Source organism: Flavobacterium succinicans, from assembly GCF_001662485.1.
In the GTDB taxonomy this organism is placed as follows: domain Bacteria; phylum Bacteroidota; class Bacteroidia; order Flavobacteriales; family Flavobacteriaceae; genus Flavobacterium; species Flavobacterium succinicans_A.
This window is the reverse complement of sequence record NZ_JMTM01000017.1, coordinates 461,371-519,041: the sequence shown is the minus strand read 5'-3', so window position 1 is coordinate 519,041 and position 57,671 is coordinate 461,371. Positions and strand designations below refer to the sequence as shown.

Below are 57,671 nucleotides of genomic sequence, written 5' to 3'. Positions count from 1 at the left end.
TGTCAAGTCTCTTCTTTCAAAGCACCAAGTTCCGAAGAATTGGACCATGATTTTCTTTGGCGTTGCCAAAAACATTTACCTGAACGAGGTCGAATTGGTATTTTCAATCGTTCGTATTATGAAGAAGTATTGGTCGTTCGTGTGCATGAACAAATTCTGAAAGCTCAAAAACTTCCACAAGAATTGGTTACAGAATCGATTTGGGAGGAACGTTTTGAAGACATTCGCAATTTTGAAAAATACCTGAATCGTAATGGAACTATCGTGATTAAATTTTTCTTGAATGTATCCAAAGAAGAACAAAAAAAACGTTTCATAGAACGCATTGACGACCAAGATAAAAACTGGAAATTCAGTACATCCGATGCCAAAGAAAGAGTTTTTTGGGACGACTATATGAATGCCTATCAAGATTTGATTCAAAAAACAACCACCACGCACGCTCCATGGTATGTGGTGCCTGCAGATAATAAATCGTATGCGCGTATTGTCATTGCTTCGGCCATTATCAATGCTTTGGATGAAATGGGATTAGAATACCCTAGAGTAAGTCCAGAAAAAGTAGCCGAATTGCAAGAAATTAGAAAGGCTTTGCTAGAAGAATAAATTGAAGTTCCTTTGCCAAGTCCGATAACTGTCTTGGCAAAGGATTTTTTTTTATTGATTTTCGGTATCTAACCAAACCAAAAATAATTTATAACCAATAGTCAGAATCACTGCGCCTAAAAAAAGCCCTAAAAAACCACTCAACATAAAACCACCAATCGCACCTAAAAAAACCACAGGCATTGGAACTGGTGCATTTTTACCCAACAAAATAGGTTTAAGCACATTGTCTGCCAAAAGCGTAATCAATAACCAAATCGATAATAAAGTTGCCGTGGTAGTATCTGATACCGAAAACATATAAATGGCAACTGGAATTGCGATAGGTCCTATTCCAATTTGAACCACCGCCAAAACCAAACAAGCCACTGACCATAAACCAGCAAATGGCACACCCGCAACAAAAAAGCCGATACCAGCCATAACCGCTTGTATTACGGCAACTCCTAAGAATCCTTTGACCACATTTTGAATGGTCGTGACAGTAATAGTGGAAAAATGCTCCCCGTTTTCTCCCGCCAATTTATAGAATACTTTACTAGAAATGACTTTTAAATTTTCTGAAAAAGCCAATAAAAATCCTGCTATGATAATAGATAAATTAAATTGTAAAATTCCTTTTCCAATGCCCGCAAAGGCAGATAATATCCAAGAGCCAACTGTTGTCACTTCCTCAGAATATTTCAATACCGTTTCTTGAAGATTATCCGAAGCATGCTGCCAAATCTCTACAATAGGTCTAGTAAAAGAAGGCCAATTGGCTGTAGTTTCATTGGGTGGCGGAATGATTGGTTCTCCAGCTTGATAATTTAAGGTCAAATAGCGGATACCTTCATAGAGTGATTCGGTTACCAAAATACTAGGTATAATTATTAAACTCAAAAGTAAAAGGGTCAACAAAACGATAGGCGTTTTGGTTCTACCTCTAAACAATTTTACCGCCGATAAATAAATGGGATACATTGCAATAGCGATAACCACTGCCCAAATTAATAACAATATAAACGGCTTTAAAATAGAAAAACACCAAAACACAATTAAAAAAAGCATCCCCAATCGGATGATGATATCGGTTATTTTTTCGAATTTATTTTCTTTAAAATCTGAATGCTGCTCTTCCATGTGTTGTTTATTTTATAAAAGTAAATATATCAATTTAAATTATTTTCCCCTTTCGAATTTGCATTAAAATTACCTTTAAACTCGTAAGGAGGCCGAGAAAGATCACCGATATTGAAACAGCTATCTCATTAAACAGTTCACCGATTTAACTGAATATTAATAAATAATTAATTTGATTCACATTTAAAAAGAATTCAATAATTGAACACTTATTTCAGTATAAAATTTTGCAGATTTAACATTGATTCCTATATCTTTGTTTTACAAATTTTACTCTATACTTATGGAAGAATGCATTTCTGTTTTCGATATGTTAAAGATTGGCGTAGGGCCATCAAGTTCTCACACCTTAGGGCCTTGGCGTGCTGCCGAACGTTTCCTTGAAGAATTACGTCTGGATTTTGATTTGGAAAGTATCACTAGAGTAAAAGTAGATTTGTACGGTTCGTTGTCTTTGACAGGAAAAGGACACGCCACCGATTTGGCCGTGATGCTAGGTTTAAGTGGTCAAGACCCAGAGTACATTCCAGTACAAGATATTGACGGCATCATCAAAGCTATTGAAAACAATCATTTGATTCAATTGGGCAACGAGAAAGCCCTTCCTTTTTATATTTTACAAGACATTGTTTTTCATAAAGAGTTTCTTCCTTTCCACGCTAATGGATTAACCTTTACTGCTTTTTTTGAAAATGAAACCGAATATACTTCCACTTTTTATTCCATTGGAGGCGGATTTGTGGTAAAAGAAGAGCGTAGCAATGCCAAAAAGAAAGTCGCTATAAAATGTGCTTTCCCCTTCCCTATCAACAATGCAGCAGAATTACTAGACTATACCCAAAAAGAAAACAAAAGCATCTCCGAAATTGTCTATGCCAATGAGATTTCGATGCGACCAGAAGCTGAAGTGCATAGTGAGCTATTACGCATTTGGCACACGATGTTAGAATGTATGTACATTGGCTGTCATTCGGAAGGCATATTGCCTGGTGGACTTAATGTCCGCAGAAGAGCCTTTGATATGCATCAAAACTTAATTGGATTATCGAATTATGATTCCCCACAATCTTGGTTGGAAGAAATTCGTAAAACCGAGGTGAAATTTCGTCAAATTCTAAAATGGGTCAGCTGTTTTGCCTTGGCGGTAAATGAAGTAAATGCCGCTTTGGGACGCGTAGTAACAGCGCCAACCAACGGAAGTGCTGGCGTTATTCCAGCCGTATTGATGTATTATATGGTGATTGAAAACCATCAAGCCGACGAAAAACAAATCAAACAATTCTTGATGGTAGCAGGCGAAATTGGAAGTATTTTCAAAAAAGGAGCCACTATCTCGGCCGCGATGGGTGGTTGTCAAGCCGAAATTGGGGTGTCATCGGCTATGGCTGCGGGCGCTTTATGCGAAGTAATGGGCGGAACCCCAGCACAAGTATTAATGGCTGCCGAAATTGCGATGGAGCACCACTTGGGCTTAACTTGTGACCCAATTGGTGGTTTGGTTCAAATTCCGTGTATTGAGCGCAATACGATGGGTGCTATTAAAGCCATCAACGCAGCGGAATTGGCACTCGAAACCGATTCTAAAAACGCCAAAGTTCCCTTAGATAAAGTAATTGATACGATGTGGCAAACGGCCAAAGATATGAACTCAAAGTACAAAGAAACCTCAGAGGGTGGATTGGCTATAGCGGTTAATATGGCGGATTGTTAATACAAATGAAACCTCGTTTCGTATACTTTATTCTTGCCCTTCTTACGATTGTTTTGGGAATTACTTCTCGAAAAATAGTGGGTATTCCCTTGTTTGTAGGCGATATCTTGTATGCCGTATTGGTCTATTTTGGTTTTCGGTGGCTGTTTGTGAAAAGCAAAACACCGTGGCAAATTGGACTTCCTTTACTATTTTGCTTTTTAATAGAAATACAACAACTTAGTACAGCCGCTGCACTAGTGGCGATTCGGGAAACCACTTTAGGACATTATGTCTTGGGACAAGGTTTTTTGTGGATTGATTTGTTCTGCTACACGATAGGTATTGGGTTAGCGTATGCTGTAGACCGATTTTATATCGAAAGAATTGTGACTTAATCCTAAACTTTCTCGAAGCAACGACTGCCCTAGCCCTGATGGGAACGGCATCCTGTGGCGCTGGGGTTCAGCGACACAGATACAGTGGACAGCAGGATTAGCTCCTAAACACTCCCTAATTTGAAATAAAACGTACAACCCAATCCGAGTTCACTTTTTACGCCAATGGTTCCGTTTTGCGCCTCGATGAACTCCTTTGAAATGGCCAATCCAAGTCCTGTTCCTGTTTTATGACTTCCGGGAATTTGGAAATATTTATCGAAAACTTTGTTTTTGTATCGCACATCTATTCCTTTTCCTTTGTCAATTACCGAAAAAACAACTTGATGATTTTCGTTTTTTAACTGTATGGTAATCGTGCTTTTTTCGGAGGAATACCGTATGGCATTGGTCAAAAAATTAATCAAGACCCAAACGGTTTTTTCGCTATCAGCTTTGATGCTTGGCAGGTTTTCATCGGCTTCAATGACTAGTTCAATTTGCTTTTGTTCTGCTTGCATTTTTACGGCTTCTGTGGCGTACTGTGCCATTTCGTATGGATTGCTTTTTTCGATATTCAACTGAATGTTTCCTGTTTCTACTTGTGAAAGTTCCAACAATTCACCTGTAATTTTCAACAAACGGTCACTGTCCTCCTTGATGCTATCTACCAAGTATTTTTGTTCCTCATTAATAATGCCTGTTCTTTCATTTTCTAACAATTGCAAACTCATTTTTATCGAAGCAATAGGCGTTTTCAGTTCGTGGGAAACGGTGGCTATAAAATTGGTTTTGGCAAAATCTAGTTCTTTGAAAAAAGTAATATTTCTCAAAATAATTACATTGCCTATGGCTATGGCTTGATCTTCTCCAGTTGGTTTTATAGTGATTTTTACAATCTCTTTTTCAAAATAGCTTTCCTTATCATCGGCAAAAATCTTCATTATTTGCGCTTTTTCATTTTCTGATTTATCTACTATTAAAGATTGCATCAAATCATTCGTCAAGCCCAATTTTTCAGCCGACTTTCCGACAACCTCCTCTTGTTTCAAGCCCATAATTTTGATGGCTTCGTCATTGATAAACAAAATCACACCCTCATTGTCTAACCCTATAATTGGGTCGTGCATATTGTTGATTAAGGTCTCTAAACGCTTTTTCTCAAAAGACAATTTGTACAAATTGCTATTGTGGTATTCTTGCAATTTTTCGGCCATTGTATTAAAGGAATTGGCTAGGTCTCCAAATTCGTTATGATTCATAAAATGCACCCTTTCAGTATAGTTTTTATTGGCGATTTGCTGAATACTTGCTGTAAGTTCCTTGATGGGATTGGCAATATTATTGGGCAAGTTGACCAACAAATTAAAGGCAATCAAAAAGCACAGCGTTCCCACAACTGCAATCCAAAAATTGGCTTTTTCGGCGGATTGTTGGGCGATAGCTCCTTTTTCCTTGATGGCATTCATATTCAATTGCATAATATCATAAATATCGGTTCGAATTTGTGCTTTTAGCTTTTCATCCTGAAGATTTTGTTTCAAAAAAGCAAAACCTTGCTTGAGTCGCATCGTTTTTTCGAACTCGCCTTTTTCTGTAATATTAGCCACTTGAGCCTCTAAATTCTTTTGAAAAACGGCAACTTCACCCACGGAATCAGGCGTAATTTTATCCAAAGCCGTTAGCATATTTCGAGAGTATTCTAAAGTGATATAGTTGGCTTTTAAAATATTTTGAGTGTCTTTTTTTATCAAAAAAACGTAATAGGAACTGACCAATGACAGGATAATGATTAAGCAAAATAGCAATCCTACGCCTAGATTTAATTTGGTTTTGATTCTCATTTTAGGTTAGTATTATAAATTATGATAAAATTACTAAATCAACATTCGATAACGAAAGCGTATTCAATAATCGTCTGAAAAGTGAGGTTGATAAAATAGCGTTTAGTAAACTATAGTGTGGTTTTCCAATGCAAACAGTTGTAATTTGTTTTTGTTCGACTATGGCCAAAATAGCATCGGTGATTTTCTTGTTTTCTACTTTAATTACTTCCGCGCCTAGTTCTGTGGCTAGCTTAAAATTATTAATCAAGCGTCTTTGTTTGTCTAAAGCAATTTTGTCGCTACTTTCTTTTGGCGTTTCAACATACAAAACATACCAATGACTATTGTAATAAGTAGCCAAACGAGCTGTTTTTCGAATCACTATTTTGGCAGTTGCATCATTAGAACTGATGCAAGCCAATAATTTTTCGTGACGCAATGCGATTTTTTTGGGAATTTCATTTTCTACTTTTCGAACCACTTGGCTCGCCACTTCTTTCAATGCTAATTCACGCAATTGCAAAATTTGGTCCGACTTGAAAAAATTATTCAAAGCCGTTTGAATTTTATCCGCAGTGTAGATTTTACCTTCTTTTAATCTGGCAATCAAATCCTCCGAAGTCAAATCGATATTCACCACCTCATCGGCCATTCGGAGCACATTATCTGGCACTCTTTCTTTGACATCTATATTGGTAATCTGCTTTACACTTTCATTTAAACTCTCAATATGTTGGATATTTACCGCCGAAATCACATTAATCCCTGCTTCAAGAATCTCCAAAACATCTTGCCACCGCTTTTCGTTTTTACTTCCTTCAATATTGGTATGCGCCAATTCATCTACAATCACCACTTCGGGACGCAAATTGATAATGGCTTGCACATCTAGTTCTTCGAGCTGCTTTCCTTTATAAAAAATACTTCGACGCGGTATAATTGGCAAACCGTCAAGTAATTCGTGGGTTTCTTTGCGATTATGCGTTTCGATATAACCAATCTTAACGTCAATTCCTTTCTTTAACAAGGTATGCGCTTCTTGCAACATTCGGTACGTTTTGCCTACTCCCGCACTCATTCCAATGTAAACCTTGAACTTTCCTCTACGCGATTTTTGGATTAAATCGAGAAAGTGCTTAACGTTATTTTCTTTTTCATTGTCCATACAAAACAATTTGGTTCTTAGTATTTAAACCATTAAGATGTTAAAAACAACTAACATCTTAATGGCAAATAAATAATTAGTAGCATTACCATTGGGGAAATACAACTTAAAATAAACAATTAACCACATAGAATCATAGATTAAAGCAAATCAACATAGAAAAAAAAGAAATAGTACTATTTTTCACATAGATAAGCTATGTGAATAGTAAAACGTCTATTTATATCTTTTAAAAGAAACTCTAAATTCTATGTGTCTTCTATGTGGTAAAAAAAAAATCATCCAAAAGATTACAACTTCCCTCTTACAAAGAAATGGCAAGAGAAGATGTCAAGAATACATTATTATTGGTTGGATTATTGCTCTTCAAAAAGATATCGTCTTTGCTATTTAATGTTCGTGCTTCCAATCGGAACATAACGTTATTGGCTACCAAATAATCAAAATTTGCAGAGAAACCATAGGTTTTAAAACCATTTGGCGTTCCCGTTGCAATGATTGCACCATTTTTATCCTGATAATATTCTCCTCTTGCAGCCAACTGAATTTTGTCTGTGGGTTTGTATTGAACGATTACTGATGGATTGTACCAAACATCGTAATCGCTACTTCCTTTTGTCGATTGCTGCGCTCCAATATCAAAACCAGCAATTACAGTTGCTTTTTCGGTCACTTTAAATGTTGCGAAAAAATCGTTGAAATAACGCCATTTTTTATCGACATCAGGCTGTTCATTTCCAACATAAGTACTCCAATTTAAGGATAGACTTGCTGACGGTTTAAAAGTTACTTGAGTTCCAAAAGCAGGCGTTTGATTGCCATCAATTTTTTGAATACGTTGCCATCCATTCAAATACATTGCTGCCAAATACCATTTCTCCGATTTCGAAGTGTACCCTATTTTTACACCCGCTTCATAATAAGGCGTATTATCAGCCCCCAAACTTCGGGTCAAAGTCATACAATCTTTCCCAATCGCACTCTCAAATCCAATATGCGAAGGCATAACTCCCGCATCAATCCAAAGATTGTGTTCTTTTGAAATTTTCACACCCACATTCGCTTCAAACACATTTTGCAACAAGTCTTGCTCAGCCGCCATATTGTACTGAGCATAAGTGCCCGCCATTAGGGCAAAATTCGCGCGAACATTCTCTTTCGAATAATTCACTTTGGCGATTCCTAAATTCAAATTCACCTCATTTGACCTATTATGATTGTAAATAAATCCCGATTTGGTATGATTCTCGGGTTTCCCAAAATCATAACTGTAATACCCTTCGATATAACCTGAAAAGGTAAACGGACTTTTTTCTTTATCTTGAGCTGTAGCAAAACCAAAAGCTAACAAAGCTGTAACTACTATTTTATTCACTTGATTCATTTTTTTATTAGGAGCTAATCCAGCTATTCACTGCAATCTTTAGTGCCAAACCCTGGCACTAAAGGATTTCCGTTGCTATCTGGGCTAGGGCATTTCGTTTTTAAAGACGTTTTATTTTAATTTATCTAAGGCTACATTCAACGCTAAAACATTTACTATTGAAGTTCCCATTACTGATGGTTTGCTGATGTTAGATTCCACCAAAGCTTTTACCTTTTCTTCAGACAATTTTCTAACTTGGGCAACTCTTTTCACCTGAATCAAAGCACCTTCTGGCGAAATATTAGGGTCCAAACCGCTTCCCGAAGCCGTTACCAAATCTGATGGAATCTCCGCTTTTTTCAAATACGGATGCACGATTAAAAACGTGTCGATTCTTTTTTGTACCAAAGCCAGATATTCTGGGTTACTTGGTCCTTTGTTGCTTCCAGCACTTCCAGCGGCATTATAATCTACTGCCGATGGTCGCCCCCAAAAATAGTTGGCTTTGTCGAACTTTTGACCTATTTTTTGATACCCTATTACTTTTCCATTTACTGAAATAGTTTCTCCCTTTCCGTTATTGGGAGCCAATTGTGCAATGCCATAAATAGCCAATGGATAAATTACAGCGAATAAAATTACCATTAATACGGTGAATTTTACTATTGAAAATATGTTTTTCATTTTTGTTTTTGTTTTTGTTTTTTTAAACCTGACAGGTTTCAAAAACCTGTCAGGTTTGATTTTACATAAATAACGTCACCACCAAATCGATGGCTTTAATTCCAATAAAAGGCACAATTATCCCTCCCAAACCGTAAATCAACAGGTTTCTTCTCAAGATAGCTTCTGCACCAATTGGTTTGTAATCCACTCCTCTTAAGGCTAGCGGAATCAAAATCGGAATGATAATCGCATTGAAAATCACCGCTGATAAAATAGCACTTTCAGGGCTGTGCAATTGCATAATGTTCAACCCTTGCAAGGCTGGAATTGCTGTGATGAACAAAGCAGGAACAATAGCAAAATATTTGGCCACGTCATTCGCAATCGAAAATGTAGTAAGCGTTCCTCTGGTCATCAATAGTTGTTTTCCAATTTCTATGATTTCGATTAACTTGGTTGGGTCATTGTCTAAATCCACCATATTACCCGCTTCTTTAGCGGCTTGAGTTCCGCTGTTCATCGCTACACCAACATTGGCTTGAGCCAAAGCAGGCGCATCATTGGTACCATCACCCATCATCGCTACAAGCTTGCCTTGTTCTTGTTCGTTTTTGATGTAATTCATTTTATCCTCAGGCTTAGCTTCGGCAATAAAATCATCCACACCAGCTGCTTCGGCAATAAATTTGGCAGTCAAAGGATTATCTCCTGTAACCATCACGGTTTTTACACCCATTTTTCTCAAACGCTCAAAACGTTCTTTCATTCCTGTTTTGATAATATCTTGCAACTCAATCACCCCTTGAACGGCATTATTTTTTATAACTACCAAGGGTGTTCCTCCATTAGATGAGATTGTAATAACTGTTTGTGAAATATCCTCAGGAAAAATATTTCCTGCTTGCTGAACGATATTTTTTGCTGCATCTTGAGCGCCTTTTCTAATATTGGTTCCATCTCTTAAAACTACGCCACTGGTTCTGGTTTCTGCAGTAAATTTTATAGTTTGTGAGATGTGAGAAGAAAGTTGTGAAATGCTTTCTTTGATTTTGCCTTTTACATCTAACATTTCACTTAATTCCACAATACTTTTTCCTTCCGGAGTGTCATCTGCCAAAGAACTCAAAACAGCCGATTGAATAAATTCGTCTTGCGATACTCCTTTTGCAGGATAAAAATTCGTTGCTTTTCTGTTTCCAATGGTGATGGTTCCTGTTTTATCCAAAAGTAACACATCAATATCTCCCGCAGTTTCTACCGCTTTACCTGATTTAGTAATCACATTGGCACGCAACGCTCTGTCCATACCCGCAATTCCAATAGCAGAAAGTAATCCACCAATAGTCGTTGGAATCAAACAAACGAAAAGTGAGATGAAAGCTGCGATTGTAATAGGTGCATTCGCATAATCAGCAAAAGGTTTCAAGGTCACACAAACAATCACGAAGATTAAGGTAAATGCTGCCAAAAGAATGGTCAAAGCAATTTCGTTTGGTGTTTTCTGACGGCTTGCTCCTTCTACCAAAGCAATCATTTTGTCCAAGAAACTTTCTCCTGGATTGGTTGTAACTCTTACCGTAATTCTGTCACTTAATACTTTTGTCCCTCCTGTTACCGATGATTTGTCACCTCCTGCTTCTCTTATAACTGGTGCACTCTCTCCAGTTATAGCACTTTCATCAATAGTAGCTAATCCTTCAATGATTTCACCATCAATAGGGATTATATCACCAGCTTCACAGAAAAACAAATCGTCCATTTTTAGTTGTGAAGAAGGAATCATTTCAATTTCGTGTGAATAAATTTTACCAACCTCTGAAACTTTTTTAGCAGGTGTTTCTTCACGTGTTTTTCGCAAACTGTCTGCTTGAGCTTTCCCTCTGGCTTCGGCAATCGCTTCAGCAAAATTGGCAAACAAAAGTGTTGCAAATAAAATCAAGAATACTATGAGATTGTAAGCAAAACTACCTTCCTCCCCCGGCCCCTCCGAAGGAGGGGAGAACAAAACATACAAAGAAACTATCAGCATTATAGCAGTTCCTATTTCAACGGTAAACATTACCGGATTTCTGAACATTGTTTTTGGGTTAAGCTTTACAAAAGACTGCACTAATGCTTCTTTTACTTGCTTACTTTCAAACATTGATTTGGAATTATTTTTAGTCATTTTTTATAATATTATTTTAAAGTAAAATATTCTGCCAATGGTCCTAATGCCAATGCTGGGAAGAAAGATAAGGCTGCAATAATTGCGATTACGGCAAAAACCATTACACCAAAAATGGTAGTATCTGTTTTTAAAGTTCCCGCGCTTTCTGGAATGTATTTTTTATTAGCCAATAATCCTGCTATAGCCAATGGACCAATAATAGGAAGGAAACGGCTTAACAACAACACTATTCCTGTAGTAATATTCCAAAACGGATTGTTATCTCCTAACCCTTCAAAACCAGACCCATTATTAGCTGCACTCGAAGTGAATTCATAAAGCATTTCTGAAAATCCGTGATGACCAGGATTATTCAACCAACCAGTAGCATTACCGCTAAACCAATAGCCCATTGCAGTATCATTCGCCGCAAAATAAGTAGCCAAAGCCGTCCCAGCCAAGATTAACAAAGGATGAAGAATGGCGATAAAAGCAGCTATTTTCACTTCTCTAGCTTCTATTTTCTTTCCAAGAAACTCAGGAGTTCTACCTACCATTAATCCTGAAATGAATACAGCCAAGATGATAAAGATGTAAAAATTCAACCAACCTACTCCACAACCGCCATAAAAGGCATTGACCATCATAGCCAACAACTGCATCGTTCCTGAAACTGGCATCGAACTATCGTGCATACTATTCACAGAACCTGTGGAAATTACGGTCGTAGCAATACTCCAAAAACCAGAAATAGCAGCACCAAAACGCACTTCCTTACCTTCCATCGCGCCGGTTGTTTGGGTAATTCCCATTCGTTCGATTGCTGGATTTCCATTAACTTCACTTATAATTGTTGGTATAACAAGCATTAAAAACCCTGCCGTCATTACTCCGAAAACTATCCAAGAAAATTTTCTTTTATTAAGGAAGAAACCTAATGCAAAAATCATAGCAAACGGAATGATTAACTGAGCCCACAATTCAACCGCATTGGTTAGATACGTAGGATTCTCTAAAGGATGAGCCGAATTCACTCCAAAAAAACCACCTCCATTTGTACCAATATGTTTGATCCCAACAAAAGCTGCAGCGGGACCACGAGAAACTTCAACAGTATCTCCTTGCAAGGTCATTATTTTATCTTTTCCTTCAAATATCATTGGAGTTCCACTAAATACTAGAACTACAGCAACAATAGCAGAAAGAGGCAATAAGATACGAGTACAACTTTTGATGAAAAAATTGTAAAAATTTCCTAGTTTATCTGTGGTTTTTTCTCTCATAGCCACAAATACCATAGCAGCTGCCGCCATTCCTGTTCCCGCAGAAACAAATTGCAAGAACATTAAAAATAGTTGACCTAAATAAGAAAGCCCTGTCTCACCAGAATAGTGTTGCAGATTACAATTCACTACAAATGAAATGGCGGTATTGAATGCCAAATCTGGAGACATAGATGGATTTCCATCTGGATTTAATGGTAAACTACCTTGGAAGAGTAAAACAAAAAAGCAAAGGAAAAACCAAACCATATTCACACTCAAAAGCGCTTTTAAATGTTGCTTCCAGTTCATTTCTTCGGTAGCATTGATGCCACTTATTTTGAAAATAAATTTTTCAATAGGATTAAAAATGGCATCAAGCATTGTTTTATCTCCCAAAAAAACTATAGCTATATATCTTCCAACAGGAATTGCCAAAACGATAGAGAGGATAAAAATACTGATGACGCCAAAAAATTCTGTGTTCATATTTTATTGATTAGAAATTAAATAAATTTTTAGCTTTTATAAAAAAAACTACAAGCACAATAAAAGCGAAAGTCCAAGCCAAAATGACTACTACTAAGGGTCTATTATTCGTTTTTATCTTTTTCATTTTTAAAATTTTTCGGGTTTGATTAGTACATAAACCAAATAGCCAAATACGGCAAGTGCGACAATAAATAGTGTGGTCATAATTTTAGATTTTTTCAAAGAATTCGACGGATTTAAAACAAATCGCAAAGAGCAAAGCGCCTAAAGCGAGTAAAAGAATAGTGGTTATCATTTTATTAAAATTTAGATTAGATTTAAACTCCTGAAGTATTGATTTGTTTAACATATTCCGCCTTTAACAATGGCGGGAAAAAGTTCGAGATACTACAGTGACGCAGTTCCATAAACTGGGAAATAGAAAATACATAGACATTCGAAATGGCATTTTGAGTTTCTTTCGTTCCTGAAACAAAAAGAGATTCAGCCACCGAAAGACATTTTTTAGCCCTTGAAATATTTCCTAAAATGATAGCCGTTTTGGTAATCGCTGCGAAACGTTCGGCTTGTTTGTATACATTGGTAATCTGATTTTTCATAACAATGATTTTTATGTTGTGCTGTGCTTATGCCAAAAGTTGTTCCGAAAAAACACCAAACACTCTAAAACATTGTTAACAAAAGGATTGCAAAAAATCCCTTGGAATAGGACATAAAAAAAGCCTATCAAAATGATAAGCTTTTATTGAAATGATAGGATTGTATGCTAATTACTGAACTAGATAAGGGCAGTTTTACAGCTTGTATTCTTCAATTTTTCGGTACAAAGTGGCAATTCCAATTTCGAGTAATCTTGCCGCCTCTGCTTTGTTGCCTTTGGTGTAAGCTAATACTTTTTGAATATGCCCTTTTTCGATGGTTTGCATTGCCAAAGCCGAGGCACTTTTATTAGAATGTTCTTGCTGGTGCTGAATCTCATAAGGTAAAACGTCTTGCGTCAAGGTATCGCCATTGACCAAAATCACCGAACGCTCAATCACATTTTTCAATTCGCGTATATTTCCAGGCCATTGGTACTCCTCTAATTTTTGGATAAAATTGGCACCAATATGTAGCTTTTTCTTATTGGTTTTTTCGGCAAACTGTGCCACAAAAAAAGAAGTTAAAACGGTGATATCTTTCACTCTCTCTCGCAATGGCGGAAGGTGGATTTCAAAAATATTCAATCGGAAATACAAATCCGAACGAAAATGATGCGCTTCACTTTCTTGTTTCAAATCACGATTGGTCGCCGCAATCAATCGGAAATTGGATTTTCTTGGAGTAGTGTCTCCCAAAGGAATGTATTCATTGGTTTCTAAAACCCGTAATAATTTGACTTGCAACTCAAGTGGCATTTCGCCAATTTCGTCTAAAAACAGTGTCCCTCCATTGGCTTCTTCAATGAATCCTTTTTTGTCTTTTAGCGCCCCAGTAAAAGCCCCTTGCTTGTGACCGAACAACTCACTTTCTAAAATTTCTTTACCAAAAGTACTGCAATTCAACGCTACAAAGGATTTACCTACGCGCTTGCTATTTTCGTGTATGGCTTGCGCAAAAACTTCTTTCCCAGTTCCCGTTTCACCAGTTAACAAAACCGTAGAATCGGTTTGAGCTACTTTCTTAGCCAATTCAATAACTTGCTCCAAAGCTTTGGATTTTCCAAGTATGGATTCAAAAGAAAATTGTGCTCCAATGCGTTGTTCCAATTGTTGCACTTTTTTCTGTAGCGCCACTTTTTCTAGCGCTTTGTACAATAGCGGAATAATTTTGTCATTGTCATCGCCTTTGACAATATAATCAAAAGCACCGTTTTTCATAGCTTGCACACCATCGGCAATATTACCATAAGCAGTAAGCAAAATAACTTCGACTAACGGATCTGCTTTTTTTAATTGAGGCACAAAATCGACTCCGCTCCCATCGGGTAATTTGACATCGCACAGCACCACATCGATGGCATTTTGCTCTAGTTTTTTCAAACCAGATTTTAGATCACCTGCTTCTAAAACGTCAAAATTTTCAGATTTTATGATGCGAGCGAGTAAACCGCGTAGTTTTTCTTCGTCGTCTATAATTAGGATTTTTTTCAAAATAGGTAGTGAATTAAAAAAGCAAAATTACTGTATTTACTTTCGTCTTGTATCGATAATCGCTACAATTTTCCATTGGCCATTGTCTTTATACAACGTAAAAACATTGACACCCGAATGGCTTTTTTTCCCATTGACATAAAATTCATAAGGCATCCAATCGATAGCCATAACGCCATCTATATGAATCGTATGACCTAATAATCGCTCTTCAAACTGCATTGTATTGGGGATTGAAGCGATGGATTTATAAAATTTTGCAGCCGTTTGTGTTGAAAATTGACTGCCTTTCGCATTCTCTGCTATTGATTGCAAACCCATTTTATCGGAACACACTTTTTGAATCGCAAGAGAATCTCTAGAGTGAAATCCCTTGAAAAAAATTTCTATGGTTTGCTGCACTTCCAGATTTTGAGCTTGGGTAGTCATTCCGAACAACACCAACATTCCTACAATAAATTTTCGCATACTAATTTTATTTATAACGTTTTGAATCTCCTAACATTCATTTTAAGAGATGAAGATTTAAAGAGTAGTAAAATAAGAAAATAAAAAAGGATTTAAGAAATCTACCTCCTTTTAAATAAAGACGGCTTACAAGAAAAAATATAAAAAGAAGATAGTACTCAGAAACCTATACAATTTTAGTACTTTTGCACCCAAAATTAAACACAAAAGGTATGTCAGTAGCCAAAAAAGATTACAAAAGAATTACGACCAAATCCTTAATTGAGATGAAAGCCAATGGCGAAAAAATCTCAATGCTTACGGCTTATGATTACACTATGGCCAAAATAGTTGATACCGCTGGTATTGATGTTATTTTAGTAGGCGATTCTGCTTCCAATGTGATGGCAGGTCACGAAACCACTTTGCCAATTACTCTAGACCAAATGATTTATCACGCTTCTTCTGTTGTTAGAGCGGTAGAACGAGCTTTAGTAGTAGTTGATTTACCCTTTGGTAGCTACCAATCCGACCCAAAAGAAGCGCTGCGTTCTTCTATACGAATTATGAAAGAAAGTGGAGGACACGCTGTAAAATTAGAAGGAGGAAAAGAAATTAAAGAATCCATCAAAAAAATATTAAATGCTGGTATTCCAGTAATGGGACACTTGGGTTTAACCCCACAATCTATCTATAAATTTGGAACTTATACGGTAAGAGCCAAAGAAGAAGCTGAAGCTGAAAAATTAATCGAAGATGCTCAAATGCTAGAAAAATTAGGTTGTTTTGCTTTGGTACTTGAAAAAATACCTGCGCACTTAGCTGAAAAAGTAGCCAAAAGCATTTCTATTCCTGTTATCGGAATTGGTGCTGGTGGTGGCGTTGACGGACAAGTATTGGTAATTCACGATATGTTGGGAATGAACAACGAATTCAGTCCACGATTCTTACGTCGATATTTGAATTTGTATGAGCAAATGACCACAGCTATAAGTAGCTATGTAAGCGATGTAAAATCGCAAGATTTCCCTAACCCTAACGAACAGTACTAATCCAAATGAAAATTATCTCTACCAAAAACAATCTTCAAGTCCTTCACGAAGACAATCATTTGATTGTAGTGAACAAACGAGTGGGCGATTTGGTACAAGGAGATAAAACAGGCGACAAACCGCTTTCGGAAGTAGTCAAAGAATACCTTAAAGAAAAATACAACAAACCTGGAGAAGTTTTTCTGGGCATTGTACATCGGTTAGACAGACCCACAACGGGAATTGTCGTTTTTGCTAGAACCAGCAAAGCGTTGACCCGAATGAATGAACTGTTTAGCAACCGAGAAACTAAAAAAACCTATTGGGCTGTGGTTAAGAATAAACCCGAAAAACCGCAAGCCCAATTGGTTCATTACCTCAAAAGAAACGAAAAAAACAATACTTCAAAAGCACATACCAAAGAAGTTCCTGATAGCAAATTGGCGAGTTTGGACTATACCATTATCAAAGAACTCACGAACTATTTCGCTTTGGAAATCAATCTACACACTGGAAGACATCACCAAATTAGAGCGCAATTAGCTGCAATAAATTGTCCAATAAAAGGCGATTTGAAATATGGTTTTGACCGAAGCAATCCTGATGGCGGCATCCATTTACACGCCCGAAAATTGGTCTTTGTTCATCCCGTTTCAAAGGAACCGTTATCAATTACAGCGCCCGTTCCTGACGATGTTATTTGGAAAGCCATTTGATTTTTGTAAAAAAAATTCTTTTTTAAGTTTTTAAAAATTAACTTGCAGTACCTAATTTCATCACTGTAGCAATGAATTACAAAACCAGTTTAGCTTTTAGAAAAGAAACATTAGTAAAATTACTCAATACTATTGTGTTACTAGAAGACGAAATCGTACAAGCGCTGTATGATGATTTCAAAAAACCCGCTTTTGAAGCCGTATTGACAGAAACTAATTATGTCATTACAGAACTAAAAGACACTATAAAAAATCTCTATAAATGGGCTAAACCAGAAAGGATATGGCCTTCTATTTTAAATTTTCCTTCCACTGATTATATTTTAAGAGAACCTTACGGGAAAGTATTAATTATTGCTCCTTGGAACTATCCTTTTCAATTGGCACTTTGTCCATTAGTATCCGCTGTAGCGGCAGGAAATCAGGTGGTTCTAAAACCATCGGAGCTAACGCCAAATACGGCAGCAGTAATTAAAAAAATAATTGAAAAAGTTTTTCACGTAAGTCATGTAAAATTAGAAAACGGTGGCGTTGAAGTCGCTCAAAAACTCTTATCGCAACGCTGGGATTATATCTTTTTTACGGGCAGTGTACCCGTAGGTAAAGTGGTGGCCAAAGCTGCGGCAGAACATTTGACTCCAGTAACTTTAGAATTAGGCGGAAAAAACCCTTGCATCATCGACGAAACTGCCAATTTAAAACTTGCTGCAAAACGAATTGTTTGGGGCAAATTCATCAATGCAGGACAAACTTGTATTGCTCCCGATTATATCCTTATACAAAAAGACATGAAAAGTCATTTTGTTGACTATATGAAAATTGAAATTCAAAAAGCCTACGGAGAAGACCCACAAAAATCTCCTGATTTTGCTAGAATTGTGAATGAAAAGAACTGGCTCCGATTGGTCAATATGATTGACTCACAAAAAGTCCTTATTGGTGGTGAATCGGATATTGAAGATTGTTATATTGCCCCTACCCTTATTGAAGAAACTTCATTGGATAGCTTAGTCATGCAAGACGAGATCTTTGGTCCTTTACTACCATTGCTTACTTATAATGATCCAAATGAACTAAAAGCAATAATAGCTAATTATGAAAAACCACTAGCGCTATATGTATTTACAGAAGATAAGGCTTTTGGAAAAGAAATCATGAAAAAATATTCTTTTGGTGGCGGATGCATTAATGATACTGTGGTGCATTTTTCTAACCAAAGATTACCCTTTGGAGGTGTAGGTCATAGTGGTATTGGAGCGTATCACGGTCGATTAAGTTTTGATGTTTTTTCACATAAAAAAGGAATCGTTAAGAAAGCAAACTGGTTGGATTTACCCATGCGATATGCCCCTTACAAAGACAAATTACAATCTATAAAAAAACTATTACAATGGCTGTAGAAAAAACAGTAAGTGAGGCCATTCACTACCGAAGATCTGTTCGTGTTTTTAAAAAAGAGGCCATTGATGAAGAAAAAGTAAAACAATGTATTGCATTAGCCACTTTGGCAGCCACTAGCAGCAATATGCAGCTTTGGGAATTTTATCATATCATAAATCCTGATAAAATACAAGAAATCGCCAAAGCTAGTTTTGATCAAAATGCCGCAAAAACAGCCAATCAATTGGTGATTGTGGTAGCACGAAAAGATTTATGGCGAAAAAGAAAAGAAGCGAATATTGCCTTTTTGAAAACACAATTCGGAGACAAAAAGGAATCCGACTATACAAAAAGAGAAAAATTTGCCTTGAACTATTACCAAAAAATTATCCCAACGATTTATACCGATTTTTGGGGAATTCTTGGTAGAATAAAATACGTAGCTTTTCAATGTATTGGTTTATTTAAACCCATTTACAGACAAGCACGACAAAGCGATATGCGAATCGTAGCGCACAAAAGCGCTGCTTTGGCTGCTCAAAACTTTATGATTAGCATGGCAGCAATAAATTACGACACTTGTCCCATGGAAGGATTTGATTCCTTAAGAGTAAAAGAAATCATAGGATTACCTAGCAGCAGCGAAATCAATATGATCCTTGGCTGCGGAATCCGTGATGAAAACGGTATCTATGGCGAACGCTTTAGAGTCCCTTTCGATCAAGTCTATTTTAAATTATAATCAACCATAAAAAACGTTACTTATGCTTACCCAAAAACCAACTGAAACCAACAAATACAACAATACTTTGGAATTCGAAAAGGTATTGAATCATTCTTTTGCCAATTATAAAAAAATAGTTTTGTATGCAGGATTGGCTCTTTTTGTTTTCCTTTTTTTCTTTGTTATCTTTTTAAGTGCAGTATCTGTAAGCATTATTGGTGTTGAAAACATCAATGAAAGATCTATAGAAAACTTCCAGAAATTATTACAAACCAAGCCTTATATTTGGTATTCTACGGGCTTTTCTATTCTTTCTACCTGTCTATTAAGTCCATTTATGGCTAGTTTTTACAAAATGGCCGATGCTGCCGAAAAAGACACTTCTTTTGGTGTTTCTGGTTTATTTTCAATGTACACTTCTCGTCAATTTGTCCCAATTGTTGCTGTAACCTTTCTTATCAATTTAGCTACTAATGGCCTTAGTCTTGTTTTTGAAGAAATCGGACTTTCTTTCGTTGGAATTATTTTGACTATAATCATCAGTTTTGTTACTCTTTTGACTGTTCCCTTGATTGTTTTAGGCAATTGTTCTACTATTGAATCGATAAAAACAAGTACTGCAATAGTTACCAAACAACCTATAGCAATTTTAATGCTTGTCACTGTGGCAATCATTGGTACATTTTTAGGTCTTTTTGCCTTCTGTATTGGCGTGTTTTTCACTTATCCCTTTTTAATTTCGGTTGTTTATACCATTTACAATCAAGTAAGTAGTTCCGAAGAAACTGTATAACGATTAAAAAAAAAAGATGACATTTTTTTAACTATTTAGTAAACTTATATGTGATAATATTCTACTTTTGACTTCCTTTTCTAGGACTAAATAAAGTACCACAAACCCAAAGCACTGCGATAACATTGTATATCAGACTTTTATATACTGTCATCCATAAACTAACCCTCAAAAGTTGGACTATCACCCTATGGACTAGCGATTTAAAATCTTCATTAAGTAAGATTAGTCATAAAGATTTTGAATTTTTAGTGTTTACTTTTTTTATTGTTTTACTTGTATACATTTATATATCCTTTAAAAAAATAAAAAAGAATAATGCTTTACATGGCAAAGCCATAGGGAAGGAAGAGTTTCAGATATGTTTACTCCTTTTTGGTACTTTTATAATTGCCTTGGAATTGTTTTTTGATTATTTCCAAATACGCCCACAAAGTTTATTGTATCAAAATACAGCGATCGCGTTAGTTATTTTATTTACCTACTTTATATCAAAAAAAGTACCCTATATCTATAACAACATCAAAACTGTATTTGTCACAACTTTCGTCTTCTATTTCATTTATGTTACTTTAAATCTTATTGAACACCAAACCGATTTTATTCCTAAAATCGCTTTCACGATATTGCTTTTTTTATCATTTGATATCTTAAAAAAGTCTAGACTCTATGGTTATTTTATTGGATTAACAATAGTTTCGATTTGTTTGTTTACTTTTTTAGAGACCATCCCAAAACCCGTTGGAATTAAGCTATTAATCAATTCACTTATAGTAATTATTGTAAATTTTATTCGCAAAACTATTGATGACGCACAAACAAAAGAGAATGATTTTATTAAAGAAATCATAAATAAAGGAAACTCACTAACTTTTGCTTGCAATCATCAAGGTGAGGTAATTTATTGTAGTGATACGATTGAAAAAATTCTTGGATATACGCCCAAAGAAGTAATGGGTTTTGAGTTTTGGAGATTGACAGAAGATCCTGATTTTGTTGGACTGCCCTATAATGATGTTTTCGTAGATGGAAAAATTTACATCCGAAAATTAAAATGTAAAAATGGATCCTATAAATTTATTCAGTGGACAGACAAAAAGTTTGCTGACAATATTATCGTAGGCATAGGACAAGATGTTACAGAACAAAGAAACATACACAATAAATACAAAGATATTATTCAAAATGCTAATGATCTTATATTTGAAACCAACACGCGAGGAAATTTTACCTTCATTAATGATTTCTCTCTAAAAACGCTTCAATATGATGAAGATGAACTGCTAGGGAAAAATTTTACATCAATAATTAGTACCGATTATTTTCATGAAATTAAAACGCTTTTCGAAAAAAACACTAACTATCCATTAGTTGAATTCCCAATAAACACCAAATTTGGGGAAAGCATTTGGATCTCACTAAAAGTTATTGTTAGAAAAGAAGAGAACGGAAATATAATTGGTTATTCTGGAATTGGTAGAGACATTACACGAATAAAAAACAACGAATTTAAAAACAATAAGCGACAACAAAAAATTGAATTGTACAATGCAACCATCAAGAACTTATTTACGATAAATTTTAGAGACTTTCAAAACATTGATAATGTGGTTAAGCATATCATTGAAACCGCTTCGGAAATCTCTAACTGTGATCGAGTAAGTTACTGGAGATATCGCGAAAAAACAATTATTTGCATGTGTATTTATTATGCAGAAAATCATAGTTTTGGCAAGAAAATAACATTAAAAAAAGACGATTATCCAGTTCATACCCAAAAAATAAAGCAAGGCATTCAACTGCATAAAGATAATGTTAACAGAGATGCCGAAAACAATGAATTTTACGAATCCTATTACCGCATTCATAATATAAAATCTGCCATAGATACCCCAATTTTACTTAATGGTGAATTGCTTGGCGTTTTATCGTTCGAAACTACAACCAATCAACGAAATTGGGACCAAGAAGACCTTACTTTTGCAAGAACTATTGCTGATATACTCTCCCTCGCCATAGCAACACAAAAACAATTTGAAGCAGAGAAAAAGCTTCAAAAGAAAAGTGATTTACTGGCCGAAATGGCACTTTGCACAGAAAAATTCTTATTAAGCAAAAGCCTAAATGAGATGTTTAAAGACACCTTTGAAATCATGGGCAATGCAACGCAAGCCGATCACTTGTTCTATTATGAAAAAGACCCAAATACCAAATTGATCCGACAAAAATTCAAATGGGGTAAAAAGGGAATACCATTACAAATCACCCCATTACAAAATTTTAATGAAGAGATTTTGCTTGATATCACTAGTAAAGCCTCAATTAAAAAAACATTTAAAACCAAAACCAGCAAACTCAAAAACTCCGTTTTCAAACAATTATTAATTGATAATGACATTAAATCTATCTTGGTTGTACCTATTTTTTATAATGATGAACTTACAGGATTCATTGGTATGGATGATTGTTCTTATGAAAGAAATTGGTCCAAAGAAGAAAGTTTCATTTTAAAAACATTGGCCAGTAATATTTCATATGCCTTAGAACGAGATAAAAATGAAAAACTAATTCATAAAAGTGAAGAAAAATTCAAACTTATTGCCAATAATATTCCTGGAACTGTTTATCTCTCAAAATTTGATAAATACGCCTCAAAAGTATACATAACCGATTCTATTGAAAAACTCACCGGCTATTCAAAAAATGATTTCTTAGAGCAAAAAATATTTTTAATCAACTTAATACATCCCGAAGACAGAGAACTCGTAATCGAAAAACAAAACAGAAATTTCAACAACAAACAACCTAATCATGACCGATACAGAATCAAAAAAAAATCAGGCCAATATATTTGGATAGAAGAATTTAGCGATGCAATTAAAAAAGACAATACTATAGAATATATTGGAGGTATTCTATTCGACATCACTAACCAAAAAGAAACAGAAACCATTCTAAAAGAAAAAGAATTCGCGGAAGCTGCCAATAAGGCAAAATCTGATTTTCTAGCCAATATGAGTCACGAAATTAGAACTCCACTCAATGGAATCATTGGCTTTACCGATTTGCTCATGAAAACCCATCTTAATCGTACTCAAGAAAAATACATGACTACGATTAATCAATCAGCAATGTCTTTATTAGATATCATCAATGATATCTTGGATTTTTCTAAAATTGAAGCTGGAAAACTAGATCTTTTCATCGAAAAACAAGAACTGTCCGAAATTTTAAACCAAACTATCGATCTTATTTTTTATGAATCCAATCAAAAAAAATTAGATTTATTCTTAAAAATTGCCCCAGAAGTCCCCAAATTTGTCTGGGTAGATTCCGTTCGATTAAAGCAAATTTTGATCAACCTTCTAGCTAATGCAGTAAAATTTACGGATAAAGGCAGCATCACACTTGAGGTAGGCGTAATCGCTAAAAATAATGACTCACAACAAACCCTTCGTTTTGCGATTATCGATACCGGAATTGGAATACTAGAAAAAAACAAGAAAAAAATATTCAATGCCTTCTCTCAAGAAGACAGCTCTACCTCCAAAAAATTTGGAGGAACTGGACTTGGGCTTACCATTTCCAATCAATTATTAAGCTTAATGAATAGCAAGTTACAATTAGAAAGTAAAATCAATAAAGGCAGTACTTTCTATTTTGATATTGAGCTAAAAACTTCAAATGTAACTGAAACCGAAGAAGCTTATGATTCAACTAAAAAAAACATTCCTGCTCCGCTGCCATTAAAAACTAAACACCACCTTTCCAATATTAAAATAATGATTGTAGAAGACAATAAGATAAACATGTTACTCTTAAAAACCATTTTAAAGAATTTGTTTGTCGAAGTTGAGGTATTCGAATTTTTAAATGGAAAAGAAGCCGTTGAACAATTTGAGTGCCTAAAACCAACACTGATATTCATGGATATTCAAATGCCCATAATGAACGGTTACGAAACCACCAAAGCCATAAGAAATCTTAAAAACGGAAAAGATATCCCAATCATTGCCATCACCGCTGGAACCGAGAAAGAAGAACGCAAAAAATGCCTAAAAGTAGGAATGAATGATTACATCCCAAAACCAATCATAAAAGGTATTATTGAAGAAGTAATCTTAAAATGGATTACTAAAATTAAGTAACTTTATTCCGAACAACATCAAAAACAACAAATTATGAAATGGCAAGGAAGAAGACAAAGCGATAATGTAGAAGATCGTCGCGGCATGTCTACCGGAGGAAAATCAATCGTAGGTGGCGGAATCATAGGAATTATCATTTTACTCATCAATGTTTTTGGTGGAGAAAACGCCCAAATGATAACTCCTATATTAGAACAATTCAACAACCAATCACAAAGCGCTCCTACAGAACAAAGAGATTTAACCCCAAGCGAAGTCGAAGAAGGCAAATTTGTAAAAACAATTGTAGCAGAAAATGAAGACACCTGGAGTAAAATTTTCCAAGAAAACAATCTTCCTTTCCAACCCGCAAAATTGGTGCTCTTTAGCGGACAAGTAGAAACTGCTTGCGGTGGAGCCAGCTCAGCCTCAGGACCTTTTTATTGTCCAGCAGATCAAAAAATCTATATGGACATGTCCTTTTTCGAAGAATTGAGAACAAAATTTGGTGCGCAAGGGGGCGACTTTGCTGTGGCTTACGTAATTGGTCATGAATACGGGCACCACATTCAGAATCTATTAGGAACTTCAACCAAAATGCGTCAACTACAGCAAGGAAAAAGCGAAACCGAAGCCAACAAACTATCTGTAGCCTTAGAACTCCAAGCCGATTTCTATGCGGGGCTATGGACACATTATGACGACAAACAAAATAGCATATTAGAACCCGGTGATATAGAAGAAGCCCTAAGCGCCGCGCAAGCCGTAGGCGACGACGCCATCCAAAAGAAAATGCAAGGTCAAGTTATCCCCGATTCTTTTACTCACGGCACCTCTGAGCAACGCATCTACTGGTTTCAAAAAGGATTCCATTCTGGCGATATCAAGCAAGGCAATACCTTCAATTACATCCAGTAGTATATGAAAAACAAAAAGAGCTATTTTATTCTCAATAAGTAGCTCTTTTTTTTGAAGCAGCATCAATAGGCATTCTTGTAAAGAGGGTTCCCGCTCTCCATTACAATCTTTGCTGCCGAACCCCGGCAACAAAGGATTTCCACTACGATCGGGGCTAAAAGGAAACAATTTACCTTATCAGTAATCATTTACCCCAACCACCCATCTCTATCCAAACTACGGTATTGTATCGCTTCGGCAATATGCGAAGACATCACGTTGGGAGACGCTTCAAGATCAGCAATCGTCCTAGAAACTTTCAAAATTCTATCATAAGCTCTAGCCGAGAGATTCAAACGCTCCATAGCCGTTTTCAACAACTCTTTTGAAGCAGCATCCAAAGCACAAAACTCCCGAATATGTTTCGTGTTCATTTGAGCATTGTAATGAATATTTTCGAGCGAATCAAAACGTTGACTTTGCAATTCTCTAGCAGCTGTAACACGTTTTCGTATATCCACACTACTTTCTGCTTTTCGATCATCAGACAATTTCTCAAAAGGAACCGGAGTTACTTCAATATGAATATCAATTCTATCCAAAAGCGGTCCCGAAATTTTACTCAAATAGCGTTGCATTTCGTGTGGTGAAGACGTTTGAGGAGCACTAGGGTCATTAAAAAACCCACTCGGACTCGGATTCATACTCGCCACCAACATAAACGAAGAAGGATAAGTCACCGTAAACTTCGCTCTTGAAATCGTTACTTCCCTATCCTCCAACGGCTGACGCATCACTTCCAAAACATCGCGCTTAAATTCGGGTAATTCATCCAAAAACAACACCCCATTATGTGCCATCGAAATTTCACCTGGCTGAGGATAACTCCCACCGCCTACCAAAGCCACATTTGAAATAGTGTGGTGTGGACTTCGAAAGGGGCGTTGATTCATTAGTCCAACTTCTTTTAGTTTTCCAGCAACACTATGAATTTTAGTAGTTTCAAGTGCTTCGCGTAGTGTCATCGGAGGCAAAATACTAGGCAAACGTTTCGCCAGCATCGTTTTTCCCGCCCCTGGAGGTCCAATCAAAATAATATTATGCCCACCTGCAGCAGCGATTTCCATACAACGCTTAATACTTTCTTGCCCCTTCACATCCGAAAAATCAAATTCAGGAAAATCTAAGGTTTTATAAAATTCGGCTCGGGTATCAATTCTAGTGGGTTCCAGCGTTCCTTTTCCTTCCAAAAAATCAATGACTTCTTGCACATTTTCAACGCCATACACATCCAAACCTGCAACTATGGCGGCTTCTTTCACATTTTGCTTCGGCAGAAAAAAACCTTTAAAACCTTCTTCTTTGGCTTTTATCGCAATGGGTAATGCACCTTTTATGGGTTGCAAACTTCCATCCAAAGACAATTCACCCATAATAATATATTCGTCCAAAACAGCAGTAGAAATCTGTGAGGAAGCCACTAAAATGCCCACCGCCAAGGTCAAATCGTAAGCAGAACCTTCTTTTCGTAAATCGGCCGGAGCCATATTAATCGTAATCTTTTTTCCGGGCAAAGCATACCCATTATTTTTGAGCGCTGCCGCAATGCGATAACTACTTTCTTTAATCGCATTATCTGGCAATCCCACCAAATGATACCCTACCCCATTATCAATATTAACTTCTACCGTAATAGTGGTCGCTTCCACCCCAAAAACGGCACTTCCAAAAACTTTAACAAGCATATAAATAATCTTTTAAATAAAAGTAAAATAAAATCCGACACTATAACAGTAATCAACTTGTTAAATTTAAAAAGTATTCTCAAAAACTTAAAAAAATAAGTCACAAAAAAATAAAATTTTAGCAAAAAATAGTATTCAGCTATAAAACAGAAGTTAAAATTTAAATAGCCCTTCCAAGTGTTATTAATTTTAGTAATTTTAAAAAAATTAACTAACCCATTATGAAAAAACTTATAATCCTACTCTTTTTTGGTGTTTTTATAGCGAAAACACAAGCACAAGAGTACTTTCCGAATAACGAAAGTATTCCAAACAAAAACAATTATTACACTGCTTTTACCAACGCAAAAATCTATGTTACCCCTACTCAAATCATTGAAAAAGGAACTTTACTCATTCAAAATGGTAAAGTAGTAGCATCAGGAAACTCAGTTGCTATCCCCAAAAACGCGATGATAATTGATGCAGAAGGAAAATCAATTTACCCTTCCTTCATCGATATGTATACTAGTTTTGGTGCCGAAAAGCCTAAAAGAGCGGCATCAGGCGAAAGAGGTTCTTCTTATGATACCAAACGTGCAGGCTATTATTGGAACGAAAACATTCGCTCAGAAATCAATGCTTACGAAACTTTCGCTTACGACGAAACCAAAGCTGAAGAATTATTAAAAGCTGGATTTGGTGTAGTAGGCACTCACATTCAAGATGGTATTGCCAGAGGAACTGGAGCCATAGTTGCTTTGAATAACAGCGATAAAACCAATCGAATTTTGAGCAATAAAGCCACTCAACATTTTGGTTTTACTCGTAGCGTAACCACCAATCAATCCTACCCTTCTTCTTTGATGGGAATGATGGCTTTGCTTCGTCAAATGTATCACGACAAAGAATGGTACAAAAATGGGAATGCCTCCAACAAAGACTTATCCTTAGAAGCGTTGATTGCTAACGAAAAACTAGTTCAAATTTTTACAGCAGAAGACAAATTGAATAGTTTAAGAGCCTCCAAAATTGCAAAAGAATTTGGATTGAATTATATCCTTAAAGGAGGTGGAAATGAATTTGAACGCATTCAAGAAATCAAAAAAACGAATGCTAGTTTTATCATTCCGATTAACTTCCCAGAAGCTTACGATGTTTCAAATCCGTTCAATGCGAACCAAATGGAGTTGGCTGACTTACGTTTTTGGAATCAAGCACCTAGCAACTTAAAAGTACTATCTGAAAACGGAATTACTTTCGCATTAACTACAGATAAATTAAAAAAGATAGAGGACTTTAGAGGGAATTTATTAAAAGCCATTCAATTTGGTTTTGACCCGACAAAAGCATTAGAAGCTTTGACTACTACTCCAGCTGCTTTACTTGGAAAAAGCAATGAAATTGGAAGTTTAAAAACAGGAAGTTATGCCAACTTCATCATTACCTCAGGTGCTATTTTTGACGAAAAAACCATCGTTTTCGAAAACTGGGTACAAGGCAATAAGTATGTAATTAACGATTGGACTGTAAAAGATATTCGTGGAGAATACGATTTGACCGTAAGTAATGAAACCTATAAGTTAAAAATTGAAGGAGAAGTTGCCAAACCAAAATCGGATATTACAACCGCAGATAAAAAGAAAGTAAAATCGAATTTGACTTTTGCGAATCAATGGGTTACGCTATTAATCAAATCTAATGACGATGTAAAAACTAATTTTTCAAGACTGAATGGCTTGGTAGACACTACCAAAAACTTATCTGGAAAAGCCATTTTAAACAATGGTTCAGAAGTGACTTGGTATGCCAAAAAAACTGCGCCATTTAAGATTGTAAAAGACTCAAGCGCCGTTGAAAAACCATTCGCGGTTCAGCCTGTTACTTATCCAAACATTGCATACGGAAATACTGAATTACCAAAAGCTCAAACCTTGTTATTCAAAAATGCAACGGTTTGGACCAACGAAAAAGAAGGAATTCTAGAACAAACCGACGTATTGGTTAAAAACGGTAAAATTGCTGCTATCGGAAAAAATCTTTCAGATGGTGGAGCTACTATCATTGATGCCAAAGGAAAACACTTAACCAGCGGTATCATTGACGAACACTCTCACATTGCTATTTCGAATGGTGTAAACGAGGGCGGACACAACTCAAGTGCCGAGGTAACTATCGAAGACGTAGTCAACTCCGAAGACATTAATATTTACAGAGATTTAGCAGGTGGTGTTACTACATCACAATTACTACACGGTTCTGCAAATCCAATCGGTGGTCGCTCGGCTATCGTAAAATGGAAATGGGGAATGGAACCAGAAGAATTGTTATACAAAAACCAACCAAAATTCATCAAGTTTGCCTTGGGTGAAAACGTAAAACAATCCAACTGGGGTAACCCGAATCCAACTCGTTTTCCTCAAACTCGTATGGGAGTAGAACAAGTATTTACAGATTACTTTCAAAGAGCCAAAGAATACGACTTAGCTTGGAAAACGTACAATGCAAGCGGCAAAAAAGACAAAGCAAAAGCGCCAAGAACCGATTTGGAATTACAGACTTTAGCTGAAATTTTAAACAACAAACGATTCATAAGTTGTCATTCTTATGTGCAATCAGAAATCTTGATGTTAATGAATGTGGCGGACAAAATGGGCTTCAAAGTAAATACCTATACCCACATTCTTGAAGGATACAAAGTGGCTGACAAAATGAAAGAGCACGGTGTTGGTGCCTCAACTTTCTCTGACTGGTGGGCTTATAAATTCGAAGTAAACGATGCTATTCCACAAAACGGTCCGATTATGCATAACCACGGATTAGTAGTAGCCTACAATTCAGATGATGCCGAAATGTCAAGAAGATTGAATCAAGAAGCTGCAAAAGCAGTTAAATATGGTAACATTTCGGAGGAAGAAGCTTGGAAATTTGTGACTTTAAATCCTGCAAAATTATTACACATAGACGACAAAGTAGGAAGTATTAAAGTAGGAAAAGATGCCGATGTAGTACTTTGGAACAACAATCCTTTGTCTATTTATGCTAAAGCAGAAAAAACGTTAATCGAAGGTGTTGTTTATTTTGACAGCCAAGTAGACGAAGCCAAAAGAGCTGCAAATGCTAAAGAAAGAGTCGAATTAATTGGTCAGTTATTGTTAGAAAAAAACAAAGGAATGGCCACACAAGCTCCTAAAAAATCAATCAAACCTGAGTACGAATGCGATACAATGGAAGAATTGTAATCTAATCTAGTATGCACTACAAACACCAAATTTTAAAAAAGATGAACATAAAAATAGTACTTTTATTAGCCATTCTCGGTTTTTCAACACTTAGTCAAGCTCAACAAATACCTGCGCCACCACAATCAAAATCGATACTCATTCTAAATGCAACAGCACATTTAGGAACAGGTGAAGTCATTGAAGATGCAGCTATTGGATTTAAAGAAGGGAAAATTAATTTGGTAGCCAATGCCCAATTAATAAAATTAGGCAAAGATGCGTTCGACCTTATAATTGACGGAACTGGAAAACACGTCTATCCTGGATTTATCGTACCCAATTCTACTTTAGGATTGGTAGAAATTGACGCGGTAAAATCTTCGGATGATGAGGAAGAAATTGGAACTTTTAACCCCAACGTAAGAAGTATTGTGGCCTACACTGCCGATTCAAAAGTAATTGAAACCGTTCGTCCTAACGGAATTTTAATAGCTCAAATCACGCCAAGAGGAGGGAGAGTTTCTGGAAGTTCTTCTATTGTACAATTAGATGCTTGGCACTGGAAAGAAGCTTTGATCAAAGAGAATGATGGTATTCATATTAATCTTCCTGCTACTTTTAAAAGAGGTGGCTGGTGGGCAGAACCTGGTTCAATCGAGCCCAACAAAGAGTACAACAAACAACTTCAAGAGTTAAATGCTTTTTTCAAAAGTGCCAAAGCTTATTTAGGCGGTGCCTCAGACAGCAGAAATTTAGTTACTGAAGCTACGAAAGGTCTATTCGACGGAACTCAAACCTTGTTCATTCACGCGGATGAAGAAAAACAAATTGTCGATGGTATTCAATTGGCCATAGAAAACGGCATCAAAAAAATAGTCATCGTTGGAGGTTTCGAAGCCTATAAAGCAGCTCCACTTTTGCTTAAAAATAATATTGGTGTACTTTTAAGAAGAATTCACGACCTTCCTACCAATGAAGACCAAGATATTGATTTACCCTATAAAATGGCCAAAATATTAACTGATAAAGGAATTCTGGTTGGTCTAGAAAATAGCGGAAGTAAAGAAAGAATGAGTTCAAGAAACCTTCCCTTTTTGGCAGGAACTTGTGTTTCATATGGCCTAGACAAAGAAAAAGCGCTACAATTAATTACTTTGAATACTGCTAAATTATTAGGAATTGACCAACAATGTGGTTCCTTAGAAGAAGGCAAAGATGCCACTCTTTTTATCTCAGAAGGTGACGCTTTAGACATGCGAACCAACAAATTAACACATGCCTTTATACAAGGTAGAATGATTAGTTTGGCAACGCATCAAACAAAACTTAGCGATAAATACAAAGCAAAATACAATCAAAAATAAACACTATGGGACTGTTCAATGCCATTTTAGGAAACGCCTCAGAAGTAACACTCGAGAGTGCTTCCAAAGAATTCGAACCAATATTGATTGAAGGCGAAGTGATTGAAAAAGCCTTTCGATTACTAAAAGATATGTTTGTTTTCACTAACAAAAGACTAATCTTAGTCGAAAAACAATTAGTAGGTTCAAAAGTAGACTATTTATCCATTCCGTACAAAAACATCAAAAAATTCTCCAAAGAGAGTGCCGGAATCTTAGACATGGATGCCGATTTAAAAATTTGGTTGAACAATGAACCTAACCCAATTACGAAACAATTTGGTAAAGGAAGTAATAATATCAATGAGGTGTATCGTATTTTAAGTCAACATACACTAAAATAAATAATAACTTAATCTTCATAAAAGGAGGCGTCTACTATAAGACACCTCCTTTCTACAAAATACAAAAAACGAATCAATTTATATGTAAAAATAAAAACAGCTGTAATAAATTAAGAATAACCTCAGAGATTTAAATCATTTTACAGCCTGTTTTTTTAACAAAAACTTCAAGCACAATCATAAATATTTGCTTATAAATCAATAGCATAAACTTACTAGTGATTGGATTAATACAAATATTTTTGACATACAATAAAAAATAATGTAAAATATTTCTTTCTTTTTTTTAACTTTAACAGATATTTCTTTACTAATATATTTGTAAACTCAAAATATTATTCTATTTTGGTCATGTTAATTTTTTATTAAATTATTAAGTTTTTACAAAACAAAATTATCAAACCTAATCTTACCAAAAAAAACCTGCTATGAAGAAATTGTACTTTTTTACGCTGCTAATGTTTAGCGTAACGTTTTCACTTATGGCTCAAAAAGAGCAAATCAAGACTGCTCAAACAGAACTAAACAAAGGAAATGTTCAAGGAGCTTTAACCATTTTAAATGAAATCGAATATTTGATCACTAATGCTAAAGATGAGGACAAATCAGATTATTATTTTATCAAGGCAAAAGCTTATACAGCTCTAGCTAATAAAAAAACAGACACATCAAAGAATCTATCGTTAGCTGTTGCTTGCTACAATGAATTGATTACTGCCGAAGTTGATTCTGGGAATCTAAAATACGCAGTTCAAGCTAGAGAATCAATAAAAGAAATTAAAAGTGCTTTAGAGCGTAGTTCTGTTGAAGACAACAATGCACAACGATTTTCTGAAGCAGCAGATAAAATGATGTATTTATACGAAATGGATAAAAAAGATACTGTCAACTTATACAATGCAGCGTCTAATTTTTTCAATGCAAAACAGTATGATTTAGCATTGAAAAGTTATGAATTACTAAAAAACATAAAGTATTCCGGTAATGGCATGGAGTATTATGCAACAAACAAAAAAACCAATCAAGAAGAGCTTTTTGTTTCGGCTTCAAATAGGGATTTAGGAGTAAAACAAGGTTCACATGACAAACCAAGAAATGCAAAATCCAAATCTAAGAAAGCTGAAATATTAAAAAGATTAGCATATATTCAAACAGAAAAAGGAGATATAGCTAGTGCAGAAAGCAACTATAAAGCAATTATTAATATCAATCCAAATGATATAGAAACCTATATTGATTTAGCTTATGTAAAGCTCGATCGTAAAAAAGAAATAGCTGATAAAATGAGCTTACTTGGAACTTCTTCCGAAGATATGAAAAAGTATGATGAATTAAAGGCAAAAAAAGATGCGGAAGTAAAAACTGCAGTAAATTACCTTGAAAAAGCACTAATTTTAGACCCAAATAATAAAGACGTTTCTAAGCTCCTTCTTAATCTTTATCGCTCTTTAGACATGACCGATAAATATGAAGCTTTGAAGGCAAAAGGGTAATGTCAAATATTTCCAAAAAAAAAGTTGTTCTCTCGAACAACTTTTTTTTTGGGAAAAGTATTTTCCTAAATTATTTTTTTAATAACCCTTAACTTATGTGTATGCTTACTCGTTTCCATGTTATAAATCCCTAAATGATCTAAACGATCAACCCTCACTTTTCCACTAGCATGAATAATGTAATTATCAGACATTATTATACCTACGTGAATAATTTTCCCTTCTTCGTTATCAAAAAAAGCTAAATCACCAGGTTCACTTTCCTCAATAAAACTTAATGGATCTCCTTGTAACGCTTGCTGCGAGGCATCTCTTTTTAGGGTATATCCATTGAGTTTATAGACCATTTGTGTAAATCCAGAACAATCAATACCAAATGGCGTTTTTCCTCCCCATAAATAAGGAGCATTTAAATACATATAGGCAGTTTTTATCAAACTAGCTTTGTCCTTAACCCCACTTATTTTGGTACCTTCAAAATCAAAATGAGTCGCATTTATTTCATCATTATTCAAAAACGACAAACTAGCCCCCAAAGGAATTGGCATTAATAAATTATTAGGTCCAGTGATATATTCTATTAAGTCTGCATTCAAAATAATACTTTCCGTAGAAAGTCGTTTGAAGTTTTCTTCAGAAATTAACTGATATTGTTTACTGTCAACCCAGCCCTCATATTCATCGTATTGAAGTTTAATTTTAGACCACTGATTTTGCTTATCAATGATTTCGAAATGCTCTCCAAAAAGAACTTGTGATACGATTTCGCTTCTATCACTAGGTTCAAAGCGAAGTGGTATGATGGCTAAATTACAGATTCCAAACATTATTTTTGATTTACAAATTAAGATTTGTAGCCGCTAAAGAACAACAATTCAACTTTGTGTTTTAAATTTTTTCAATTACTATGGCCGATGCTCCACCTCCACCATTACAAATTGCAGCTGCACCAATTTTAGCATTATTTTGCTGCAAAACATTTAATAGCGTTACTATAATTCTAGCACCAGAACAACCTAATGGGTGTCCTAATGAAACCGCCCCCCCATTTACGTTTACTTTATTGTGGTCTAAACCAAGAATTTTTGAATTTGCTAAACCAACTACAGAAAAAGCTTCGTTGAATTCGAAATAATCCACATCGCCTAGAGCAAGACCAGCTTTCTCAAGAGCTTTTGGCAATGCTTTTGCTGGACTTGTCGTAAACCATTTAGGTTCTTGAGCCGCATCAGCATAACTTTTTATATAAGCTAATGGTTTAAATCCTAAAGATACTGCTTTTTCTTCACTCATAAGCACCAAAGCAGCAGCACCATCATTAATTGTTGAAGCATTTGCTGCGGTCACACTTCCATCTTTAGTAAAAACCGGACTCAAAGTAGGTATTCTGTCCAAATTCACATTGGTAAACTCTTCGTCTTTAGAAATTAGAACAGGATCACCCTTCCTTTGAGGAACAGCAACTGGAACAATTTCATTATCAAATTTACCTAGACCCCAAGCATCAGAAGATCTTTTGTATGATTCTATTGCAAATGCATCTTGTTCTTCACGTGTGATTTTATATTCAGTAGCACATAAATCGGCACTAACACCCATCGCAGTATTGTCGTAAGCATCAGTAAGACCGTCTTTTTGCATTCCGTCAACCATAGTGCTTGGACCAAATTTTGTTCCAGAACGTAGGTTCATGTAATGCGGAATCAAACTCATGTTTTCCATTCCACCGGCAACAACAATTTCAGCATCTCCACATTGAATAGCTTGGGAAGCTAACATAACCGCTTTCATACCAGAAGCACATACTTTATTTACAGTTGTACAAGCCACTTCATTGGACAATCCTGCAAATAATGCAGCTTGCCTAGCAGGAGCTTGACCAACACCCGCCTGAACTACATTACCCATGTAAACTTCATCAACTAAATTACCATCTAGTTGTATTTTTTCTAAAGCTCCTTTTATAGCTATGGCTCCTAATTTCGGAGCTGTAATATTGGATAATCCTCCCATAAAACTCCCAATTGGAGTCCTTACAGCAGAAACTATAACTACTTTCTTGTTCATAATGTAAAAATATGTTGATTTATTTAGCAAATTTAATCTTTTTTGCAACTATTTCATATTTTCATAAAATAATATGCATTTAACAAAAAGAAACCTAAGCACTATCAATCGTATTTGTTTGATTGTTAAGTCTTTTATAAATATATTGAATTTTATTTAAAAAAAAGCATCAAAATAGTTGCGAGAAACGTAAAGTTGACTTAAATTTGCAACCGCAAAACAAGATAGCTTTCTTGGTTTAGGAGAGGTGCCAGAGCGGTAATGGAGCAGATTGCTAATCTGTCGACGGGTAACCGTCGCCAGGGTTCGAGTCCCTGTCTCTCCGCAAATTTTGCCACTCGGGGTGTAGCGTAGCCCGGTTATCGCGCCTGCTTTGGGAGCAGGAGGTCGCAGGTTCGAATCCTGCCACCCCGACAACAATGGACGCATAGCTCAGCTGGATAGAGCACCTGCCTTCTAAGCAGGCGGTCGAAGGTTCGAATCCTTCTGCGTTCACTTCAAAACCCTTGATTTATCAAGGGTTTTTTTGTATCTGCACTTTTTTTTGTTTTATTTTTATGGATCAAGTTCAAAATCACAACAAAAACGCAAATAAATTGAAATGAATCAAACTCTTTCTTACATTAAAGTTTATCGTAACGGAAATTGAGCTTCAAAAACTTTAAAACGACGATCTAAATCGCTCAATAATTGCTGCTTCACAGCCTCCTCTTCTATAAAACTGAAATAAATACCGTTGTACACATATTCTTTGATGTCTTTATAGCTAACTTGAGGGTATCTTTTCGCCAAAAGAACATACTGTTCAACAAGATTAGTCCTTAAGATACCTGCATCGTCAGTGCTAATCACGATAGGCACACCAAATTCTTTATACAAGCTAAACGGATGACGATTTTCTTTTACTTTTAAAATAAACTCATTACTTACCAAATTAATTTCAATAGCAATCTTATTATTTGCCATATAACGTAGGAGTTCGTAACTGCTTTTCTCGTAAGCCAAATCAACGCCATGTCCAATTCTATTTGCGCCGGCGGTATATACTGCCGCGTTAATATGCCAAGTTAACTCTTCGGGCTTAACTAGTCCAAGTGTCAATTCGCCAGCATGCATACTGTATCTTACCTTCGGAAATTTGGAGTGACAGTATTTATACATTAACATATGTAATTCGTAATCTTTCATCGAAGTTTCTCCGTCTTCGGGTGAAACAATGTTCACACCAGTAAGAAGCGGACTAGTATCAGTGGAGATAAAAGCAATCACTAGATTTTTAAACAAATCTACAGGTTCCATAAAACGCAGAACAAAGTTTTGATAACGCATCGTAAATTGCGCGTCATCCATCTTCAAGTCTTTATGCATGCGCGCCACAAAATCAGTATTGAATTTTTCAGCATATTTTGCTGCGTCTCTTTTAGTAAAAGCCAAATACAATTGATCCAATACTTTGAAAAAATTTTTCTCATCTTTTTGAGCAACCAAAACACGTAGTTGTTCATTAAAAGAAGATAAGTCAGCAATATTCATGTCACACGGAATAGTAGACAATTGAGTTTCGATGTAACTAACATTTTCTTTGATGGCACGATTTTTTAATTCCAACAATCCTTGTTCGAAAGTTGGAGCAATCGTAGCCTGAAATTTTCCAAAAGACTCAAAAAACTGTTTGTCTGAAGGATAACTCACTCCATTAAAATCTTTTATCGACCATTTTTCGATAATTTTTTGTTGATACAAGGGCAGCAATCCTTTTTTCTGAATCATTTCAAAGGTCTCCCAATTGCCCTCTTTGCTTTTTTCTGGCTGCACCTCTAAAGTTTCTAAATTGAGATATAAATTACTTTTTATAGCATAAGCTATCAGAGGTTCAGTGTAAACAGATCCTGAGTAATGATGGTGCAAATCACCCCCTTTGGGCATTTGAGAAAAAAAAGCTGTGAGTTGAGCTTCGTTACTTCGTATCGTTTCAAAATAGCTTTCGACACTTTGAGCAGTTCCAAATACAGTACTTAAAAGAAGTAAAAAGAGCGAAATTTTTTTCATACTTTTTAAATTTAGTCGATTTGGGGTGCAAAAATAGGTAAAAAAGATCAGTTTTATGAGGTATACATTAAAATTGTAAGTGTTTGCTTTTTAAATAGTTATCACAAACCACGCTAAAGCAACACAAGTAACATCAGTCTTTTTATGATAAAAACTTCTATTTAGTAAATCAACTTAACTCGCTATATCTTTGATTTACAATTAGATAACTAAATGTGTTTTTTTATACTACAAAATCCCTAAACCCAACAATACCGAAAATACCATAAGTAGCACAGCTACTAACAATTGAATACTCTTAAGCGTTACTTTGTTCAACAAACGATTCCCTAAAAAAGCTCCTAAAAAAGCCGAAAGCGTAGCACAAAAAACCAAAGGATATGCAATTTTTCCAGTGTTTTGTGACCAGTTTTGCACGTAAATCCACATTCTCGAAAGATCGATCAAACAAGCAATAACTACACCTGTTCCTATATAAGATTCTTTAGACAAACCTGATCGAATCAAGAAAGCTGCTCGTAACGCCCCTTGCATACCAGATAATCCACCAAAAAAACCACTCAACATTCCACCCAATGGTAGATACTTTTTATCAAAAGTAAATTGTGACCAACTTGGAATAATTTCGAACAAGGCAAAAAACAACAGAACCAAACCAATACAAACTTTAATAGGCAAAAGAATAAATGTATGCCCCCAAAGAACGTAGCTCCCTATTGGCTGCATGCCCTCCACATACGATAGGAAAAAGGCTCCAAGCAAAGCAAAAACGATGGCTGGAACCCCAAAAGACAGCAGCACTTGTTTGTTCGCTTTTTGACCTAATAGCAAAAGTTTAAAAATATTATTTAAAAAATGCACAATGGCAGTTAACAAAATGGCTATTTCTATAGGAAAAAACAGACCAAAAACAGGCACTAACAATGTTCCCAAGCCAAAGCCCGAGAACAATGTTAACCCAGATCCCAAAAAAGCAACCAAGCAAATCAAAAAGTAATCCATGTTTTGATATTAAATCTTTAAATTACAAGCATCTGTTTAGAACAGAACTACTACTCATTTACTTTTTTGATTGAGTTTTTTATATTTTTGTTCTTTCAACTCAATGGTTCCATTTTCAATCTTGTCTACTATAATTTCAAAACTTGGCTTTATTGTAAACGTTTGTTTTTGTCCTACTACTTTCTTATAGGTCAATGTGATTTTTCCATTACCATCCTTTTGTAAACTAACGGGATCAATAGTTGTCATCAAGTCTGTTTCAGGCAAAATTACTGCTATAACATATTGCTTAGTAAAATCAATTTCTGTAGGTTTTCCATCTTTACCCATTGTGGTGGCCATACCAAAGATTTCATTAAACTTTTCTGCCGTTTCAATCTTTGGATTATCTACTTTATCAATTGTATTTTTTACAAAATAATTCTTGGCTAATACGAAAGAAATATCGGTTGTTTTGGCCTTATTTTGCGTTTTAACTACAGCTTTGTTTTTATTTTCTTCTTTTTCCGTTTTCGGTTTGCTTTGGCAAGCAACAAATAATAAACTTGCTACTATTACTACTATTACGATAATCTTTTTCATTTTTTTGGATTTTAAAGTTATAGAGATACAAAGTTATCCATTTATTTTAATTGACTGTAATCTAGGATGTTTTTACACATCATTTTTGAATTAGAGGATCAAAAATGTGTCTTTATGCATCAACCTAGCCCTGATGGGAGTGAAAATCCTCTGGCTCGGGTGGCTATTTTTTTGCGGGTGGGAAAGAGCGACCCAAGAAGCTCCTTTGCCACCCAGCAAAAAAAGCCAACCGAGACGGAGATTGTAACGTACAGCAGGATTAAGCTCCTAAAAAGTAGTGTAATGGAGGAATTTGCCCTTCGATTGCGCTCAGGGTGACGTTTTTTAAATTTTGATTTTTGATTTTTGGAATTAAAAATGTCATCTTGTCATATTTTTTTCCGCCATTTTTGGGGCAAACTGACAATTTATAGACTGACAGGCGCTTGGCACAGTCCTTGACTTACCGACCTCGAGTTGTTAAAACGAGTATACAATAAAAATTAAATATAATAAAAATGGGTAAAATAATCGGAATTGATTTAGGTACGACCAACTCTTGTGTTTCTGTAATGGAAGGTAATGAAGCAGTTGTTATTCCTAACGCAGAGGGAAAAAGAACAACGCCATCTATCATCGCTTTTGTAGAAGGTGGGGAAATTAAAGTGGGTGATCCTGCAAAAAGACAAGCAGTAACTAATCCAACTAAGACTATTGCTTCTATCAAACGTTTTATGGGACACACTTTTGCTGAAACTCAAGAAGAGGCAAAAAGAGTTCCTTACACAGTTGTAAAAGGCGACAACAATACGCCACGTGTGGATATTGATGGTCGTTTATACACTGCTCAAGAATTGTCAGCTATGACACTTCAAAAAATGAAAAAAACTGCTGAAGACTATTTAGGTCAAACAGTAACTGAAGCAGTTATTACTGTTCCTGCTTACTTCAACGATGCTCAACGTCAGGCTACAAAAGAGGCTGGTGAAATCGCTGGTTTGAAAGTTATGCGTATCATCAACGAACCAACTGCTGCGGCTTTGGCTTACGGATTGGATAAAAAAGGTACAGATCAAAAAATTGCTGTTTACGATTTAGGTGGAGGTACTTTTGATATCTCTGTATTGGAATTAGGAGACGGAGTTTTCGAAGTATTGTCTACTAATGGTGATACTCACTTAGGTGGTGATGATTTTGACCAAGTAATCATTGACTGGTTGGCAGACGAATTCAAAGCTGAAGAAGGTATTGATTTACGTTTAGACCCAATGTCATTACAACGTATCAAAGAAGCTGCTGAGAAAGCAAAAATTGAATTGTCTTCTTCTGCAGAAACTGAAATCAACTTGCCATACGTTACTGCTACGGCTTCAGGACCAAAACACTTAGTGAAAAAATTAACTAGAGCACAATTCGAAAAATTGTCTGATAGTTTAGTAAAACGTTCTATGGCGCCAGTAGCACAAGCATTGAAAGATGCAGGTTTGTCTACTTCTGACATTGACGAAGTAATCCTTGTAGGAGGTTCTACTCGTATGCCAAGAATTGCTGACGAAGTAGAAAAATTCTTTGGTAAAAAAGCTTCTAAAGGAGTTAACCCTGATGAAGTTGTAGCGATTGGAGCTGCTATTCAAGGTGGTGTATTGTCTGGAGATGTAAAAGATGTATTGTTACTTGACGTTACGCCTTTATCTTTAGGTATCGAAACTATGGGTGGTGTAATGACTACATTAATCGAGTCTAACACAACTATCCCAACTAAAAAATCACAAGTATTCTCTACTGCTGCTGATTCTCAACCATCTGTTGAAATCCACGTATTGCAAGGAGCAAGAGCAATGGCTGCTGATAATAAAACAATCGGTCGTTTCCACTTAGATGGAATTCCACCAGCACCAAGAGGAGTTCCTCAAATTGAAGTTACTTTCGACATCGATGCTAATGGTATCATCAAAGTATCTGCAACTGACAAAGGAACTGGTAAATCTCATGACATTCGTATCGAAGCTTCTTCTGGATTAACTGCTGAAGAAATCGAGAAAATGAAAAAAGATGCTGAAGCTAATGCTGAATCAGATAAAATCGCAAGAGAAAGAGCTGAGAAATTGAACGAAGCAGACGGAATGATCTTCCAAACGGAGTCTCAATTGAAAGAGCTTGGAGATAAATTATCTGACGATAACAAAGTGGCTGTAGAGTACGCTTTAACTGAATTGAGAATGGCTCACCAATCTCAAGACATTCCAGCTATTCAAACTGCTTTGGACAACATCAACGCTGCTTGGAAAAAAGCAACTGAAGCAATGTATGCTCAAGGTGAACAAGGTCAAGCTGCTGCGGAGCCACAAGGTCAAGCACAAGGAGACAATGTTGAAGATGTTGACTTTGAAGAAGTAAAATAATCCACCAAGCCCCCAAGGGGGAATAAGGGAATGGATATAAACCGAGTCAGTAATGACTCGGTTTTTTTTATGTATTTTCTTCTTTTGCAGACACTAGAAAAGACTTTGATTTCCTTGTAAATCCATATCAAGAGCTGTTTTTTTTTATTATAAAAAAGCCTTTAACAAAAATGCGCGTACAAAAAAAGGAGTAAAATCCTAAAATTATACTCCTTTTATTTAATCAATATATTCTTAAAATGGCATCAAACATACCTGATATTCCATATTTAACAATTGCTTGAAATTTTATTTTACAAACTCAATTTTTTGCTCTTCCTCTTCATTTACACTATCAAAAAAACCTTGATCATTCATCCAATCATCACTGAAAACTTTACTCATATAACGAGAACCATGATCTGGAAAGATAGCAATTACATTACTATTCTCATCAAATTCTCCTTCTTCAGCATACTGCTTGATTGCCTGCATCACTGCCCCTGAAGTATATCCTACAAAAAGACCTTCTTTCCTAGCTAATTCTCTCGTAGAATGTGCACTTTCTTCATCTGTTACTTTCATGAATTTATCAATAACATCAAAGTCAGTTGCAGTTGGAATTAAGTTTTTACCCAAACCTTCAATTCTGTATGGATAAATTTCAGCACTATCAAATTCTTTGGTTTCATGATATTTTTTTAGAACAGAACCAAACGCATCAACACCTAAAATTTTGATATTTGGATTTTGTTCTTTTAAATACTTTGCAGTTCCCGAAATCGTTCCTCCAGTTCCACTACAGGCTACTAAATGCGTTATTTTACCATTGGTTTGTTTCCAAATTTCTGGTCCAGTAGACAAATAGTGAGCATCTATATTTAATTGATTGAAATATTGATTGATATAAACAGAACCTTTAGTTTCTTCATGCAGTCGCTTGGCTACACTATAATAAGAACGCTCATCATCAGCAGAAACATGTGCAGGGCAAACATATACTTTTGCACCTAAACTTCTTAGCATATCTATTTTATCTTTGGAAGATTTAGAACTCACTGCAAGTATGCAATTATATCCTTTTATTATACTTACCATCGCTAAGCTAAATCCTGTATTGCCAGAAGTAGTTTCTATTATTGTATCACCTGGTGAAAGTATACCTTTACTTTCAGCTTGCTCTATAATATATAATGCAATTCTATCTTTTGAAGAATGTCCTGGATTGAAAGCTTCTATCTTAGCATAGAAATTACCTTCAAATTCCTGAGTAACTCTATTTAGCTTAATAAGTGGAGTGTTACCTATTAATTCTAAAATATTATTATAAGCGTTTATTTCTTCTTTCATAAAAAAATAGTTAATCTAAGCTGAGTATAAACTACCTAGATAGGTTGCAAACTTAACAAAAAAAATCGAATTACTTTTTAATTTTCTCCAAATCTAGTAAAAAACTAAACTCTCTCGCCAATTCCTTTAATGACTCAAATCGACCTGAAGCCCCGCCATGACCAGCATCCATATTAGTAACAAGATATAAAACTGTTTCATCTTTTTTCATTGTGCGCAATTTAGCTACCCATTTTGCCGGTTCCCAATATTGAACTTGTGAATCATGTAATCCTGTAGAAACAAACAAATTTGGGTATTTTTGCTTTTTCACATTATCATAAGGTGAGTACGACAGCATATAATCGTAGTACTTTTTGTCATTTGGATTTCCCCATTCGTCGTACTCTCCCGTTGTAAGAGGAATACTATCGTCTAACATTGTTGTCACAACATCAACAAATGGAACTTGAGCAATTACTCCGTTGTATAACTCTGGAGCCATATTTACAACTGCACCCATTAATAATCCACCAGCAGAACCACCTTCAGCGTACAAATGTTCTGGTGCGGTGTATTTTTCTTGTATTACAAATTTAGAACAGTCAATAAAATCGGTAAACGTATTTTTCTTTTTAAACAATTTACCATCTTCATACCATTGTCTACCTAAATCCTCTCCTCCACGAATATGAGCAATTGCATAAACGAAACCCCTGTCCAATAAAGTTAATCGCGTAGAAGAAAAATAGGGTTCCATCGTATTTCCATATGAGCCATAGGCATAGAGCAACAATGGATTTTTACCATCTTTCTTAATGGATTTGTGATACACCATCGAAATTGGCACTTTAGTCCCATCAGTAGCGGTAGCCCAAACTCTTTCTTCGATATAACTATTTTTATCAAATTTTCCCCCTAATACTTGTTGTTCTTTTAAAACCTCTTTGGTTTTGGTGGTCATATTAAAATCAATAACAGAAGAAGGAGTTGCCATTGATTGGTAACCATATCTAAGAATATCAGTATCAAAATCAACATTTGTTGTAGTATATGCACTGTATGTTTCGTTGTCGAAAGGCAAGTAATAATCTCCTTTTCCGCTCCAAGGCATGATACGAATATGATTTAATCCATTAGAACGTTCTTCAACGACTAAGTAGTTTTTAAATATTTCGATGCCTTCTAATAAAACATCTTTACGATGTGGAATTAAATCTTTCCAATTATCTTTTGAAGTAGCATTTTCAGGCGTTTTCATCAATTTAAAATTAGTTGCCTTATCCTTATTAGTCAAAACATAAAACGAGTCTCCATAATGAGAAATACTATACTCTAAACCACGAACCCTTGGTTGAAACACCTTGAACTCCCCGTCAGGTTTATCGGCATCCAAAATTCTATATTCACTAGTTAACGTACTTCCTGAACCAATTACAATATATTTTCTTGATTTTTCTTTACTAACATAAACATTAAAGGTGTCGTCCTTTTCATCAAAAACCAATACGTCACTTTTAGCATCAGTACCTAATTTGTGTCTAAAAACCTTATCAGCTCTTAAGGTAACTTTATCTTGTTGGGTATAAAAAATTGTTGCATTATCATTGGCCCAAACAGAACCTCCGGTGACATTTTCTATTTTATCTGAAAGAATTTCACCTGTTTCTAAATTCTTAATTTGAATGGTGTAGATTCTTCTTCCTTTAGTGTCTACTCCAAAAGAAGCATACTTATTATTAGGACTGATACTCATCCCTCCTAGCTGAAAGTAAGAATGTCCTTTCGCCAATTCATTACAATTAAAAAGAATTTCTTCAGGAGCGGTCAAATTTCCTTTTTTTCGGGTATAAATGGGATAATCTTGTCCTTTTTCGTATCGAGTCAAATAAAAATAGCCATTATAAAAATAAGGAACAGACTGATCATCTTCTTTAATTCTCGCTTTCATCTCTTCAAAAAGTTCGGTTTGAAACTCTTTGGTATGAGCTGTTTTAGCGTTGTAATAATCGTTCTCTTGATTCAAATAAGAAATCACTTCTGGGTTTTCTCTTTCGTTTAACCAAAAATAATTGTCGATTCTAGTATCGTTGTGCTTTACTAGTTGTTTTGGAATAATTTTAGCTACAGGTGCTTGTATATTTTCAGCCATTTTTTGTGCTTTTGCCTTAGTAATTGTTAATGCAAAAATAACACAAAGCAAAACCAAACGAATAGAATTTTTCATTATTTTTTGTGTTGATTATCAATAAGCAATATAGTAATTTTGTACCAATAATTTTAAAAAAAACAAAAAATGGATTTAATGGGAATGATGGGTAAGCTAAAAGAAACCCAACAAAAAATAGAAGACACTAAAAAAAGACTAGATACTATTTTGATTGACGAACAAAGTTCTGATGGTTTATTACAAATTACTGTTACAGCAAATACTGCTATAAAATCAATAAACATAGCTGATGAATTGCTAGAAGACAAAGAACAACTTGAAGATTATTTGATACTAGTTCTCAATAAAGCTATCACAAGAGCCAATCAAGTAAATCAAACAGAATTAGATGCTGTAGCCAAAATGGACATGCCGATGATACCTGGAATGGATAATTTATTCAAATAACAAGTCATAAAAAAAGGATTTAAAGTAAAACTCTAAATCCTTTTTTTTTATACTACAAATAAACGCTGCAAAGTCTCTATTACATAAGAATGCATGACTTCGCGATAATCCAAATGCGTCACAATTCTAAGTTTTCCTTTTCCAAGTGAACTAATGGCTATGTTTTTTTGACGTAATGTTTCAATTAAAAGTGCATCGCTTAAACTTGGAATCACTTTAAAAATCAAAATATTTGTCTCAACAGGTTCTACTGATTCTACCCAAGGAAGCCTACTCAATAAGAGTCCTAATTCTTTGGCTCTGCGATGGTCTTCTGTCAATCGCATAATGTTATTCTCTAAAGCATAAATCCCCGCAGCGGCTAAATAGCCTACTTGACGCATTCCACCTCCCAAAATTTTGCGCACTCGCAAAGCCCTATGAATCGTTTCTTTATCGGCCAACAAAACCGAACCAATTGGCGCACCTAACCCTTTGGACAAACACACTGAAATAGTATCGAACAACTTTCCATATTCTTTAGGATTTTGTCTTTTGGCCACCAAAGCATTCCAAATTCTAGCACCATCCATGTGAAACTTTAAATTATTGCCATCACAAACTTGCTTGATTTGCTGCAATGTTTCTAGATCGTAACAGGCTCCGCCTCCTTTATTTGTAGTATTCTCAACACAGACCAAACTTGTTTTGGGGCTATGATAAAATTCAGGATCGTTAATTGCATCAGCGACTTGATTGGCTGTAATCATTCCGCGATTTCCATCTAATAAACAACAAGAAACACCGCTATTAAACGAAACTCCACCACCTTCATAATTATATACATGGGCATATTTGTCAGCAATTAACTGCTCACCAGGTTGGGTGTGTAATTTTATAGCCGTTTGATTCGCCATAGTACCTGAAGGAAAAAACAAACCAGCTTCCATTCCAAACATAGCGGCTACGCGAGCTTCTAATTCAATTACTGTAGGATCTTGTTTGTAAACATCGTCACCAACAACTGCTCTAAACATATACTGCAACATTTCTGGAGAGGGCTTGGTCACTGTATCACTCACTAAATTAATTTCCATAAGTTATATATATCAGCCACAGTAAGACCTTAGCTTGTGCTGTGGTAATTTTTTTATATTTTTGCAAAACAAAATTAATAATAATTTATGACAACTACCGAACAAATTAAAGGTATTGTGGAGCGCCTTGGTGCGTTGAGGAGGTATCTTTGACGTTGATGCTAAACTCATTGAAATCACTAACGAAGAAGAAAAAACTTTTGCTCCCGACTTTTGGAATAATGCAAAAGAAGCCGAAATCATTGTAAAAAACTTACGTAATAAAAAGAAGTGGATTGAAGATTATGACAAAGCTGCAACTCTTACCGAAGAACTGCAACTAGCTTATGATTTTTATAAAGAAGGTGAACTAAGCATTGAAGAACTTGATGAACAATACAATTTAGCCGAAAATCACATCGAAGCTATTGAGTTCAAGAACATGCTTTCCGACGAAGGAGATACACTAAGTGCTGTTTTGCAAATTACCGCTGGAGCTGGCGGAACCGAAAGTTGCGATTGGGCCGAAATGTTGATGCGCATGTACATCATGTGGGGCGAGAAATACGGTTACAAAATTAAAGAACTAAATTTTCAAAAGGGCGAATCAGCTGGAATCAAAACCGTTACTTTAGAATTTGAAGGCGATTACTCCTTTGGTTACTTAAAAGGAGAAAATGGCGTACATCGTTTGGTTCGTATCTCCCCTTTTGATAGCAATGCCAAAAGACATACTTCTTTTGCTTCGGTTTATGTATATCCTCTTGCAGATGACACCATTCAAATTGAGATTAATCCTGCCGATATTTCGTGGGAAACCATGCGTTCCAGTGGTGCTGGAGGTCAAAATGTAAACAAAGTAGAGACCGCAGTACGTTTGCGCCACCACCCTACTGGAATTATTATCGAAAATTCAGAAACACGTTCTCAATTAGATAATAAAACCAAAGCCATGCAGTTGTTAAAATCGCAATTGTACGAAATTGAGTTAAAAAAGAAACAAGCTCTTAGAGATGAAATCGAAGCTAAAAAAATGAAAATTGAATGGGGTTCGCAAATTAGAAACTATGTAATGCATCCATACAAATTAGTTAAAGACGTCCGAACAGGACAAGAAACTAGTGATGTTGATAGTGTAATGAACGGCAATATCGACCCATTTCTAAAAGCCTTCCTCATGATGATGGGCCAAAAAGAAGAAGAGTAAACAAGAATCCATATTAGCCATCTAGCGACTACTATTAAAAGTAGTCGCTTTTTTTTTAAACAACTTACAGAATTTCTGTTTTTTAAATATTTTTTTTACAATTTCAAACGTTAAAAATTAGGTAACTCAATAGTAATTCGCTTAATTTGATGGCTAATATTATAAATACTGCCCCCAAATTAATGAAATCACACTCTATTCAAGAAATTAATAATGTTCTAAAAGGTACACTTATTGGCACATTATCTCAAAACATTACTTCGCCAGAACAATTAGAACTTGCCTCAGAAAATCAAATTTCTTTTATAGGAAATAAAAAGTATGAAAAATACTGGAGTACATCAAAAGCTAGTGCAGCAATTGTAAATGAAGATATAGGCATTGAACCTGGCACCAACAGGGCATTTATAAAAGTAAAAAATGCCGAATTAGCGATGTCTCAATTGCTACAGCTTTTTGCTCCAGCCTCACCTCAATTTGATATAGATGTTCATCCAACAGCTTGCATCCATGATACTGTCATAATTGGCGAAGGCACCAAAATTGGAGCTGGAGCCTATCTTGGACCAAATGTAGTTATTGGAAAAAACGTTACCATCTATCCCAACGTAACACTTTTAGATTATTCAAGCATTGGCAACGGAAGCACGATTTGGTCAGGTGTTGTGGTAAGAGAACGCTGCCACATCGGAAATGATTGTATCCTGCATCCCAATGCTACTATAGGTGCAGACGGATTTGGGTTTACTTTTTGTAATGAAAAAGGTTTAGTTAAAATCCCACAAATTGGTAATGTTGTAATTGGAAATAATGTAGAAATTGGAGCCAATTCTTGTGTAGATAGAGGTAAATTCAGCTCAACTGTTGTAGGTGATGGGTGCAAAATAGACAATTTAGTTCAAATTGGACACAACAGTAAATTGGGACGTTTTTGCATTATGGCGGGTCATAGTGGTCTTGCGGGTTCTGTAACCTTAGAAGACGGTGTTGTAATTGGCGGAAGCGCCTCCATTAAAGATCATACAACTATTGGTGCTGGAGCCACTGTTGGCGCTGGATCTGGCGTTACTTGCGATGTTCCTGCCGGCAAAGTAGTTTTAGGTTATCCCGCAATAGCTGCCAAAGACGCCCTCAGACAATGGGCAATTCTTAAACGATTAGTAAACGAAACTAGAAAATAGATATTATATTTTTAATAAATTCATAAAAAAGCAGGATTAATTTTCTGCTTTTTTGCGTTTTAAACAAAAAAACATTTCCTTTTTTACCCAAAACAAAAGACCAACTAAAAAGATTTCAATCCTTTTTGTAAATTAGCTAACTAAAAAACTAACTAACCATTATATGGATTTAAACTTCAATCAGAACGAAGACCACAATAAACTTCTTTTATCTCAATTACGCCATAAATTTGCAAAAGTAAAATTAGGCGGAGGCGAAAAAAGAATTGAAAAACTGCATGCCGAAGGCAAAATGACAGCCAGAGAGCGAATCGATTATTTAGTAGACGACCCAAATAAATGCATTGAGATAGGCGCATTTGTCGGAGATGGAATGTATCCTGAACATGGCGGTTGTCCTTCGGGAGGAGTAATTGTAAAAATTGGATATATTCAAGGCAAACAATGCATTATTGTTGCCAATGATGCTACTGTTAAGGCTGGAGCATGGTTTCCGATAACAGGTAAAAAAAACCTACGCGCACAAGAAATTGCGATGGATAACAGACTTCCAATTATTTATTTAGTAGATAGTGCTGGAGTATACCTACCCTTACAAGATGAAATTTTCCCAGATAAAGAACATTTTGGTCGCATTTTCAGAAATAATGCCCAAATGAGCAGTATGGGAATCACCCAAATTGCAGCAGTAATGGGAAGTTGCGTGGCTGGTGGTGCTTATTTACCCATCATGAGCGATGAAGCTTTAATTGTAGATAAAACTGGAAGTATTTTCTTGGCCGGAAGTTATTTGGTCAAAGCTGCCATAGGCGAAAGTATTGATAACGAAACCTTGGGTGGAGCGACAACACATTGCGAAATTTCAGGAGTTACTGATTATAAAGCCAAAGATGACAAAGATGCTTTGGATAAAATCAAAAACATTATTAGTAAAATTGGAGATTTTGAAAAAGCAGGATTTAATCGCATCAAAGGAGAAAAACCCGCTTTAGACGAAAAAGAGATTTACGGAATACTTCCGAAAGCGAGAAACGAACAATATGACATGCTTGAAATTATCAAACGATTGGTTGACAACTCTGAATTTGAACCCTACAAAGAAGGCTATGGACAAAGCATCATTACTGGATATGCAAGAATTGATGGCTGGGCAGTTGGCATTGTTGCCAATCAACGCAAAGTAGTCAAAACCAAAAAAGGTGAAATGCAATTTGGCGGTGTTATCTATTCCGATTCTGCTGACAAGGCTACTCGATTTATTGCCAATTGTAACCAAAAGAAAATCCCATTAGTTTTCATACAAGATGTTACTGGATTTATGGTAGGTTCAAAGTCTGAACATGGCGGGATCATTAAGGATGGTGCCAAAATGGTTAATGCAGTATCTAATTCTGTAGTACCAAAATTTACTGTAATTGTTGGAAATTCCTATGGTGCAGGTAATTATGCTATGTGTGGCAAAGCTTATGATCCTAGATTAATTTTCGCTTGGCCAAGTGCTGAATTAGCCGTTATGGGCGGTACTCAAGCGGCAAAAGTATTGGCACAGATTGAAGCTTCTTCACTAAAAGCAAAAGGAGAAGTGATAGATGAAGCAAAAGAAGCCGAGTTATTTGCTAAAATAAAAGCAAAATATGATGAGCAAGTCTCCCCTTATTATGCAGCATCCAGACTATGGACCGATGCCATTATTGATCCCTTAGACACACGAACATGGATTTCGATGGGAATTGAAGCTGCCAATCATGCTCCCATTGAGAAAAAATTTAATTTAGGAGTGATTCAAACCTAAAACATAAAAAAAGAGCTGAAAATAATCAGCTCTTTTTTTATCTATCCTTATACAAATTATAAAGAATCAACACTTTCGCTACGCATTATTTTACCAGTAGCCGTAACTTTAAACTTTGGAATAAAAACAATATCTTTTGGTTTTTCATATTTGTCTAATGAGGTAAAAACAGCTTCGTCAATTGACATTGGTTCACCTTCTACATACAAAACCACTTTTTCTCCCAAAACATCATCGGCATGACCACAAACAAAATAACGTCTTGGAATATGAGTTGATAATTTTTCTTCTATTTTTTCAGGAATTAACTTAATCCCACCACTATTAATCACGTTATCAAATCGACCTAGCCAAATAAACTGTTTATTGGAAATTAATTCAACAATATCATTAGTTACAATAGGTTCATTACTAATATTTTTGGCATGAACGATCAAACAATTGTGTTCATTAGTGGAAACTGTTACATTGGGAAGCACACTAAAAGCGCTTTCTCCCACTCGTTTTGCCGCAATATGAGTAATTGTCTCGGTCATTCCATAGGTTTCATAAATTTCATTCGGCACTTTCACTAATTCTTGCTCGAGCGATTTATGAATTTTTACACCACCAACAATGATTTTTTTAATATTTTTTAGTTTATCCAAAGAATTTTTAGCCTGTAATGGAACCATTGCCGCAAAATCATATTTCTCATCGTTATATTCTAAAGGGTGCGAATTTGGTTCTACAAAATCCATATCCAATCCTAAAATAAAAGAACGTACAAACATCATTTTACCCGCAACGTAATCTGCAGGAAGACAATGCAAAACTCTATCTCCAGGTTTTAAATCAAAAAAATCTCCTGTAGCCAAAGCTGAATTGACCATCGCTTCTTTCTCTATTCTAATCAATTTTGGAATTCCAGTAGTCCCAGAGGTATTCATTTCGATAAAAGACTTATTATCAAACCAATCAATTAAAAAATCACCAAGAGATTTTTGAAAATCGGCACCTTCTTTAACAAATGAATAAGCCACCATGCATAATTGTTCACGATCTAAGTGAACGCCATTAAATTTAAAATGATTATGAACATTTTTATATGTTACTGTTTTCATAAAAGTTGTAATTTATTCCTTCATACAAAGGAAATTATTATATATTTCCTACAATTTTTTCTTTCCAATTACTCCAATTGTATTTCCTACCAAAGATAATCAAAAGTATTGGGTATATCAATATAACAGGCAAGATAACATCAAAACCAAAGGTAGGTTCTGAGACATCTTTCAAGATAGAATGCGTTTGAAAAGCCGACCAATCAGAAGTCACTAATAAAGCCCCAATTAGATTGTTTGAAGCATGAAAACCAAGGGCTAACTCCATTCCATCATCCATCAAGGTAATAACACCTAGAAAAAGGCCTGTACCTATGTAGTAAATCATAATACCGTTCCCCATCTTGGCAACCTCAGGATTGGACAAATGCATCAATCCAAAAATCAGAGAAGTCATAAGCAATGGAAACCACTTGTTTCGAGACAAATTTGCAAATCCTTGCATCAAATAGCCTCTAAAAACATATTCTTCAGTAGTAGTTTGAATAGGAATTAACAAAATACCAATACTAGCTAAAATCAAAAAAGGGATAGGTTTGAAATTAATTTCGAAATGACTCGGGCTGATAAACCATTCGATCAAAGTGGTTCCTATGCCAACAATTGCCCATAACGCAAATGAAAATAGAACACGTTTCCAATCGATTTTGGTTCTAGCTGTAGTCACTGACAAAATTGTTTGCTTATGAATAAATTTAATCACCAAAAAAACACCGCCTAAAGCAAAAACAAAAGACAGTAACATTAAAAACAAAGTGGTATTTGGTTCAAAAAAATGCATCAACCCCTCGTTTGTCATTGGAGTTCTTTTATGCTCTGTAGCTGCCTTAAAAAAAACCGCAATCATCATAGGAACTTGACCAACAAAAGCCGTCAAGATAATAATCAATGAACCTAATAGATATTTATAAAAATGATTTTGTGGAGTAACTCCTTGTTCTAAAAACATAGCATTTACAATTTGTTAAATGAATTAATGACCTAGTTCGTGTACTTAGTTATACTGCTTAAAAGTACCTATTATTTCTCATAATTTTATAAAAAATGAAAAAGCAAGACCAACTCTCTAAAAGTACTGAAAAACAAAGAAAAATTTACTTTCTAAAATTATTTCTCGAAACACCATGTTTCTTTTTAATAAATACATCTTTTATTTTATACAAAAACAGTAAATTTGAAGCAGTTTTATAAAAATTATCCATGAGCACATCGCACAAAGACCTACACAGTAAATTGACGTTAGGTGGTTTATTGATTTCATTAGGAATCATTTATGGTGATATTGGGACATCACCTTTATACGTAATGAAAGCCATACTTGGCGAACACATCATCGACCCAGATGTTGTATTAGGAGGAGTTTCTTGTGTGTTTTGGACACTAACCCTTCAAACCACATTAAAATATGTAATCCTTACCCTAAGCGCTGACAATCATGGTGAAGGTGGAATTTTTGCTTTATATGCCCTTGTCAAAAAAACGAAAATTCAATGGCTAATTGTTCCAGCAATTATTGGAGGTAGTGCCTTGCTTGCCGATGGAATTATAACGCCACCCATATCCGTTTCGTCGGCCGTAGAGGGCATCAAAACGTTTAATCCAGAAATCAACACTGTTCCTATTGTAATTGGAATTCTAGTAATTTTATTTACGATACAACAATTTGGAACAAAGTTAGTTGGGAAATTTTTTGCTCCAATGATGACCATTTGGTTTTTGATGTTAGCCATTTTAGGTACTATTCAAATCACTTCTCATCCTGAAGTATTTAAAGCGATAAATCCTTATTATGCCTATCATTTACTGTCCATTCATCCTGATGGTTTCTTCGTGCTAGGCTTTGTATTTTTATGTACAACAGGTGCCGAAGCCTTATACTCTGACATGGGACATTGTGGAAGAAAAAACATTAGAATCAGTTGGATTTTTGTAAAAACAGCATTAGTATTAAACTACTTTGGTCAAGCTGCTTATCTAATTCAACATGGAGGGGTATCACTACAAACCTTAGGTGGAGAAAACGGAAATCCATTCTACTTAATAATGCCAAGTTGGTTTCAACCTTTTGGTATTGTGGTAGCTACACTGGCCGCCGTTATTGCCTCACAAGCTTTAATAAGTGGTTCATTTACGCTTATAAATGAAGCCATGCGACTAAACTTCTGGCCAAAAGTAAGAATTAAATACCCAACGGAATTAAAAGGACAACTCTATATTCCATCTATCAATTGGCTATTATTAGTAGGATGTATAGGTATTGTACTGCATTTTGAAGAATCTAGCAACATGGAGCATGCTTATGGACTAGCCATTATTCTTTGCATGATTATGACCACTATTTTGTTGAATTATTACTTAATCATGAAACGCGTAAAATGGTACTTTTTTATGCCGTTGATTACTATTTATCTTCTTATAGAATTCAGTTTCTTAGCTGCTAACATTACTAAGTTTGCCGAAGGAGGTTATGTAACCTTATTTATAGCTATCCTATTAATTGCAGTAATGACTATTTGGTATTTAGCGAAAAAAATCAACAAAAACTATACTAAAATTGTCAAAATTGAAGACTTCAAAAAAGTATTGGTTGAATTAAGTAATGACTTATCTATCCCAAAATATGCGACACACTTGGTTTATATGACCAATGCAGGTCGAGTAGATGAAATTGAAGAAAAAGTGACTTATTCTATTCTACAAAAAAGACCCAAAAGAGCAGATATTTATTGGTTTGTTCATGTAAACGTATTGAATGAGCCTTATAAAAAGGAATACAAAGTAACTGAAATTGTAAAAGACGATTTGTATCGTGTAGATTTTAATCTTGGTTTTAGAGAACCTACTAAGATAAATCTCATGTTCCGTGAAGTAATTATCGATATGGTTAAAAAAGGTGAAGTAGATGTTACTAGTAGATATGAATCCTTAAACAAAAATAATATTGTAGGTGATTTCAAATTTGTACTTTCAGAAAAATTCTTATCCAATGATTCTGATTTGTTATGGCATGAAAAAATCATTATGAACTCTTATTTCTTAATCAAAAAATTGAGTTTATCTGAAGAAAGTGCTTTTGGATTGGATAGCAGTTCTGTAAAAATTGAAAAATTCCCAATGGTGCTTCACGCTCCAGAAAGTTTAGGACTAACAAGAGTGAAGTAAATAACCATTCACATCTTTATAAAAGCACTGATTTTTTCAGTGCTTTTTTTGTTTATAAAAAACAATCCCAACTAAAAATTTAGCATTCAATCAATAAATAGTACCTTTGCGGTTCAATTATTCAAAATGAGATTACACAGAAATTTAGTTTATACTACTATTGATGCCTTAAATGCCATATTCAATGAAGGAGAATATGCCGATAAAGTAGTAGCCCGTTCTTTAAAAAAAGACAAACGTTGGGGAAGTTCCGACCGTAAATTTGTTGCTGAAACTATATACGAAATTGTTCGTTGGAAACGACTATATGCTGAGATTGCCGAAGTAAAAGAACCGTTTGATAGAGACAACCTTTGGAGAATTTTTGCCGTTTGGGCCGTTTTGAGAGGGTATCCAATTCCAGATTGGAGACAATTAGAAGGCACTCCAGAACGCAAAATTAAAGGACGTTTTGATGAACTTTCCAAAATCAGAACCTTCAAAGAATCTATTCCAGATTGGATGGATGAAATTGGGGTTAAAGAACTAGGAGAAAAAGTTTGGTCCAAAGAAATTGCGGCTCAAAACCAACCAGCCAAAGTAGTACTAAGGGTAAATACTTTGAAAACAACTCGAGAAAAATTAAGAGCTATCTTAATGGATTTAAACATTGATACTGAAATGTTGAAGGATCAACCAGAAGCTTTAGTCTTAAAAGAAAGAGCCAATGTATTTTTGACCGATGCTTTCAAAGAAGGTTTGTTTGAAGTTCAAGATGCCAATTCACAACTTGTGGCCGCTTTTCTGGATGTAAAACCTGGAATGCGGGTGGTAGATACTTGTGCAGGTGCGGGTGGAAAAACATTGCATATTGCCGCTTTGATGGAAAACAAAGGTCAATTGATTGCCATGGATTTGTACGAAAGCAAACTCAAACAATTAAAGCTGAGAGCCAAAAGAGACGGAGCATTTAATATTGAATATCGAATTATTGATTCGACAAAAGTCATCAAAAAATTGCATCAAAGAGCCGACAGAGTTTTAATTGATGCGCCATGTAGTGGACTTGGAGTTTTAAAAAGAAACCCTGATGCTAAATGGAAATTACAACCTGAGTTTATCGATAATATCCGAAAAGTACAGTCGGAGGTTTTAGAAAGTTATTCTAAAATTGTAAAACCAGGAGGAAAACTAGTATATGCCACTTGTTCCATTTTACCTTCTGAAAATCAAGAACAAGTGAAACGTTTTTTAACCACAGACATCGGGAAAGAATTCACTTTTATCAAAGACCATAAAATATTGGCTTCTGAATCTGGATTTGACGGTTTTTATATGGCTTTATTAGAGCGTAAAGAAAGCCAAGAGAAAGAAATTAAATAATATCAAAAAGTCCCATTAGTGACCATCATAACAAAAAAGTCCTCGAGCATTTCGAGGACTTTTTCGTTACTATAAATCGATGGCTTCAGCCAGTACATCGAGCAAAACTTCGTGGTCAATAGTTTCTAAACTAGTATAGCGTAACGATTTTACCGTATTTCGTTTTTCGTCCACTAACTCCGATTGATTGCGTTGTAATTGAAATCCTTTGGCAAAGCCCAAATCCACAAATCCTTTCTTATGGTTGGGCACCAAATAACAAAAAGGCTTCTTCTTGAAGTACACATAAGGAATCCCCCATTTGAACAACAACTCACTATCGGGTACATTTTGCTGAATCACCTGATGCAAATACAACATAATACTCTGATATAAGTGCGGCTGATTGTAAATATAAGCTTCAGCGGGTTTCATTCTTACAAGCCTTTTTGATCCATCAAATACAACAAAGAAGCCATAGTAGCTGCTCCCAATTCCAATTCTCTTTTGTTGATAGCATCAAAGGTATCGTTGGCCGCATGATGGTAATCAAAATAGCGTTGAGAATCGGGTTTTAGTCCTGCTTTGACGATATGTTTGGATGCCAATGGCCCAATATCGGTTCCACTATGTCCTTTTACAAAACTATGAATCAAATAAGGTTCAAATAACCCTTTCCAACTGCTAAATTTAGCAAACTCCTCTTCATTGCATTCGAATGAGAAACCTCTTGGCGAAAAGCCTCCAGAATCGCTTTCTAAAGCAAAAACGTGATTTTCTTTATTGGTTTGTGCCAATTCCGCATATTTTTTTCCGCCACGGTTGCCATTTTCTTCGTTCATAAACAACACTACACGAATCGTGTTTTTGGGTTTAAAATTCAGCTGCTTCAAAATGCGCAAGGCTTCCATACTTTGCACCACTCCTGCTCCATCATCGTGAGAACCATCGGCTAAATCCCAAGAATCCAAATGACCGCCGACAACCATAATGTTTTCAGGAGCTTCGCTTCCTTTCAATTCGCCCACCACATTATAAGACAACACATCGGCCATTTGTTCACAGGATTGCTTAAAGTAAAATTGCAGTTGTGGGTTTTCTTTTAACTTCTTGCTTAACAACTCCGCACCATTGGTACTGATGGCTGCTGTAGGAATCCATTGTGCTTGCGGTAAGTCGCCGTAGCTTTGATTGCCTGTATGCGGAAAATCATCCAAACGTAAATTCATAGAACGCACAATTGTTCCCACTGCACCATACTTTGCCGCTTCTCTCGCGCCAGAAGAACGCTGATCCACACAATGTCCGTAAGCATTGAAGGTTTCGATGTATTCTGCCTCCATCGGACGGTTATAAAAGACAATTTTTCCTTTTAAATCCGTTCCTAAGGATTCCAGTTCTTTGATACTATGCACTTCGATTACGGGCGCTAACAAACCCTTTTTAGGTGTGGCAATCGACCCGCCCAAAGCACAAATTGGCACTTCAATTTTGTTTTTTCCATCTTTGATATAAGCGGTTTCTTTAGCACCACGCACCCACTTTGGCACCATTACTTCCTGTAAAAACACTCGATCTAACCCTAAGGTTTCTAGCTGAGCTTTGGTGTATTGTACTGCTTTTTCAGCATTGTCAGAACCTGATAAACGGTGTCCGATTTGGTTAGAA

46 protein-coding genes and 3 tRNA genes (2 of these 49 only partly in view) are annotated in these 57,671 nt (G+C 35.6%); 25 read left to right on the top strand and 24 right to left on the bottom strand.

Going from position 1 to position 57,671, the window contains the following annotated elements:
• A protein-coding gene (locus FLB_RS04465; protein ID WP_064714746.1) for a polyphosphate kinase 2 family protein crosses the window boundary here: on the top strand, window positions 1-606 show its 3' portion. It extends 336 nt beyond the left edge of the window; only the last 606 of its 942 coding nucleotides appear in the window; the start codon falls outside the window, past its left edge; it ends in the stop codon at window positions 604-606.
• Window positions 607-657: 51 nt separating this feature from the next.
• On the opposite strand, the gene FLB_RS04460 is transcribed toward FLB_RS04465, so the two are convergent.
• Window positions 658-1,728, bottom strand: a complete 1,071-nt coding sequence (locus tag FLB_RS04460) for an AI-2E family transporter (protein ID WP_064714745.1) — start codon at window positions 1,726-1,728, stop codon at window positions 658-660.
• 283 nt (window positions 1,729-2,011) lie between these two features.
• Here FLB_RS04460 and FLB_RS04455 point away from each other — a divergent pair, with 283 nt between their 5' ends.
• Entirely contained in the window at window positions 2,012-3,439 is a 1,428-nt protein-coding gene (locus FLB_RS04455) for an L-serine ammonia-lyase (RefSeq protein ID WP_064714744.1), read from the top strand.
• Between the two features lie 5 nt (window positions 3,440-3,444).
• Window positions 3,445-3,816, top strand: coding sequence for a DUF2809 domain-containing protein (locus tag FLB_RS04450; protein WP_064714743.1), 372 nt, complete (start codon window positions 3,445-3,447; stop codon window positions 3,814-3,816).
• 104 nt (window positions 3,817-3,920) lie between these two features.
• Here FLB_RS04450 and FLB_RS04445 read toward each other — a convergent pair whose 3' ends face one another.
• The 10 genes from FLB_RS04445 to FLB_RS04400 form a co-directional block, all read right to left on the bottom strand.
• Window positions 3,921-5,639, bottom strand: coding sequence for an ATP-binding protein (locus FLB_RS04445; RefSeq protein WP_064714742.1), 1,719 nt, complete (start codon window positions 5,637-5,639; stop codon window positions 3,921-3,923).
• A 19-nt stretch (window positions 5,640-5,658) separates the two neighbouring features.
• Window positions 5,659-6,786: a sensor protein KdpD gene (locus tag FLB_RS04440; RefSeq protein ID WP_064714741.1), complete on the bottom strand. Its 1,128-nt coding sequence runs from the start codon at window positions 6,784-6,786 to the stop codon at window positions 5,659-5,661.
• Between the two features lie 304 nt (window positions 6,787-7,090).
• Entirely contained in the window at window positions 7,091-8,170 is a 1,080-nt protein-coding gene (locus FLB_RS04435) for a porin (protein WP_231891039.1), read from the bottom strand.
• Between the two features lie 111 nt (window positions 8,171-8,281).
• Entirely contained in the window at window positions 8,282-8,836 is a 555-nt protein-coding gene (locus FLB_RS04430; protein ID WP_064714740.1) for a K(+)-transporting ATPase subunit C, read from the bottom strand.
• A gap of 61 nt (window positions 8,837-8,897) precedes the next feature.
• Window positions 8,898-10,985, bottom strand: a complete 2,088-nt coding sequence (kdpB, locus tag FLB_RS04425; protein WP_064714739.1) for a potassium-transporting ATPase subunit KdpB — start codon at window positions 10,983-10,985, stop codon at window positions 8,898-8,900.
• An 11-nt stretch (window positions 10,986-10,996) separates the two neighbouring features.
• Window positions 10,997-12,718: a potassium-transporting ATPase subunit KdpA gene (gene kdpA, locus FLB_RS04420; RefSeq protein WP_064714738.1), complete on the bottom strand. Its 1,722-nt coding sequence runs from the start codon at window positions 12,716-12,718 to the stop codon at window positions 10,997-10,999.
• Window positions 12,719-12,847: 129 nt separating this feature from the next.
• Complete coding sequence (gene kdpF / locus FLB_RS14230; protein WP_157490539.1) at window positions 12,848-12,925, bottom strand: K(+)-transporting ATPase subunit F; 78 nt, start codon at window positions 12,923-12,925, stop codon at window positions 12,848-12,850.
• A gap of 113 nt (window positions 12,926-13,038) precedes the next feature.
• The gene (locus tag FLB_RS04410) at window positions 13,039-13,320 is read right to left on the bottom strand and encodes a hypothetical protein (RefSeq protein WP_064714736.1); all 282 of its coding nucleotides are present in this window, start codon (window positions 13,318-13,320) and stop codon (window positions 13,039-13,041) included.
• A gap of 195 nt (window positions 13,321-13,515) precedes the next feature.
• A complete protein-coding gene (locus FLB_RS04405) occupies window positions 13,516-14,856 on the bottom strand; it encodes a sigma-54-dependent transcriptional regulator (protein ID WP_197488935.1) in 1,341 nt (446 codons plus the stop codon).
• Window positions 14,857-14,889: 33 nt separating this feature from the next.
• On the bottom strand, window positions 14,890-15,321 hold the full coding sequence (locus FLB_RS04400; protein WP_064714734.1) for a hypothetical protein: 432 nt from the start codon (window positions 15,319-15,321) through the stop codon (window positions 14,890-14,892).
• A gap of 212 nt (window positions 15,322-15,533) precedes the next feature.
• Between FLB_RS04400 and panB the strand changes: the two genes are divergently transcribed.
• The 7 genes from panB (at window position 15,534) to FLB_RS04365 (ending at window position 24,989) form a co-directional block, all read left to right on the top strand.
• Window positions 15,534-16,352, top strand: coding sequence for a 3-methyl-2-oxobutanoate hydroxymethyltransferase (gene panB, locus FLB_RS04395; RefSeq protein WP_064714733.1), 819 nt, complete (start codon window positions 15,534-15,536; stop codon window positions 16,350-16,352).
• A gap of 5 nt (window positions 16,353-16,357) precedes the next feature.
• Window positions 16,358-17,047 (top strand): RluA family pseudouridine synthase, encoded by a 690-nt coding sequence (locus tag FLB_RS04390; RefSeq protein WP_064714732.1) that lies wholly within the window; start codon window positions 16,358-16,360, stop codon window positions 17,045-17,047.
• Window positions 17,048-17,118: 71 nt separating this feature from the next.
• Entirely contained in the window at window positions 17,119-18,447 is a 1,329-nt protein-coding gene (locus tag FLB_RS04385) for an aldehyde dehydrogenase (RefSeq protein ID WP_064714731.1), read from the top strand.
• Window positions 18,438-19,169 (top strand): nitroreductase family protein, encoded by a 732-nt coding sequence (locus FLB_RS04380; protein WP_064714730.1) that lies wholly within the window; start codon window positions 18,438-18,440, stop codon window positions 19,167-19,169. The genes FLB_RS04385 and FLB_RS04380 overlap by 10 nt, the downstream gene beginning before the upstream one ends.
• A gap of 22 nt (window positions 19,170-19,191) precedes the next feature.
• Window positions 19,192-19,944, top strand: coding sequence for a hypothetical protein (locus FLB_RS04375; protein WP_064714729.1), 753 nt, complete (start codon window positions 19,192-19,194; stop codon window positions 19,942-19,944).
• A gap of 626 nt (window positions 19,945-20,570) precedes the next feature.
• On the top strand, window positions 20,571-24,092 hold the full coding sequence (locus tag FLB_RS04370; protein WP_157490529.1) for a PAS domain S-box protein: 3,522 nt from the start codon (window positions 20,571-20,573) through the stop codon (window positions 24,090-24,092).
• A gap of 33 nt (window positions 24,093-24,125) precedes the next feature.
• On the top strand, window positions 24,126-24,989 hold the full coding sequence (locus tag FLB_RS04365; RefSeq protein ID WP_064714728.1) for a neutral zinc metallopeptidase: 864 nt from the start codon (window positions 24,126-24,128) through the stop codon (window positions 24,987-24,989).
• Between the two features lie 188 nt (window positions 24,990-25,177).
• Here the strand turns inward: FLB_RS04365 and FLB_RS04360 are convergent, their stop codons facing one another.
• Entirely contained in the window at window positions 25,178-26,713 is a 1,536-nt protein-coding gene (locus FLB_RS04360) for a YifB family Mg chelatase-like AAA ATPase (RefSeq protein WP_064714727.1), read from the bottom strand.
• A 221-nt stretch (window positions 26,714-26,934) separates the two neighbouring features.
• On the opposite strand from FLB_RS04360, the gene FLB_RS04355 reads away from it, so the two are divergent.
• The 4 genes from FLB_RS04355 to FLB_RS04340 all read left to right on the top strand — a co-directional run bounded on the left by FLB_RS04355 (window position 26,935) and on the right by FLB_RS04340 (window position 33,156).
• Window positions 26,935-29,934, top strand: coding sequence for an amidohydrolase family protein (locus tag FLB_RS04355; RefSeq protein WP_064714726.1), 3,000 nt, complete (start codon window positions 26,935-26,937; stop codon window positions 29,932-29,934).
• A 41-nt stretch (window positions 29,935-29,975) separates the two neighbouring features.
• Window positions 29,976-31,280 carry an amidohydrolase family protein gene (locus tag FLB_RS04350; protein ID WP_064714725.1) on the top strand — a complete coding sequence of 435 codons (1,305 nt, stop codon included), beginning with the start codon at window positions 29,976-29,978 and terminating at the stop codon, window positions 31,278-31,280.
• 5 nt (window positions 31,281-31,285) lie between these two features.
• Window positions 31,286-31,663: a PH domain-containing protein gene (locus tag FLB_RS04345; protein WP_064714724.1), complete on the top strand. Its 378-nt coding sequence runs from the start codon at window positions 31,286-31,288 to the stop codon at window positions 31,661-31,663.
• Window positions 31,664-32,145: 482 nt separating this feature from the next.
• Window positions 32,146-33,156, top strand: a complete 1,011-nt coding sequence (locus FLB_RS04340; protein ID WP_082923203.1) for a hypothetical protein — start codon at window positions 32,146-32,148, stop codon at window positions 33,154-33,156.
• A gap of 65 nt (window positions 33,157-33,221) precedes the next feature.
• On the opposite strand, the gene FLB_RS04335 is transcribed toward FLB_RS04340, so the two are convergent.
• Window positions 33,222-33,983: a C40 family peptidase gene (locus tag FLB_RS04335; protein ID WP_064714722.1), complete on the bottom strand. Its 762-nt coding sequence runs from the start codon at window positions 33,981-33,983 to the stop codon at window positions 33,222-33,224.
• A gap of 61 nt (window positions 33,984-34,044) precedes the next feature.
• Window positions 34,045-35,223 carry an acetyl-CoA C-acyltransferase gene (locus FLB_RS04330; RefSeq protein WP_064714721.1) on the bottom strand — a complete coding sequence of 393 codons (1,179 nt, stop codon included), beginning with the start codon at window positions 35,221-35,223 and terminating at the stop codon, window positions 34,045-34,047.
• Window positions 35,224-35,464: 241 nt separating this feature from the next.
• Between FLB_RS04330 and FLB_RS04325 the strand changes: the two genes are divergently transcribed.
• The 3 genes from FLB_RS04325 to FLB_RS04315 all read left to right on the top strand — a co-directional run bounded on the left by FLB_RS04325 (window position 35,465) and on the right by FLB_RS04315 (window position 35,718).
• A tRNA-Ser gene (locus tag FLB_RS04325) sits at window positions 35,465-35,548 on the top strand.
• Window positions 35,549-35,562: 14 nt separating this feature from the next.
• Window positions 35,563-35,637, top strand: a tRNA-Pro gene (locus FLB_RS04320).
• A 7-nt stretch (window positions 35,638-35,644) separates the two neighbouring features.
• Window positions 35,645-35,718: transfer RNA gene (locus FLB_RS04315), tRNA-Arg, on the top strand.
• Window positions 35,719-35,853: 135 nt separating this feature from the next.
• On the opposite strand, the gene FLB_RS04310 is transcribed toward FLB_RS04315, so the two are convergent.
• The 3 genes from FLB_RS04310 to FLB_RS04300 all read right to left on the bottom strand — a co-directional run bounded on the left by FLB_RS04310 (window position 35,854) and on the right by FLB_RS04300 (window position 38,856).
• Window positions 35,854-37,272, bottom strand: coding sequence for an adenosine deaminase (locus FLB_RS04310; protein ID WP_064714720.1), 1,419 nt, complete (start codon window positions 37,270-37,272; stop codon window positions 35,854-35,856).
• Between the two features lie 228 nt (window positions 37,273-37,500).
• Window positions 37,501-38,274 carry a sulfite exporter TauE/SafE family protein gene (locus FLB_RS04305; protein WP_064714719.1) on the bottom strand — a complete coding sequence of 258 codons (774 nt, stop codon included), beginning with the start codon at window positions 38,272-38,274 and terminating at the stop codon, window positions 37,501-37,503.
• Between the two features lie 54 nt (window positions 38,275-38,328).
• Window positions 38,329-38,856, bottom strand: a complete 528-nt coding sequence (locus tag FLB_RS04300; RefSeq protein ID WP_064714718.1) for a hypothetical protein — start codon at window positions 38,854-38,856, stop codon at window positions 38,329-38,331.
• A 114-nt stretch (window positions 38,857-38,970) separates the two neighbouring features.
• Between FLB_RS04300 and FLB_RS04295 the strand changes: the two genes are divergently transcribed.
• Entirely contained in the window at window positions 38,971-39,174 is a 204-nt protein-coding gene (locus FLB_RS04295; protein ID WP_157490528.1) for a hypothetical protein, read from the top strand.
• A gap of 179 nt (window positions 39,175-39,353) precedes the next feature.
• The gene (gene dnaK / locus FLB_RS04290) at window positions 39,354-41,237 is read left to right on the top strand and encodes a molecular chaperone DnaK (protein ID WP_064714716.1); all 1,884 of its coding nucleotides are present in this window, start codon (window positions 39,354-39,356) and stop codon (window positions 41,235-41,237) included.
• 288 nt (window positions 41,238-41,525) lie between these two features.
• Here the strand turns inward: dnaK and FLB_RS04285 are convergent, their stop codons facing one another.
• Entirely contained in the window at window positions 41,526-42,566 is a 1,041-nt protein-coding gene (locus tag FLB_RS04285; protein WP_064714715.1) for a PLP-dependent cysteine synthase family protein, read from the bottom strand.
• A gap of 70 nt (window positions 42,567-42,636) precedes the next feature.
• Complete coding sequence (locus tag FLB_RS04280) at window positions 42,637-44,697, bottom strand: S9 family peptidase (protein ID WP_157490538.1); 2,061 nt, start codon at window positions 44,695-44,697, stop codon at window positions 42,637-42,639.
• A 144-nt stretch (window positions 44,698-44,841) separates the two neighbouring features.
• Here FLB_RS04280 and FLB_RS04275 point away from each other — a divergent pair, with 144 nt between their 5' ends.
• A complete protein-coding gene (locus tag FLB_RS04275; RefSeq protein ID WP_064714713.1) occupies window positions 44,842-45,162 on the top strand; it encodes a YbaB/EbfC family nucleoid-associated protein in 321 nt (106 codons plus the stop codon).
• A gap of 47 nt (window positions 45,163-45,209) precedes the next feature.
• Here the strand turns inward: FLB_RS04275 and FLB_RS04270 are convergent, their stop codons facing one another.
• Window positions 45,210-46,238: a threonine aldolase family protein gene (locus tag FLB_RS04270; RefSeq protein ID WP_064714712.1), complete on the bottom strand. Its 1,029-nt coding sequence runs from the start codon at window positions 46,236-46,238 to the stop codon at window positions 45,210-45,212.
• An 87-nt stretch (window positions 46,239-46,325) separates the two neighbouring features.
• Between FLB_RS04270 and prfB the strand changes: the two genes are divergently transcribed.
• From prfB to FLB_RS04255, 3 genes are all read left to right on the top strand, one after another.
• Window positions 46,326-47,424 (top strand): peptide chain release factor 2 gene (gene prfB / locus FLB_RS04265; protein ID WP_157490527.1). Its coding sequence is split into 2 segments (ribosomal slippage): window positions 46,326-46,388 and window positions 46,390-47,424, totalling 1,098 coding nucleotides; the frame shifts between segments, so codons are not numbered across the junction.
• 182 nt (window positions 47,425-47,606) lie between these two features.
• The gene (lpxD, locus tag FLB_RS04260) at window positions 47,607-48,605 is read left to right on the top strand and encodes a UDP-3-O-(3-hydroxymyristoyl)glucosamine N-acyltransferase (protein ID WP_064714710.1); all 999 of its coding nucleotides are present in this window, start codon (window positions 47,607-47,609) and stop codon (window positions 48,603-48,605) included.
• Window positions 48,606-48,768: 163 nt separating this feature from the next.
• Window positions 48,769-50,397, top strand: a complete 1,629-nt coding sequence (locus FLB_RS04255; protein ID WP_064714709.1) for an acyl-CoA carboxylase subunit beta — start codon at window positions 48,769-48,771, stop codon at window positions 50,395-50,397.
• Between the two features lie 56 nt (window positions 50,398-50,453).
• Here FLB_RS04255 and FLB_RS04250 read toward each other — a convergent pair whose 3' ends face one another.
• Window positions 50,454-51,500: an AMP-binding protein gene (locus FLB_RS04250; RefSeq protein ID WP_064714708.1), complete on the bottom strand. Its 1,047-nt coding sequence runs from the start codon at window positions 51,498-51,500 to the stop codon at window positions 50,454-50,456.
• A 37-nt stretch (window positions 51,501-51,537) separates the two neighbouring features.
• Window positions 51,538-52,449 (bottom strand): CPBP family intramembrane glutamic endopeptidase, encoded by a 912-nt coding sequence (locus FLB_RS04245; RefSeq protein WP_064714707.1) that lies wholly within the window; start codon window positions 52,447-52,449, stop codon window positions 51,538-51,540.
• A gap of 251 nt (window positions 52,450-52,700) precedes the next feature.
• Here FLB_RS04245 and FLB_RS04240 point away from each other — a divergent pair, with 251 nt between their 5' ends.
• Both FLB_RS04240 and FLB_RS04235 read left to right on the top strand, forming a co-directional pair.
• Window positions 52,701-54,662, top strand: coding sequence for a KUP/HAK/KT family potassium transporter (locus FLB_RS04240; protein ID WP_064714706.1), 1,962 nt, complete (start codon window positions 52,701-52,703; stop codon window positions 54,660-54,662).
• A gap of 126 nt (window positions 54,663-54,788) precedes the next feature.
• Window positions 54,789-56,024, top strand: a complete 1,236-nt coding sequence (locus FLB_RS04235) for an RsmB/NOP family class I SAM-dependent RNA methyltransferase (protein ID WP_064714705.1) — start codon at window positions 54,789-54,791, stop codon at window positions 56,022-56,024.
• A gap of 69 nt (window positions 56,025-56,093) precedes the next feature.
• Here the strand turns inward: FLB_RS04235 and FLB_RS04230 are convergent, their stop codons facing one another.
• Window positions 56,094-56,438 (bottom strand): DUF1801 domain-containing protein, encoded by a 345-nt coding sequence (locus FLB_RS04230; protein WP_064714704.1) that lies wholly within the window; start codon window positions 56,436-56,438, stop codon window positions 56,094-56,096.
• A 2-nt stretch (window positions 56,439-56,440) separates the two neighbouring features.
• Window positions 56,441-57,671, bottom strand: partial view of a M20/M25/M40 family metallo-hydrolase gene (locus FLB_RS04225; protein ID WP_064714703.1) — the 3' portion only. The gene runs 140 nt beyond the window's last position; the window shows 1,231 of its 1,371 coding nt (coding positions 141-1,371); its start codon lies off the right edge, out of view; the stop codon is at window positions 56,441-56,443.

What these genes read in the sequence shown, in the direction of transcription:
- FLB_RS04410 (WP_064714736.1), bottom strand. Translation starts at nt 13,320, where the DNA reads ATGAAAAATCAGATTACCAATGTATACAAACAAGCCGAACGTTTCGCA.
- kdpA (WP_064714738.1), bottom strand. Translation starts at nt 12,718, where the DNA reads ATGAACACAGAATTTTTTGGCGTCATCAGTATTTTTATCCTCTCTATC.
- FLB_RS04300 (WP_064714718.1), bottom strand. Translation starts at nt 38,856, where the DNA reads ATGAAAAAGATTATCGTAATAGTAGTAATAGTAGCAAGTTTATTATTT.
- FLB_RS04280 (WP_157490538.1), bottom strand. Translation starts at nt 44,697, where the DNA reads ATGGCTGAAAATATACAAGCACCTGTAGCTAAAATTATTCCAAAACAA.
- FLB_RS04355 (WP_064714726.1), top strand. Translation starts at nt 26,935, where the DNA reads ATGAAAAAACTTATAATCCTACTCTTTTTTGGTGTTTTTATAGCGAAA.
- FLB_RS04360 (WP_064714727.1), bottom strand. Translation starts at nt 26,713, where the DNA reads ATGCTTGTTAAAGTTTTTGGAAGTGCCGTTTTTGGGGTGGAAGCGACC.
- FLB_RS04310 (WP_064714720.1), bottom strand. Translation starts at nt 37,272, where the DNA reads ATGAAAAAAATTTCGCTCTTTTTACTTCTTTTAAGTACTGTATTTGGA.
- FLB_RS04270 (WP_064714712.1), bottom strand. Translation starts at nt 46,238, where the DNA reads ATGGAAATTAATTTAGTGAGTGATACAGTGACCAAGCCCTCTCCAGAA.
- FLB_RS04275 (WP_064714713.1), top strand. Translation starts at nt 44,842, where the DNA reads ATGGATTTAATGGGAATGATGGGTAAGCTAAAAGAAACCCAACAAAAA.
- FLB_RS04390 (WP_064714732.1), top strand. Translation starts at nt 16,358, where the DNA reads ATGAAAATTATCTCTACCAAAAACAATCTTCAAGTCCTTCACGAAGAC.
- FLB_RS04305 (WP_064714719.1), bottom strand. Translation starts at nt 38,274, where the DNA reads ATGGATTACTTTTTGATTTGCTTGGTTGCTTTTTTGGGATCTGGGTTA.
- panB (WP_064714733.1), top strand. Translation starts at nt 15,534, where the DNA reads ATGTCAGTAGCCAAAAAAGATTACAAAAGAATTACGACCAAATCCTTA.
- FLB_RS04445 (WP_064714742.1), bottom strand. Translation starts at nt 5,639, where the DNA reads ATGAGAATCAAAACCAAATTAAATCTAGGCGTAGGATTGCTATTTTGC.
- FLB_RS04335 (WP_064714722.1), bottom strand. Translation starts at nt 33,983, where the DNA reads ATGTTTGGAATCTGTAATTTAGCCATCATACCACTTCGCTTTGAACCT.
- FLB_RS04460 (WP_064714745.1), bottom strand. Translation starts at nt 1,728, where the DNA reads ATGGAAGAGCAGCATTCAGATTTTAAAGAAAATAAATTCGAAAAAATA.
- kdpB (WP_064714739.1), bottom strand. Translation starts at nt 10,985, where the DNA reads ATGACTAAAAATAATTCCAAATCAATGTTTGAAAGTAAGCAAGTAAAA.
- FLB_RS04440 (WP_064714741.1), bottom strand. Translation starts at nt 6,786, where the DNA reads ATGGACAATGAAAAAGAAAATAACGTTAAGCACTTTCTCGATTTAATC.
- FLB_RS04345 (WP_064714724.1), top strand. Translation starts at nt 31,286, where the DNA reads ATGGGACTGTTCAATGCCATTTTAGGAAACGCCTCAGAAGTAACACTC.
- FLB_RS04340 (WP_082923203.1), top strand. Translation starts at nt 32,146, where the DNA reads ATGGCTCAAAAAGAGCAAATCAAGACTGCTCAAACAGAACTAAACAAA.
- FLB_RS04430 (WP_064714740.1), bottom strand. Translation starts at nt 8,836, where the DNA reads ATGAAAAACATATTTTCAATAGTAAAATTCACCGTATTAATGGTAATT.
- FLB_RS04385 (WP_064714731.1), top strand. Translation starts at nt 17,119, where the DNA reads ATGAATTACAAAACCAGTTTAGCTTTTAGAAAAGAAACATTAGTAAAA.
- FLB_RS04380 (WP_064714730.1), top strand. Translation starts at nt 18,438, where the DNA reads ATGGCTGTAGAAAAAACAGTAAGTGAGGCCATTCACTACCGAAGATCT.
- FLB_RS04230 (WP_064714704.1), bottom strand. Translation starts at nt 56,438, where the DNA reads ATGAAACCCGCTGAAGCTTATATTTACAATCAGCCGCACTTATATCAG.
- FLB_RS04455 (WP_064714744.1), top strand. Translation starts at nt 2,012, where the DNA reads ATGGAAGAATGCATTTCTGTTTTCGATATGTTAAAGATTGGCGTAGGG.
- FLB_RS04285 (WP_064714715.1), bottom strand. Translation starts at nt 42,566, where the DNA reads ATGAAAGAAGAAATAAACGCTTATAATAATATTTTAGAATTAATAGGT.
- FLB_RS04240 (WP_064714706.1), top strand. Translation starts at nt 52,701, where the DNA reads ATGAGCACATCGCACAAAGACCTACACAGTAAATTGACGTTAGGTGGT.
- FLB_RS04330 (WP_064714721.1), bottom strand. Translation starts at nt 35,223, where the DNA reads ATGAACAAGAAAGTAGTTATAGTTTCTGCTGTAAGGACTCCAATTGGG.
- FLB_RS04235 (WP_064714705.1), top strand. Translation starts at nt 54,789, where the DNA reads ATGAGATTACACAGAAATTTAGTTTATACTACTATTGATGCCTTAAAT.
- FLB_RS04350 (WP_064714725.1), top strand. Translation starts at nt 29,976, where the DNA reads ATGAACATAAAAATAGTACTTTTATTAGCCATTCTCGGTTTTTCAACA.
- FLB_RS04365 (WP_064714728.1), top strand. Translation starts at nt 24,126, where the DNA reads ATGAAATGGCAAGGAAGAAGACAAAGCGATAATGTAGAAGATCGTCGC.
- kdpF (WP_157490539.1), bottom strand. Translation starts at nt 12,925, where the DNA reads ATGACCACACTATTTATTGTCGCACTTGCCGTATTTGGCTATTTGGTT.
- FLB_RS04450 (WP_064714743.1), top strand. Translation starts at nt 3,445, where the DNA reads ATGAAACCTCGTTTCGTATACTTTATTCTTGCCCTTCTTACGATTGTT.
- FLB_RS04375 (WP_064714729.1), top strand. Translation starts at nt 19,192, where the DNA reads ATGCTTACCCAAAAACCAACTGAAACCAACAAATACAACAATACTTTG.
- FLB_RS04250 (WP_064714708.1), bottom strand. Translation starts at nt 51,500, where the DNA reads ATGAAAACAGTAACATATAAAAATGTTCATAATCATTTTAAATTTAAT.
- FLB_RS04295 (WP_157490528.1), top strand. Translation starts at nt 38,971, where the DNA reads ATGCATCAACCTAGCCCTGATGGGAGTGAAAATCCTCTGGCTCGGGTG.
- FLB_RS04255 (WP_064714709.1), top strand. Translation starts at nt 48,769, where the DNA reads ATGGATTTAAACTTCAATCAGAACGAAGACCACAATAAACTTCTTTTA.
- FLB_RS04245 (WP_064714707.1), bottom strand. Translation starts at nt 52,449, where the DNA reads ATGTTTTTAGAACAAGGAGTTACTCCACAAAATCATTTTTATAAATAT.
- dnaK (WP_064714716.1), top strand. Translation starts at nt 39,354, where the DNA reads ATGGGTAAAATAATCGGAATTGATTTAGGTACGACCAACTCTTGTGTT.
- FLB_RS04435 (WP_231891039.1), bottom strand. Translation starts at nt 8,170, where the DNA reads ATGAATCAAGTGAATAAAATAGTAGTTACAGCTTTGTTAGCTTTTGGT.
- FLB_RS04400 (WP_064714734.1), bottom strand. Translation starts at nt 15,321, where the DNA reads ATGCGAAAATTTATTGTAGGAATGTTGGTGTTGTTCGGAATGACTACC.
- lpxD (WP_064714710.1), top strand. Translation starts at nt 47,607, where the DNA reads ATGAAATCACACTCTATTCAAGAAATTAATAATGTTCTAAAAGGTACA.